The following is a 57,671-nucleotide window of genomic DNA, read 5'->3' as shown; positions in this document are numbered from 1 at the left end:
TTAAAGACATTTCGGCAGTACCGAAGCTGAGCGAGGTGCTGCTGAAGGATCCGCGCCCTGAGCTGCGGGGAACCGCCGCATGGGCTCTGGGCCGCATTGGAGGCGAAGAAGCGTTGAACAACTTAGAGAAAAGCATGAAAACCGAAGGGGATGCCCAAGTACGGGACATGCTGCAGCAAGCCTTAGCGAAACTTAATGCCGATGCAACATCGGAGAATACACGGATTGAGACGGCTCCTCCGGCTCCGGAGGCAGCGGAAGGACCGGGAACTGCAGGAGCGGCGGCCGGGAAAGCGTCAGGCGGGGAATCAGCCGCCGTGCCGGAGCAGCCGCGGCCTGCGATCCAGGGCGTAGAGCCGATGGCTGTTCCCGAGGGAGGGCCGGAGGTACTGTATTATGACGAGCTCCAATCCCCGATCGGCACGCTGACCGTCTGCGCGACCGAGAAGGGGCTGTGCCTTATCGAATTCGGGAGCTTCTATGTGAAGGAAGCGGTCATTCAGCAGTGGTGCCGCACCTGGTCCGGGAACGGCGGCTATGAGCGGGACGAAGCCCGCCTGGCTCCGGTAACCGATCAGCTGAAGCGATATTTTGCAGGAGAGCTGAAGGAATTCACCCTGCCGCTGGATATGCGGGGAACCTCGTTCCAGCTCCAGGTATGGGAGGCGCTGAAATCCATTCCTTACGGAACCGTATGCTCCTATAAAGATATCGCGGAATCGATCGGACGTCCGAAGGCGGTTCGGGCAGTTGGCGGGGCGAACAACAAAAATCCGGTTCCAATCGTCGTGCCGTGCCACCGCGTCGTCGGAGCGGACGGTGCGCTGATCGGCTACGCCGGCGGACCGGAAATCAAACGGACCTTGCTGGCGATCGAGGGCATTGCATTGGGCCGGTAAGCGCGTCATTCTTCCCGGAATGGCTCGGATGGCCGCCTCGCGCGTATCCGGATTTTTCATTTGCTGTCCTTCATGGGACATGCTATGATAAGTTCGTGTATGTGCCATGAAATGGTAAATATTAGCATGATTAAAGGTGGTCAAGCATGAATATCGTCATTCCGATTGTTACGCTGATCGTGGGTCTGGTTGCGGGCTTCTTTATCGGGGCATTCTATCTGCGTAAGCAGCTGGAGAAGATGCAGAACGATCCGGAAATGCTGCAAAAAATGGCAAAGCAAATGGGCTACAACCTGAACAGCAAGCAGATGCAGCGCGCTCAGCAAATGATGAAAAACCAGCCGATGCCCGGCAAAGGGCAAGGCCGCAAACGCAAAGGTTAATGAATAGGAGGGCCGCCTTCGTTGAGATCCATTCGACGGAGGGGGCGCTTCTATTTAGTGAAGACTGCTAACAGCGGTTATATGTGGCTGTTCATTCGATCGCTTTTCGGGAGCTGCCCGGCAGCGTAAGCATACGGATTGAACAAGCATAAAATACGGATACCGTTTACCTGGTTGTAGGCGGAAAGGGGGATGTACTTGTGGCAGGTGTAAAGGATTATGTTAACGATAAAGTAGTAGAAAACCGGGAGCAGATCGAATACCATATCGAGCAAATTTTGAAGCTGATCGGTGAGGATCCGCAGCGTGAAGGGCTGCTGGAGACACCGGCCCGTGTCACCCGGATGTATGAGGAGATTTTCGCGGGATATTCCGTGGATCCGAAGGATGTACTGGGAGTAACCTTTGATGAGCAGCATGAAGAGCTTGTCATCGTGAAGGATATCGTATATTACAGCCAGTGCGAGCATCATATGGCCCCATTCTTCGGCAAGGTTCATATCGGCTATGTGCCGAGCGGGAAGATCGCGGGACTGAGCAAGCTGGCTCGTCTGGTTGAGGCGGTTACGCGCCGTCTTCAGGTTCAGGAACGCATCACTTCGCAAATCGCGAACATTATTGTAGAGGAGCTTCAACCAAGCGGCGTAATGGTCGTTGTGGAAGGTGAGCATCTGTGCATGTGCGCCCGCGGCGTGAAGAAGCCGGGAAGCAAGACGGTGACCTCTGCCGTACGGGGAACGTTCCAAAGCGATGCTGCCCAGCGTTCGGAATTTCTGTCGCTGATTAAGGAATAAACCAAAGCGTATGGAACAACGGCTGGACCCGTAGAGGGTCCAGCCGTTGTTTTATTTCCACCGTTTAAGAAACCGGAAGGACCAAATGAGGGATGCTCCACTCTTCAAGTACGGCAGATCCATGCTCTCCAGGGATGCCTTGCCTAAAGGTTAATCCGATCATGGTCTGCTACCTGGAGCCATCCACCTGCTTCATATGCTGGACATACCGGACCAGCTCCGCTTTCTGCTGCTCCAGCTCATGAATTCGCCTGGACATCTCACTGAAGAAGAGCTCAATCTGATCCCGCAGCACATTAGCCGATTGTCCCCTCCAATCCGAGAGGCGGGCGTACATCGCCCGCGCTTCCTGCTCATCCTGCCGAAAGAGGGCAAGCAGTCTGGACAGCTCGCGTTCAGCCTGAAGCAAATCATCCAGCTCAAGCAATATTTCCTGACTCATCAACTGATCCCCCCAAGAGACTTATGAATAGGCTGTTATCCGCTGCGATCGGTTTGTTCGAACAGATCCGCCTTGAATTTAATGTACTGGACCATGTCGGTCGTATGCTGTATATGCCACTGGCTCAACGACATAATTGAAACATCCAGCTGCTGTACAATCGGCTGAAGCCGCCTGCTGTGGCTGGAATACATCGTTCTGGCAAGCCGCTGACGAATCCCCTCCAGCTCGCTTTGACTCTCCTGGGCATGAGCCCTCCACGTTTCCGCAACGCTGCGCAGCTCCGCCGGGGTTACCTCGATGGTCCCCGCTCCCGCCGATTGGCCCGCTATTGCGGCTGTCCCCAGAAGGGAGGACATGGAGCCATGCATGCCGGCCATCATTCCGTTCATCATCCCATGAAGCGATTGAAAGAACCCGCTGTCCGAAGGAACTCGGGGGGAATCGACAGGCTTTCCGGTTTCTCCGTCATAGAGCGGATTGGATATGTAGCCGTTCTCGAATTTATAGCGGTCGAGCTGGTGATAATTGGGTCCGCCGAAGGTGTTGCCGATCTTGTCCCACAGGCTGACCCCGTCGTTCGCATCCTTATAGTTGGAGTCGATGTAATAGGTTGATCCGACATGACCCTCATACCCGCCGAAGGTGCCGCTGGCAACGATGTCCCCCGGGTGGGCAAAGTTAATGATCTGGGAATCAAATTCGCCGTTCTCGGCCATTCTCCGGGCTTCCGGCGAAAGGCTCCCGATAACGGACGGGGCACTGAAGGTGACGGCCGGCATGCCGGTGTAGGCAGCCGCATACTGGGCGTTGGCGCCTCCAAGCGAGTGGCCGGTCAACGTGAAATTTAAGTCCGGGTGCCGCTCCTGCATATCCCTGGCATAATCTTCAGCCTGGAACATTTGGTTCGTGCCGAGCACATCGGCTTTTTTCAGAAGGCTTCTGGATTGTTCGCCGATCCAATCGTTCATGCCGGTGATTCCGACAGCGTCCTCGAACTTGGTGATCTGCTCATCGAACGGCCTTTCGATTTCCGCCTTTCGTCCAAGCTCGCCCAGACCGATTCCGATATCGTTCAGGAGGTCAGGACCGGAGGCGGATAGCTCGGCTTCTCCCTCGGTTCCACGGTAAGCAATGACAGCCTCACCGGTCTGACGATTCACGAACGTAACGGCATCAAATCCCGATACGGGATGACTCTTCGTATCCTCCAGCACTTCCCAATTGGGCAGATCCTCGATCTGAGCGCCTTCCTTTAAGTCCTTATAAGCTAACCGTGATAACGTATTATACGTTTCATCATCGACCATGACGCGTCCTCCATAATTGAAGATTACTTTTTCTTGTTGGCTTCAATGACTGCTTTCAGCTCCGGGCTCATCACAAAATTCTTGGTCTCGAACGTCTTGTAATTCACCGAAATATTAAATGTCTGATCCTTATGCCCTTTGACGTAGCCCTCGACATCGATCTCATCAGCAACATAGGAAGGCATCTTCTTCTGGCCGGTGACCTCGATCTCCAGACCGTATTGATCCTTGAAAAATTGAATGGCGGTCTCCTTCGTCTGGGACATGAGCTGATCCTCGCTCGCCGCAACCTCCGGATCGCCGGATTTACCGGATTTCATGCTTTGGCATCCTCCTATCATGAACGTGGCTAAAATAAAACAAATGAACAGGATCTTCCATCCGGAACGCATATTCATCCTCGTTTCATCCCTTCAGTAGACTCTTTGTTCCTCATGCCAAGGTTAAGGCCCAGTAAAATGCTTACTGTATTATCATAGACTGGGAGCCTGCAGCAAACAACCGATTAAATAACCAGAAACATGGTAAGAAAGTCCTGTCGGGCCGGCGCGGCGATACCTATTTTTGACGATCCCGATTAAAAAGAAGGTAGATAAAAGCCCTCCTTAAGCCTCGGTAACGAAGCCAGGAGGGCGGACTCTGAGATCAGTCTTCATTATGGCATGATGGTGGACTGCCATGAAGCGGTTAGGACCGGCTCATCGTTAAAACGGCTGCCATTTCAGCTTGCTTGCATGCTTGAAACGCTCGGCCACTTCGGGCCAATATACGACGTTCCACCAATCCCGGATGTAGTCTTTACGCTTGCTTTGATGCTTCAGGTAATAGGCATGCTCCCACACATCGAGAGCCAGGAGAGGGACCACATCCCACTGGGAGAGGTTCTGATGCTTCTCGGCCTGCAATATTTCCAGGCGATGGCTGCGCGGGCTCCAGACCAGAATGGCCCATCCGCCGCCCTCCACCTTCTCAGCCGCCTCACTAAACTGCCGCTTGAATCGTTCAAAGCTTCCAAAGTCCTTCTTGATCTGCTGCGCAAGCTCTCCATCCGGCATGCCGCCGCCCTTCGGGTTCATGATGCTCCAGAACAGGGTGTGCAGGTAATGCCCAGCCCCGTGGAAGGCGAGCTCGCGCTCCCAATGCTTCACCAGCTCGAAGTCACCGCTCTTGCGTGCGTCCTCAAGCTTTTTCTCGGCTTTGTTCAACCCGTCCACATAGCTTTGATGGTGAACATCGTGATGGACTCGCATCGTCGCCTCATCGATATACGGCTCAAGGGCATTGTACGGGTACGGGAGCGGAGGGAGGCGGTGGCCGCCGATCGGAACCGGCTTGCTGCCCGGAGCCGCCAGGCCTTGGACCGGGGCCTCGGAGGCCGAGGAAGCCGGTGAAGCCGGAGCTTCCCGTCCTTCTTGTTCTTCTCGTTCTTCTCGAGCCTCCCTATTCTCCGGGGGTGAAGGAGGCGTTGCCGCTTCCTCCATGAACCGTTCCAGCGCTCCAGGGGAATTCAAGGTATCCAGAACGCCGAGGAAGTACTCCGATTCCCGGATGATATGAAGCAATACCGTCTCCGCAAGCGGCACGTTTCGGACCGCACGACTGTTATCCTTCATCCCTTCCAGCTGGCGGATGAATTCCCTGGACTGCTCGAAGGAGACGCGCAGCAGATGCTCGACCTGTGCGATGAGCTCGGGCGACGGCGGGCCCGGATGACGGAGAACATATTGCAGCAGCGTGTCGGCAGCTTTTTGCGTATGATCGAATACGACGGCCCATTGGTCCAAAACGTTTACATAGGGCTCCTCAAGCCCCGGAACGATCGCTTTAATAACATCGGTATGCTCCATCTCCTGAAGCTTCCAGAAGGCGATCTCCTCCAGAATACGGGCCGGCAGCTTAGCGCCGTAAATATATAACATCCATTTCCCTCCCCAAATAGCATTCACCATAGTCACTATATTCCGGGCCGAGCTTGTATTATGTAAGGCAATGCAAAAACCCCGCCGCCAGTTTTGGCAGCAGGGCAGAAGGTCATTCACTATATAGCGCAGCGCTTATTGGGCTTGCAGTCCTTCCCGGCCCTCCAGTTTGCCAAGGAAGGTGGAGACCCTGCGAAGGTATTCCTTCGGATGCTCACGGAAAATGAGCTCGTGGTGCGCATCCTTCACAATCCATGAATCGGAATCTTCATGGGTCTGGTTCGCGGCGATTTTTTCGGCGATCGGGTAAGGCGCCTTATCGTCCTTCGTTCCGTGGATGAACAGGATCGGGAACGGATAATCTTGCTTTTTAACCTCATTATAAGGGATTTGATCGAGGCTCGTTCCGTTCAGCACCGGGAAGAGCAGCTCCAGAATCTCCAAGGAAGGATGCCTTGGAAGATCAATCTGGTTGTGAATATTGTGATAAAGCGTATCCGGCTCCAGCAAAAAGGTGCTGTCCAAAATCATCGCGTCAACATCCTTCGTCTCGAGCCCGGCCTGCAATGCGGTGCCCGCGCCCATCGAGAACCCCCAGACGACAATCTGCTTCGCCCCGCGGTGCTTCACATGCTCAATCGCGCCAAGCAGCTGACGCTTCTCCTCCTTACCCCCGGTGGCGACCTCCCGGCTGGTCTGGGATGCAAAGCCGTAGTCGAACATCAGCACATTATAATTCATGCTGTGCGCGTAATGAGCGATATCATACATCGGAACCCAGGTCTCCTCACGATTGGCTCCATATCCATGGCTGAGCACAATCGTCTTCTCGGAATCTTCCGCAGGAATATACCAGCCGTTCATATTTCGTTTGCCGTCAATAGAGTAGAAGGTGACGCTCTCGTAATCCATTTCCTTGGCAAGCTTCGGATTGGAGTAGAGGGGAGCCACCGTCGGATTCGACAGCACCCAGGCAATATAGGCGTGCAGCGCGATAAAGCAGAAGATAAGAAAGAAGACGACGGATAATATTAAAGCTAGCAAAATATGCTTGAACCGTACCAAGCCTGTAGAAAGCTCAGCGTTGGCGTCATTGACTTGGGAGAGTGGGGCATTACGACCAGTTACCATGCTCATGGATGGCCCCTCCTTACCATAGTTTCATTGCGTGAACGTGAAAAAAGCTGATTTTAATAATAATCGTATGTCGGGATGCCTATTATGTCAATGTAAAGCTGGCAAATGGTTTACTTCTGCCGTAATTTTTCATATAATTCTTGTAACCAGGTTTCATGTGATGAAACATGAGAGGAGCAGGTCGGGATGGAAGACCGCAAATTAACCGTACGTGCCGTTGAAAGGGCTCTTGATATATTAATATGCTTTACGAAGAACAGTGAGCTCGCTCTGACCGAGATTTCTTCGCTGATCGGGCTGCATAAGAGCACGGTTCACCGCCTGCTGGCAACGCTGGAAGACAAGGGATTTGTGGTGCGGAATCCGGAGACGGAGAAATACAGGCTGGGTCTGAAAATATGGGAGCTGTCCATGCACTTGTCGCAAAGCGATGACCCGGCCATTCGGCTGCTGCCGGCAATGGAAGCGCTGCGGGATCGCCTCGGCGAAACGGTAAGCCTGTATTTGAGGGACGGAGCGGAGCGTCTGCGCATTCAGGCCGTGCAGAGCAACCAGGCCATCCGGCGGGTCGCCCAGGTAGGCGTGAGACTGCCGCTGTCCGTCGGCGCTTCCAGCAAAGTCCTGGTGGCGTTTGCGCCGCCGGAGGATCAGGAGGAGCTGCTGAACGCACCGGATTGGCCTGAGTCGGTAGACCGGGAAACGTACCGGAAGCAGCTGGCCGAAATATTGCAGAAGGGCTATGCGATCAGTATCGAGGAGCGCGAGCCGGGAGCGGCGGCGGTATCGGTGCCGATCTTCGACCGTTACGGCAAGGCGGCAGCGGCGCTGTCGATGTCGGGTCCGGTCACCCGCTTGTCAGCCGAGAAGCTGCGCGAGTATGCGCCGGTGCTGAAGGAAGCGGCGCGGGAAATGGGTATGATGATGTGATGGCTGTGCCGGTAAGCCTAGGCCTACGCTTATCGTTTAAGGTTTATGGCACGAAGCTTTTGTCCCGAGTGTGATATAGGACAGGGGAAAAGTACGGCTTGTACGCCAAATAAGGAGATGAACCGGACAATACATCCGGAGCATCTCCTTTTTTTAGTTTCAAGCGATGGATATTCAAAGAGTGATATCTGGCCTGAGATCAACGTTTCGCTTGGCGCCCTTTTGACGCTTCATTCATTTTCTGATTCAGGATCTCCTGAAAGGAAGCCGTCTTGTCATTCGTTCCAGCTTTGGGCGCGACTATCGGCTGCGGGCGTTGATATTGATATTGGAACGGGGTCATCGAATGGATTTTGATCATCGGTACAAACCTCCTGGATCCCGCGCGGATCCGCATTGTTTGTACCCATTAACCTTTCCGGCAGTAATTGAAACGAAGTTTCCAATAAACAGGAATATGGTACTGCAAATATGAAAATCCCCATCTTCCGAGTCCGGAAGATGGGGATTTATTCCTGAGACTTAAGTGCCTATAGAGAGCGTGTGTTACTGGTTCGATGCGATCATTTGACGAAGCACCGTTTGGAGGATACCGCCGTTATGGTAGTAGTCCACGTCAACCATGCTGTCAAGACGGGCGACTACCGGGAACTCGAACTTGGTGCCGTCTTCGCGAGTAGCGACAACGGTCAATTCCTGACCCGGCTTCACATCATTGCTAAGGCCGATAATATCGAACGTCTCACGCCCGTTCAGACCAAGGCTCTTCCAGCCGTGTCCCTCTTGGAACTGGAGCGGAAGCACGCCCATGCCCACAAGGTTAGAGCGGTGAATCCGTTCGAAGCTTTCAGCCAGAACGGCTTTGACGCCGAGGAGGTAGGTACCTTTAGCCGCCCAGTCGCGGGAGCTTCCCGTACCGTATTCCTTGCCTGCGATAACGATCAGGTTCTGACCGCCGGCTTGATAGTTCATCGAAGCGTCATAGATGGACATGACTTCGTCCGTAGGCAGGTACGTGGTCACGCCGCCCTCGGTACCCGGAGCTACCTGGTTGCGGATGCGGATGTTGGCGAACGTTCCGCGCATCATGACTTCATGGTTACCGCGGCGGGAGCCGTAGGAGTTGAAGTCTTTGCGCTCAACGCCACGCTCGCTCAGGTATTTGCCTGCCGGGCTGTTCGTTGCAATGTTGCCCGCCGGCGAAATATGGTCCGTCGTAACGGAGTCGCCCAGGAGAGCAAGCACGCGCGCTTCCTTGATGTCCTGAATGTCGCTCAGGCCGTTGCCCAGACCTTCGAAGAACGGCGGATTTTGAATGTACGTCGATTGATCGTCCCACTCATACAGCTCGCCTTCCGGAACAGGGATCTTGTTCCAGCGCTCGTTGGCTGTAAATACGTTCTCGTATTTCTTGCGGAAAGCATCCGCGCTGACGGACAGGCCGATCGCTTCGCGAATTTCGGCGCTCGTTGGCCAGATGTCCTTCAAATACACCGGCTCGTTGTTTGGATCGTAGCCGATCGGATCGTTCTGAAGGTCGATATTAACCGTTCCTGCAAGCGCGTAAGCCACGACGAGCGGCGGAGAAGCCAGGTAGTTGGCTTTGACCTGAGCGTGCACGCGGCCTTCGAAGTTCCGGTTACCGGACAGTACGGCCGCAACCGTCATGTCATTGTCGGCGATCGCTTCGCTGACTTCGTCAGGCAACGGACCGGAGTTACCGATACAAGTTGCGCAGCCGTAGCCCGCTACATAGAAGCCAAGGGACTCCAAGTAGTGCAGGAGGCCGGCCTTCTCCAGATAGTCGGTTACGACCAGGGAGCCCGGAGTCAAGCTGCTCTTCACATAGCCCGGCTTCTTGAGGCCGCGTTCCACGGCTTTCTTCGCCAGCAGGCCTGCGCCGAGCATAACGCTTGGGTTGGAGGTGTTCGTGCAGCTTGTGATAGCCGCGATAACAACCGCCCCGGTTCCCATTTCGCTAGTGGAGCCGTCTTTATGCTTGACGGTTACGGTCTGCTCGATCTTCTCGTCGCTGAGGCCGTATCCGCCCTTGTCGATCGGCGTGCGGATAATATCGTTGAAGTTCTGCTTCATCGCAGTCAGCTCGATGCGGTCTTGCGGACGCTTCGGACCGGCAAGGCTCGGCACGACGGAAGCGAGGTCGAGCTCGATCACGTCGGAGAACTCAGGATCCGGCGTATCGGCCGTACGGAACATGTTCTGCGCTTTGTAGTAGCTCTCAACGAGTGCAACCTGCTCATCGGTCCGACCGGTGTTGCGGAGGTACGCAAGCGTCTCGTCGTCAACAGGGAAGAAGCCGATGGTTGCGCCGTATTCCGGAGCCATGTTAGCTACGGTTGCACGGTCAGCCAAGCTGATGTTGGCAAGGCCAGGGCCGTAGAATTCCACGAATTTGCCGACAACGCCTTTTTTACGGAGGAGCTCGGTTACGGTAAGGGCAAGGTCGGTTGCCGTTGCGCCTTCAGCCAGGCTGCCCGTCAATTTGAAGCCGATAACCTCAGGCGTTACGAAATAGAGCGGCTGGCCGAGCATGCCGGCTTCCGCCTCGATGCCGCCGACGCCCCAGCCTACGACGCCAAGACCGTTGATCATGGTCGTATGGGAGTCGGTGCCGACGAGGGAATCCGGGAATACGAGCGTTTCGCCGTCTACCGTCTTCGTGGCTGCCACGGAAGCAAGGTATTCCAGGTTAACCTGGTGAACGATACCGGTTCCAGGAGGAACCGCACGGAAGTTATTGAACGCGGTTTGAGCCCAGCGAAGGAAGCGATAGCGCTCTTCGTTGCGCTCGAACTCGACTTTCATGTTATATTCAAGGGCTTGATCCGTACCGAAAGCATCAACCATTACGGAGTGGTCGATAACGAGGTCGACCGGTACGAGCGGGTTGATCTGCTTCGGATCTCCGCCGGATTTCTTTACGGTGTCGCGCATGGCTGCAAGATCCACGACAACCGGTACGCCGGTGAAATCCTGCAATACGATGCGTGCAGGGATGAACGGAATTTCCTTGTTGTTGTCACGTCCTTCGTTCCACTTGGACAACAGCTTTACATGATCTTCTGTAATGGCGCGTCCGTCGAATTGGCGAACGGCGGCCTCAAGCAGCACACGAATCGAGAACGGAAGCTTGGACACGCTGCCGTATCCCTGCTCTTCGAGCGCCTGCAGGCTGAAATAACGATAGCTTTTACCGCCCACCTCGAGGTTGCGCGAGATGGAGAATTGATCCTTTACTGGCATACCTGAACCTCCTTGAGTCATTTCTGAGTTCAACCGTCAGTTGTTTCATTAGATGAAACCCAATTTCATAAATCACACACTCTAAGTATAACGATTTCAAGCCGCTACGTAAAGCATTTTTTATAGAAGAAAAGGATTTCAAAACGGTGAGATTCCGCCTGTTTTCAGCATGCCGGCAAGCATCTGCCGAAGCGGTTAGGCCGGGCTGTTCTTGGAGCGGGTTCATAGCCCGCCGCCTTGCCTCATATAGTTGTGATAGGGAACCGTGCGTTAGGCCAGGTTAGAGGAGGAGAGAGGTATGAGCAGTTTGCAGCAAGCGGAGAAGCCTTGGAAGCAAGCCTTATATATTTATGTCAATCAATACAACCAAAACCGGGTTGACTATTCTTCAGGCCTCAAAGAGCAAATTGTAGCGGATTTGAATTACTTGGTAGAGAGAGGCGAGAGGCAGTTCAGGCTCCAGGCGTGGTACGAAGAACGTGAGGTTGTGCCGCTTAAGAGCGAGACCCGGGCCCGGCTTCAGCGCATCCTAAGGGAGACTGAGGATGACGTCGTTGCCGATGTGAGGCTCAGCAGCGTCTTTTATTATGAAAAAAGAGGGATGACGCATCGGGAGGATATCGTTACGCGCGAGCGCCTTACCTTGATCCGCGACGGCGACGCCTGGCTGATCGTCGGGATCGAGCGGCTGGAGGACGAACGCCATCCACAGCAGGCCGGGATTCTGGATGCCGATTCGTCCGCGGCCGGCCGCGAGCCATCGCTTCCGTTCATGAACGGCCGTGTATATGCGGCGGGAATGAGCCCGAGATCGGGCAGGTATGACCGGGAGGCAGCCGCAGCTTATGCGGACCGCTGGTGGGATTCCGGAAATCCGGAGTTCGCCGAATTCGATGTGGATTGCACGAATTATATATCCCAGTGCCTCTTTGCAGGCAAAGCCCCAATCCACTATACTGGTAAAAGAGAATCGGGATGGTGGTACAAGGGATATGTGGGCGGCCGAGAATGGTGGAGCTACAGCTGGGCGGTTTCGAACAGCTTCGCGAATTACTTGTACGCCAGCACGACGGGTCTGCGGGGCGAATTGGTCGAACGGCCGGAGCAGCTGATGCTCGGCGATGTGATCGTGTACGACTGGGACGGCGACGGCGCCTTCCAGCACAGCACAATCGTCACGGCGTTTGATGCAGGCGGCATGCCGCTGGTGAATGCCCATACGGTGTCCAGTCGTCACCGGTACTGGGACTATCGCGATTCGTATGCGTGGAATGAGAAGACCAAGTACCGGTTCTATCATATCCCCGATTATTTTTAAGGCGTGCGCGCATCATGCTGCAAAACGTACAAGAGAGAGGTTATTCATGGGACAGGATAAATTAACGGTCGGCTTGGTATACGGAGGGAAATCGGGAGAGCATGAGGTGTCGCTGTCGACAGCCTTCGCCGTCATGAACGCTTTTGATTTCGACAAGTATGATATCATGCCATTTTATATTTCGAAGCAGGGAGCATGGCGGATCGGCACGAAGCTGACGGCGCCGTTCTCCGATCAGGAGGAGCTCAAGCTCGCCGAGGGAGAAGGCACCCGTACCGCTCTGAATGCGGTGTTCAGCAGACTGTACGGCAGTGAAGAGCCGGTAGTCGACATCATGTTTCCGCTGCTGCACGGAACGTTCGGTGAGGACGGAACGATTCAGGGCCTGTTCGAAATGGCGGATATTCCTTATGTCGGAACCGGGGTGCTTGCCTCTGCTGCAGGCATGGATAAAGTCGTCATGAAAAAGCTGTTCGCCCAGGCGGGACTGCCGCAGTGCGAATACTGCAGCTTCACCAGATCCCAGTGGGAGCGACATGAGCATGAGCTGCTTCAAGGGATCGAGGACAAACTGGGCTTCCCGAGCTTCGTCAAGCCGGCCAATCTGGGCTCCAGCGTCGGCATATCCAAAGCGAAGGACCGGGAGCAGCTGAAAGCCGCGATTGAAACCGCGCTTCGCTTCGACAACAAGATCATTGTTGAAGAATTCGTGGATGCCCGTGAGGTGGAGGTCAGCGTGCTCGGCAACGATGAGCCGATGGCGTCGGTCCCGGGTGAAATCGTCTCTTCGAGTGAATACTATGACTATGCGGCAAAATATATCAGCGGACAGTCCAAGATGCAGATCCCTGCCGATATCGATCCGGATACGGCCGACCGCCTGCGCGAGCTGGCCATATCGGCATTCAAGGCGATCGAGGGCAGCGGCATTACCCGTGCGGACTTCTTCCTGCGCCGGTCGGACGGCGCGATTCTGATCAATGAGGTCAATACGATGCCGGGCTTTACGCCGTTCAGCATGTATCCGCTCTTGTGGCGGGAGACGGGCATGTCGTACCGCGAGCTGCTTGACCGGATGATCGAGCTCGGTCTGGAGCGTTACAACCGCAAGCAGGCGCTGATTTACGAGAATCAGGCCTAAGGCCTACAATCGGATAGGAATAGCCAGGGGGAGTCCGCGAACAACAGATCACGGCTCCCCTTGAGTCTAATATTTAAGCAGGAAAGGAAGAGATCTTATGGGATTTCAAACCGAGTTTAACTCCGTCTGCAAATTTAAGAGCGAGCAGGAGCTATACGAGCTGCTGGAATACGGACGAGGCAAGATGCTGAAGGACGGGCTTCGGGTGTTTCCGACCGGACAGAAGGTAATTGCCTACACGCCGGATAACCGGGCGGTGGCCATCGTGCTGATTACGGCATGCGTATCCGAGATCAATTTCCAAGGACGCGAGGTCACTTCCGTCGAGCTGCAGCTGATCCGCAAGCTGACGGATGAGGAATCCCGCGTCCAGACGGCGCTGGCTCACGAAATGTTCTTTGGGGAGCATGCATGATCGTAAGATTCGGTTATGTAGCCATGTCCACGGTCGTTCAGAATGCTTCTCCCTCCAAGACCATGACGATGAAGAGTTTTCTGAAGCTGAATGACCGCGAGGCTGCCTTACATAAGCTGGAGCGGATCGCGAATGAAAATCTTCATAATACGCTTCGCCTGCTGAAGCACAATGCAGCGCATGATATTATGGTGTACCGCTTTTCCTCCAAGCTGATCCCGCTGGCAACCCATAACGATATGCAGGACTGGGATCCCTTCCCTGCCTTGCAGGAGGGCTTTCGGGCGATCGGAGACTATGTGAAAAAGCACGGCATGAGGGTGTCCTTTCACCCGGACCATTTTACGGTGCTCAGTACGCCCCGGCCGGAGGTGCTGGCTAATTCCATACGGGATCTAAACGCCCATGTCGGTATGCTTGAAGCGATGGGGCTGCCGGCGGCGATGAAAAACAACATCCATATCGGAGGCGCTTATGGGGACAAGCCATCGGCCGCCTCCCGGTTCATCGAGCACTTCCATGATCTTGACCAGCGTATCAAGGAGCGTCTGACGCTGGAGAACGACGATAAGACCTTTACGGCACAGGAGACGCTGTCGGTATCCAAAGCGACGGGGGTTCCGATGGTCCTCGACATTCATCACCAATGGGTGAATAATGACGGCGAAGCGCCATGGGAGCTGTGGCCCGACATTCTTCGCACCTGGGAGACCCCGCTCGCCCAGGCCGGTTCGGATCCTGCGCAGCCGCTGCCTCCGAAGATCCATGTGTCCAGTCCGAAAAGCCCGGCGGACATCCGCAGCCATGCCGATGGGGTGGATGTGGTGCCGCTGCTGGCCTTTCTACGGAACATTGCGGAACAGACGCCGCGAGTGGACGTCATGATCGAGGCAAAGATGAAGGACGGCGCTCTGTTCGGGCTTATGAAGGAGCTGGCGGATTACAAGAATGAGGGCGTCACCATCTTGAACGGGGCCTCTGTAGAGATCCGTCCATAGAACGCGCGGAGGGTCCTCTTGCATCCGGAGGGATTTTAAGGTACGGTGAAAGCGGAAGACAAGGATGATTCCCACGACATACACGCAGAAAGTTCGTTCTCGCCAGGCATTCACTGCTCCGCAAGGAACGGACTTTTGTTGAAATAGGCGAAATTTTGAGAAACGCTGCCCGCTCCTGTTTCGTAATACCGGAATAGGATAAAGGGATGTGAACAATCAATAGATTGATATAGAAAGTAGAGTGAGCGCTTTGAACGAGAATGACAAGACTCCTTATGTAGTCAGCAGTAAGAGTTACACTGCCGTTGCGATTAATTGTGCCGCGAAGGCGGGGGAGTGGATTAAGAGCAAACTCGGGTCCGTGAAACAGCTGAGCACCAAAACATCGCCTCAGGATATTGTCACGGAGGTGGACAAAGGTGCCGAGCAGATGATCCGGAAGCTGATCCTCACTCACTTCCCGGACCATGCCATTCTGGGAGAGGAAGGGGTTGAGCCTGGGGCCGAGGCTGCCGCACGGGCGCTGCAGGCGGCCCAGGAGGAAGAGTATCTCTGGATTATCGACCCGGTTGACGGGACGACGAATTATGTCCATGGTTTTCCGTTCTATTCCGTCTCCATCGCGCTAGCCCACCGCGGCGAAGTGATCGTCGGGGTCATTTACGATCCTTCGCGGGACGAGTTATTTGTGGCCGAGAAGGGCAAAGGGGCTTATGTTCACGGCAATCCGACGTATGTATCCAAGGAGAGCCAGCTGTCGGAGAGCTTGCTTGCGACCGGATTCCCGATTGACAGCAAGGTTAATTTGCCGCTGAACATGGCCGAGCTCCACGCCCTCTTGCCGAAGGTGCGCAATATAAGGGCCGGGGGCTCCGCCGCTCTTCATCTGGCGTATGTTGCCGCCGGACGCTTAAGCGGATACTGGGAGCACGGGCTGAGCGCCTGGGATATCGCCGCAGGGGCCCTGCTGGTTCAGGAATCCGGCGGAGCGGTGACGGACACCGACGGCCGTCCGTTCGATCTGTCCGTACGGAATATAGCGGCGACCAACGGCTTGATCCACCAAGGCTTGCTGGATACGCTCAAGGAAGCGGGCGAGGGCTCCGTTCGTTAAGACTGACTTGGCTTAGGCAATATGCAGAAGATCAGGTGGAAATGACGAAGAGCCGGATAAGATACCGGCAGTTGAGGGTAATGTAAGATAGAAGTATCAAGATGGCAGCGTCTACAACAGCTTGTTAAAGGAGTTATGCGTGAGATGAATGAGAAATCAGATCAGGATTTGGAACGCCGGCTTAGCGAGATGTTGATTGAAGGCGAGATGGAGAGGAAGGACCGGGAGCAGGAAGAGCGCCGTCAGGTGTCTCCGAAATACGAGATCCGGATTCAGACGCAGCTCGATCCCATCGTCGAAGAAACACTGAAATACCGGAGCATCGCGAAGGAAATCGATAGCCGTTACGACAAATACATGGAGCAGGCAGGCAAAAGCAACGAGCCGAAGGCCGAGCTGGAGAAGGGCCGCAAGGAGCAAGGGGATGCGTCCTCTTAATGAATGGAGTGAGGCTCTGCCCGGTTAGCGGCCGCCTGCACGGCAAGCAACTGCATAAGCATTACAGGAATGGACAGCGCGTTTAAGGAGGCTGTCCATTTTCTTTTTTTTATAAATTAGCCCGTTGTGATTATGCGAAACTTCGGAGGGCGTTAAAGCATATACATGTTCTCCAGGAGCGAAATGCAGATAAAGGCTCAAGGGTATGAATGATGAATAGGAGGCTTGATGATGCGAGGGCTGCGGATGTTTCATATCGCGGGTGCCGTATCGGGCATCGGCTCCATGTTGTTGTGGTGCATCCTTATATTCTTCAATCCGTATACGGATACGGTGAATGCCGATGCGGCGCGGAACACCTTTATTATGCTCTTCCTTCCCGGGACGGTCGCACTCATTTCGCTGTTCGGACCGCGGAAAACGTTCATGCTGATCGCCTTCTTGTGGTCGCTGCTGCCTAGTCTGTATTTGGCTGGGACGCCAGGCATATTTGCATTGTTCGGCGTGACGTCCGCTGGTTATTTGGTGGCCTATTTGCTCATGAGGGGAACAGGTAAGGATCGTTCTGCTAGGGAGGGCTTTATACCCAATCGAGGACGCAGGTGGTAAAATAAGGAGGTCGTCGAATAAATATAGGGAGAGTGAAGGCATGTTCAAACAATGGAAGAAGAGGCTGGCAGCGGTAACCGGATTTCTGATGCTGGCCGTAACGCTGCTAGGCCCGGGTGCAGCTACGGTGGTTGCCGATGAGGGCAGCGTTAAGGAGGATCATACATACCGCATTGTAACGCTGGGAGACTCCCTAACGGTCGGTTATGAGCCGGGGGTGGACTTGAATAAGCTGTATGGCTTCGTCGACCGCTTATATGAACAGGGACTTTTCTACGGAAGAACCGAAGTGACGAACCTGGGGATAGCCGGCTTGAAGACGGATGGACTTGATCATTACATCCAGGCTATCGCGGATGGACGTTCTCTCACAGCCGAGGAGCTGCAGGCCGGTCTGGCGGACCCGCGCGCGAAGCAAATCGGAGCGGATGCACCCAAAGCGAAAGCCGCAATCGCCGAAGCGGACCTGATTACCATCACCATCGGCGGCAATGATATGATGAGTCTGGTCGGCACGATTGATAAGCTGAGCGAGGAGCAGCTCGCAGCCAAGCTGCAGGAGCTCTTTGCGCAGTACACCGAGAACGTCACCGCCGTCATCGGCAATCTGCGGCTTATGAATCCGGATGCGACCATCGTTATCGCGGACCAATATAATCCGATTCCTAAACTGGCGGGCGAGGCTGCTTACGCGAAGCTGCTGGAAGCGGCCGGCCATTTCACCAAGCTCGTGGAGGACATCGCTGCCGGCTTCGCGGACCAAGGCGCGGATATCAAGGTAGCGCAAGTAGCCGAAGCCTTCGTGGGATCCGAGATTACGATGACGCATATCCTCAAGGATGATATCCATCCGAACCAATACGGGTACGAGACGATGGCAACCGTATTCGCGAAGACGATCTGGGGCAGCTATAAACAGCCGCCGGTGCAGGAGCAGGGTCAGCCGATGCGTATCGTCGTCAAAGGACAGGAGCTCAATACACCTTATAAGCCGATTCTGCGCGACAATCTGAACTACGTGGCGATTCAGGATATCGTCAATGCGGTGGGGGCGACGAGCAAGTGGGAGAACAAAACCTCCAGCGCCACCATCACATACGGCGATAAAACGGTTGTAGTTACGATCGGCAAGAAGTTCGTAAAAGTGAACGGCACGAACGTTCCGATCGACACGCCTGCTTTTCTGCATAAGGTAGGCAAGGAAGACAAGACCTACGTCCCGCTTGCCGTTATTGCATCGGGTCTTGGCTTTGATGTTCAGTACAGCGCCAAACAGCGTGCCGCATTCATTAACCTATAACTACATCTGATTTATGATTGGTTGGAATCATAACTGCGAAGCCAAAGAGAGACGCCGAACCGGCGTCTCACTTTGGCCTTTTTCATATTCTTGATGATCGCGGTTGTCTCCGCCTGGGCCGGCTTCGAGCACGGCGCCTGCTTCATGTCCCGATGCCCGGGCCGCCGCGTTTTTTTCTCTATATCTATATAGGTGTAGTTCGTACGGTGCTTCCTGAAGGGAGGAGCTGGATTAGTATAACGATTCGCTTAAGCAGCGCCTATGATTTTAAGGTGACGAGTAACATATATACGCTGTCTGCTTACTTGGAAGCCGCCTTCGGAATGATCGTTTCGGCGATGCGGATCAGTTCTTCGGCCGGGACATCTCCCTCCATGGAGCTGAGCGTATACATGTAGCGGTGTCCGGTACTTGGATCCTCATAAGCCCAGTCCAGCTGCGCCGTGCTTCCGTCGTTCCATGTTTTTTGCAGCACGTCCTGTCCGTTGATCTTGATCTTCCGGTTGATCATATCCGTACTTTCGTCCCAATAGGAGGTCACGCTGCCGTGGTCCCCGTTATTCAGAATGGTCAGGGACACCTCCTTGTTACCGCTGGTGTAATAGACGGTTGATAACCAGAAGTTGTCCGTAAACTGTATCGGCATCAGGGCGTAATCCTTGCCCGAGGCTTTGGCCTTCGCCAGCAGCTTCTTCGCGATGTCGGCTTTTTCCTGCTCGGTCAGCGGCTTTGCGTCAGTCTCGCGCTCCATGTGCACGCTGGCGTTTTTGAACGAATATTTGTCTGAACCGGAGAGCTCCCTGGCCAGCGGCACGCCCGGCACGTTCACCATGCTTGTCAGCTTGTCAAAATCCTTGACGGCGTGCGGGGTGGATTTGATATCGATGACGTGGTTCGGATTATTCGGGACAATATAAATGGCGGCGGCTTCGCCCGGCTTGATCTGCTCATCCCAGACGATGTTCATCAGATGGATGCGATCCAGTTCCTCTTTGGAATAGTCCTTAAGCGGAGGAGCCTCTGCGTTTGATTTCTCCTCATAGACGACTTCTCCCTTGCCGTTGGTTAAAGCGTGGTACTTGACTGCCGCGAAGCCGGTCGACGCGGTGAGCAGCATGCCGGTGATGAAGAGAATGCTTACTTTGTTTTTCATGAAAAATCGCTCCTTTTGAATGGATTCTTCCCGAATTTGGTGCATAACGCGTTTCTGGAGGGCTGTCCCGGGCGGCTCAACCCTTTGAAAGAGTGGTTTCAGGTCTTTGTCGCTGTCCATGCTCATTCGTCTCCTCCCCCTCTGCCATAGCGTAAAATTTGCGGAACTTGGCGGCGGCCCGCTCGAACTTTTTCCTGAGATAGATCGTGCCTTGCTGCAAAATAAGACTGATCTCATGATAGCTCTTATCCTCGACGCAGCGCAGGATGAGCAGGCTCCGTTCCTCGGCGGTCAGCCTGGCCAGCGCCCGGAGCACGGACGGATTGTAATATTTGTGCTCGATGACCTGATCGACATGCCGGTTATCCTGGTCCTTCTGGTAGAGAAAAGGGAGGTACCGGTACAGCTTTCGCTTCCGCAGCAGATCGATGCATTGGTTGGAGGCGATGCGGTACAGCCAGGCCTCGAAGGGCTTGTCCGCTTCATATTTGGACAAATGGCGGTACGCCTTCAAGAAAACCTCCTGCGTGCAATCCTCGGCTTCGGCATAATCGCCAAGCATGTGGTAGCAGTAATTGAAGATGGCATTGTTGCAGCGGTTCATGATCAGCTCATACTGGTCGATCTCTCCCTTCAAAACATCAGCAACAATCTGATGGAATGCTGGTTCATCCAAGTGGTTTCACCCCTTTACAATCTGTATTACGTACGGGCAGGGCGCGAATGTGACAAAACGGACTCTCCCAAACTTTTATTTGGCAGAAGAACGGATTGATCCATATCGGGCCGAGGCAGGCTGAGCATAGGTCTCAAGAGCCATCAAGTAAACAGCAGTATGCAAAATAAAAGAGAGACGCCGTGACTGGCGTCTCTCTTTACTGCTTCGCATTCGACTTATGGAGCGGGGAAACGGTCTTCCCGGTCTTCCCTGGCGTGGAGGACTGCTGCCTGATCCGATGAACGGAATGAAGAGCAGAGCAGCTCCTACGCTGATTTTAATAGATTTCCTTAGCGTCCCGCGGCAGCTGGCGGACATGGTGCAGGAAGCCGGTAACGCGCTCGTCCTGTCCCATGTCATACGTGTAGCCGAGCTGTTCGCCGACGTGCAGCGCCGTCTTGCGGAAAAGTGCGCCGGCGGCGAAGAGGGCGTCCCAGACCTGGTCATAGGTTCCCCCCGGGTAGGTGTCCATCAGCTGGCTCCAGCTGTCCTCCGGCAAGTATCGCTTCAAATACTTGGCATTCTTGCCGACGCTAAGCGAGAAGCCGGTCTGGATTCCCGCCTGCCATTCCAGCATTTTGATCAGCATCGGCCGAACGAAATTGTTCAGGTGATCCTGGGCATACAGAATTTCCTCTCTCCACAATCCCTTGGCAACATAAGTGGTCACCCACCAGAATTCGTTGCTGCAGTCCGCAAAGAATTCGGCAGACGGACGTTTGACGCGGTAATCCTCATCCGTCGGCTCCGGAATTGCGGGAAACGTCCCGTCTTTGTCCAATAGGACCTTGATCAGCTTGTCGTGCTGGCTGTAGGATTCCTTTTCCTCGATGGGAATCAGGGTCATATCGATCCGGTTCCCGTCCGTAAACAGCATTAGATAGGAGAACCAGTTCCCCAGATCGGGAGGGAACATCGCCATAGCTTCGGGCATTTGCAATATGATCCGTTCCCCGAAGACGTCTATCCAGCCCGGATCTTGAATGAAGCTGTCCATGTCGGTGACATGGAAGCTGATATCGTAGTCCTGAAATACATCCTTTGGCACATTAGGGTTCGTTCTTGAGCCTTCCAGGGTCACGGCGCGAACACGCTCATCACGCTTAGCCACGCCCAGAATTAAATCCATCATTTCTTGCTCGCTTCTCACGTCTTTCCCGCCTTTCGTTTTCATTGGATTGGGTCAAAATAATATGAACCGTTCAGGCAGGAGGTCCGCGGATGCGAACCGTTGAAGCAGGATACGACGCAGCATGTTATAACTTGTTCAGCAGCTTCTTCATATTCCGGTTCTCCTTTCCAGAATTTAAGTCAAACGAAATATCAACGTCATTAACCTTTCATGGCTTGAAATGATGCTTCTGCGGCTTCCAGCGTTGCATCGATGTCCGCTTCCGTATGGGCAGTCGTCATAAACCATGCTTCGTATTTTGAAGGGGCCAGATTAATGCCGCGGTCCAGCATATGACGGAAGAAGGAAGCGAAGGCCTCGCCGTCCGTATCCTGGGCTTCATCATAGTTAGTCACCGGATGATCGCAGAAATGGGTGGAGAAGGAGCCGCGAATCCGGTTGATCGTGAGAGGAATTCCGTGGCGGTCCGCCGAGCACTTCAGCCCTTCGGTCAGCTTGATCGTCAGACGTTCCATTTCCTCGTACACGCCTTCGCCTTGCAGCACTTCCAAGCAGGCGATCCCTGCAGCGATGGACGCCGGGTTGCCGGCCATCGTTCCTGCTTGATATGCAGGTCCGAGCGGGGCAACCTGCTCCATAACGTGCTTCCGGCCACCGTAAGCGCCGATCGGAAGACCGCCGCCGATGATTTTGCCGAGAGCGGTCAGATCCGGCTGAATGGCTTCGTGATTCGCCAGACCCGCGTATGTCTGGGAAGAGCCATAGTGGAAGCGGAAGGCGCTGATGACCTCGTCATAGATGACGAGCGAGCCGTTATCATGAGCCATCTTGCACAATCCTTCCAGGAAGCCGGGCTTTGGCATCACCATGCCGAAATTGCCGACAATCGGCTCGACCATCACCGCAGCCACGTCATCGCCCCAGCGCTCCAAGGCTTCACGCAGGCTGTCAAGGTCGTTAAACGGAACCGTTATGACCTCGTGGGCAATGCTTGTTGGAATTCCGGCGCTGTCCGGAATGCCGAGGGTGGACGGTCCGGAACCTGCGGCGACAAGCACGAGGTCGGAGTGACCGTGGTAGCAGCCGGCGAATTTGATGATTTTATTGCGCTTCGTATATGCGCGAGCAACGCGGATCGTCGTCATGACGGCTTCGGTGCCGGAATTGACGAAGCGCACCTTGTCCAAGGAAGGGATGGCATCCTTCAGCATTTTGGCAAGCTTGATTTCAAGCTCGGTCGGCGTTCCGTACAGCGTGCCGTTCTGGGCTGCCGCCGTAATGGCTGCCGTAATATGCGGATGGGCATGGCCGGTAATAATCGGTCCGTAGGCCGCCAGGTAATCGATGTAACGATTGCCGTCCTCATCCCAGAAATAGGCGCCGCTGGCGCGTTTCATGAAGACGGGGGCGCCGCCGCCGACCGCTTTGAACGAGCGGGAGGGGCTGTTGACACCGCCGACAATATGCTGAAGTGCTTCCTGGTATAAGGCTTCGGAACGGGTTCTGGATGTGTTCATCGTGTACAAACTTCCTTTCTTCATGAAGCAGGACAGGCCGCCAAGATCCCAAGCTGCCTGTCCTGCATGCTGTATAGTGTGCTAAGTTAGTTGCGGTCTGTCTCTGTGGCTGCAGACGTGGACGTCGATGCAGAAGGATTGCTTTCTTTGCCGGCAGGATCGCTCTCCTTGCCTTCGCTTTGGCCTTCTTCGGTCTCCGGATCAGGGTCCGGCGGGTTCATGATATCCTGAATGTACTGCTTTAAGGTGTCCGGATTGCCGACCGTCAAGACAGCTGCGCCGCCGATCGATTCTTCCTTCAGCAGCTTCATCGGAGGGATCTGCTCGCTGCCGCTCATGCTGCTCTTATATGCCACGGTGGCCAGCTTCCACATGTCCTCAACCTCGAGATTCGTGTCGATGTAAGGGCTGACGGCTCTCAAAATATCCGGCAGCTTCATAATCGACGTGGTCGTCTGCATTTTCTTGGCGACCGCTTTAATCAGCTCGCGCTGCCGCTCGGTACGGGTAAAGTCCCCCATAGCGTCGTAACGGAAACGGACGTACTGGAGCGCGGCGTTGCCGTCAAGATGCTGCATGCCTTCCTTCAGATTGATGTCATATTCATTCTTGTCCGCTTTGCTGGAATAATTCATATCCTTCTCGACGTAAAAATCAACGCCGCCGACGGAATCCACCAGCTTAATAAATCCTTGGAAGTCGGTGTAGACATAGTATTGGATCGGAATGCCGAGCAGATCGCCGACCGCCTTCATCGCGGTATTGGGGCCATGGGTGATCGCCGTGTTGATCCGGTTCCGGTCATGCCCGGGTATGTCCGTGTACGTATCGCGCAGAATAGAGAACAGGTACATTTTTTTCTTTACCGGGTCGATGGAGGCTACCATCATGCTGTCCGAGCGGGGAATTTCCCCTTCCTCGAAGCCGCGGGCATCGACGCCCATCAGCAGGATGTTGACCGGCTCGGTGCCTTCCCATTCGGGAGGCGCAGGGGCTTTGGCATCCACTTTCTCGATTTCACGGAAAGGGGAGGACTCACCGCTTTTGTTCAAGCTTTGCAGGCCGTCATAGAATGATACTGCATAATAAGTGCCGTAGGCGACGACTGCCGCAAGAACGACGCATATGCTCCATATAATCGTCTTCTTTGTTTTTTTGGTCATTGTGTTCTTCCTTTCGGATTACGCTGGTGAATAAAATCGATAGAACATTTGAACATTCGACATTCACTCTATTATAATTTTTTTCGAAAAGACAATCAATTTTACGGGTCTAAGGTCCCGTTCAGCAGGAGGAGCTTAATCGTGAAACCATCACATGTTGAAGTTGGGAGCCCGGTCCCGGATTTTACCCTCGCGGCTTCAAGCGGAGAGAATGTATCCTTGAGCGACTTTCGCGGACGCAAGGTCGTGCTTTTTTTCTATCCCAAAAATATGACGCCCACATGCACCGAGGAGGCCTGCAGCTTCCGCGATCACTACGGCGCATTAAAGGAAGCGGGAGCGGTCGTCATCGGCATCAGCCCTGATCCATTGAAATCCCATGCCAAATTTATCGATAAGCATAGCCTGCCCTATTTGCTTCTGGCTGATGAAGAGCATAAGGTGAGCGAGCTGTTCGGGGTATGGCAGATGAAGAAGATGTTTGGCCGCGAGTATATGGGGATCGTGCGCTCCACCTTCCTGATCGATGAGAAGGGGAAGCTCGCCCGCGAATGGCGCAAGGTCAAGGTGAAGGGCCATGTGGAAGCGGTCCTCGAAGCTGTGCTGTCATAAGCTATATGAAGATCAGTCCCTCCGCATGCCTGGACAGGCTTGCTGCGAGGGGCTGTTTTTGTTCGCCGGCTCATTCTCTCGCAACTCTCGCTAAAATATATATCGGCTGCTAGTCTTTTTTCGAAAATACCTCCATATAATCTACCAGAAAGCCGAACTCATAGAAATGATGGAGGTAGAAAACATGAAAATTGTAGCGAGAGTTGCATCCATTGCCTTGTTTTTTGGTGTGCTGGCGTTAATGATAACGGCCTGGGCCGGATTTCCCGGGGGGAAACCGAAGCCGGCCGATGTGAAGGTATATATGGAGCAGGCGCTGTTGGCTCCGGCATCCGCCGCCGGGGTTCAGACGAAGGAGCAGCTAGGCCAAAGCGGTGAAACGCCGATCAAGCAGGCGGTTTATGCCGCGGGAGCAGGCAAGCAAGCGACATCCGCCGCCGCAGCGCAAGCCCAGGCCCCGAAAGCTGAGAAGAAGGTATATCTTACCTTCGACGACGGCCCTTCCGATTTGACGCTGGAAGTGCTGGACATATTGCGGAAGGAAGGCATTAAGGGCACGTTCTTCGTGCTGGGGGAGCAGGCAGAAGCACGCCCGGAAATTATCAACCGCATATATGAAGAAGGACACGTGATCGGCAATCATACATATGATCATCGCTATGACAAGCTTTACGGGCATTTTCAAGATTTCTGGACCCAGATCAAGAAGACGGAAGAGGTGATCCGTTTGATTACAGGCGAACGTCCGCAGCTCGTCAGGGCGCCGGGCGGGACAGCCGGACATTTTGACCAGGCATATTTCGATTTGATGGAGCAGGGGGGATATCGCGTATTCGATTGGAACGTCGACAGCGGGGATTCGAAGCGCCGGGGGGTTCCGGCCAAGGAGATCGTGAAAGGCGCAACAGCGAAGGTCAGCGGAAGCGAGGCGGTTGTGCTGCTGCATGACAGCAACGGCCACGAGGAGAGCGTAAAGGCGCTGCCGGAGATCATCGCTTATTATAAAAAGCAGGGCTATGCGTTCGATGTGCTTACGCCGGATATGCAGCCGGTCCAGTTCAAGGCGCAGCAAAGCGCGGTTAAGGCCTCGCAGCCTTCCCGCCAATGGATCGAGGATCATGTTGCGGCCAATGCCAAACTATTCGAGACGGGCCGAACGCTTGCGCTCGAGTTCGGGGCCATGGAGACCGCCTTCGAGCCGGGCGAGTACAAAATGGAGGGCGGGCGTTTGCTGGTTCCTCTGCGCTCCTTGACCGAGCGGCTCGGAGGGGAGGTCTCCTGGAAGGGTCACAGCAAGACCGTCAGCGTGTCCCTTGGAGGGAAACGCTGGGAAGCGGACCCGCTGAGACGCACGATAAGCCCGGCTGAATCCTGGGGAAGGCCGCTTCCGTCCGATGTGCACCTGATCGGCGGCACGGCCTGGATTCCGCTCCGTGACGCCCTTGCTGCATCCGGGCACCCTGTTACAAGAGTGACATATGAAGATGCGGAAATTCGGATCATAACTTTGTAGAGGATGTTCAAAATTCGCCTTTTGATCACGAAGTGAATCAAGAAGTAACTCGGCGTCGAATCTTGAATTCAGCCGGGCCTTCCTGTGCTCACGTACCTAGAACAGCAGATGCTTTCGAAGGCGTTTTCTGCGAAAACGTGTAGCTCCGCTCCTCACTCCCTAACTTCATCCAACCTTCTCGGTGCTGAAAAACCGAATTTTTGAACTCACATTTGTAGTCGAAATTTGTATTTTATGTTTGTAATTATGCGGCACAAGTTATAGACTAGTACTTAGAGATAATAATCACAATCCCTGAGAACGTTATTCGTAAAGGAGGGGGGAGCCATCCCCCTGCCTTTATTTTGGCGCGAGTGAGTCACCTTGAAGTTCACACTTTATGTCAGTGATGCATAATAGATACCGGTTATCCCGAAATTAAAGCTAACCGGTTCGATCGTCGCCAAGTTCATCTTGGGAGTTCACTTAAAGAAAAGGAGGCAATTCTCAATGACAGAAACATCTAACCCGCAACCGTCCGAAACACCGGATAACGTTGCAGGAAACCAGGCCAGCCGTCCTGATGTGCTGCTCGAACAATTGCTAAAGCCTGAGGTACAGGAATCGCTGACTACGCTCGTGGATAACCTGCCTAAGCTTACAGAAATGCTCACATTCTTCACGAAGGCTTATGATTTCGGCAAGTCCGTAGCTACTGATCCGGTGCTGGCGGAAGACACCATGGCTTCTCTCGCAGGATTCACGAAGCCTGTTACAGACAAGGCAAAAGCGATTGCGTCTGCCGCGATCGAAGCGGGCGACCGTATCCATGCACAGGGCGATCAAGCGCAAATCGGCGTATTCGGTCTGATGAAAATGCTGAAGGATCCTCAAGTTCAAAAGGGTCTTCGCTATGCTCAGGCTTTTCTTGACGTTCTGAACGAGCGCGACCAACAGAACAAGCGTTAATTCCATATATCTTAAGAAGAACGGAGGATGGTCATGTCTAAACATATTTTAATTTTGGGCGGGGGCTACGGCGGCTTGCTGAGCGCACTTTCTGCACGCGAGCATTTTGGCGTCAACGACGCGAAAATTACGCTGGTCAACCGTTTCCCAACACACCAGATCATTACAGAACTGCATCGACTGGCAGCAGGCAACATCTCAGAGAAAGCAGTGGCCCTGCCGCTGGATAAATTGCTTCGCAACGCCAACGTGGATCTGCGCATTGGCAACGTCAAGGAGATCAAGCCTGACGAACGCACCGTATCCTTGGATGACGGCGGAAACTTTACTTATGATGTTCTCGTTATCGCGCTTGGCAGCGAAACTGCATTCTTCGGCATTCCGGGACTTCAAGAGAACAGCTTCATTCTGAAGTCGGTAAACGACGCGAATCGTCTGCGTGCCCATGTGGAAGCCCGCATCGCGGAATATGCAAAAACGAAGAACAAGGCCGATGCAACGATCGTTGTCGGCGGCGGCGGCTTGACCGGCGTCGAGCTTGTCGGCGAGTATGCGGATATGCGCAGCGAGCTTGCACGCAAGCACGGGATCGATCCACAGGAAATTACGCTCTACTGCGTAGAAGCGGCTCCTTCCATTCTGCCAGGCTTCCCGGCAGAGCTGGTTGACCGTGCGACGACAAGCTTGCAGAAGCGCGGCGTGAACTTCCTCACCGGCTTGCCGATCACGAAGATGGACGGAACGACCGTGGAGCTGAAAGACGGCAGCACCATCGAAACCAGCACGCTGGTATGGACCGGCGGCGTACAGGGTAACTCGGTTGTAGCGAACTGCGGTATCGAAGTGAACCGCGGTCGTGCGGTCGTTAACGAGTACCTGCAATCCGCTTCCCATCCTGACGTGTATGTCGCTGGCGACAGCGCGGTTGTTATGGGACCGGAAGGCCGTCCATACCCGCCGACAGCACAGCTGGCATGGCAGATGGGCGAGCTGATCGGCTACAACATCTTCGCGAATCTGAACGGCGGCGCACAAGCTTCCTTCGAGCCGGTATTCTCCGGTACGCTGGGCAGCTTGGGACGCAAGGATGCCATCGGAACCATCGGCGCGAACAAAACGCAATTGAAAGGTTTGCCTGCAACGCTGATGAAGGAAGCGAGCAACATGCGCTACCTCTCTCACATCAACGGATTGTTTACGCTGGCATACTAAGCCGAAGGCTTGCATGAACATGAATATAAATCAAGAGATGGGCCCTGATATTGGGGTCCATCTCTTTTTTGCGTTTCCCGGAGAGGGAGGCACAAAACATAAGAAGATGGACATAGGGACAATCTCTGCCAAACATATTACGATGAATACACTCCGGACGGCCCTCCCCTAGAGGCTAATGCTTTGCGGGGGGCGTGAAGGAGACCGGAGCGGGAAGAGGATGGCCGGAGAGGAAAGGGGAGCAGAGCAGGAGCAGGAGTAAGAGCAGGAGCAGGAGCAGGTAGGAGTGGGAGTGGGAGTAGGAGTAGGAGTAGGAGCAGGTAGGAGTGGGAGTGGGAGTAGGAGTAGGAGTAGGAGTAGGAGCAGCCGGAAGCCGGAAGCGATCGCGCGGAAGGAAAGGCAAGACAAAAAAACAGGACAGAAAGGGAGGCGAGGAAGGTAAAGAAAGGAGGGACTGAAGGGAACCAATAGCACAAGGTGCAGATACGTCGAGGAGCTTGTCGACAGATGTACAAGGATACAAAAGCAACTTTGGTTGTAAGCGCTGTCAAATAAACATTGCCAATTCATGTTCTGATCTGGTAGAGGAGGGAGTTTGCATATGCGGGGATACCGCCGTCTTCATTCGATCGTAACGCAGCTGTTTTTGTTCTTTTTCATCGGTACGACATTGCCGGTTCTGATGATGGGCTTCCTCTCCTTCCACAAGTCGGCATCCATCGTGGAGGAGCAGGTGGGCAAGGTGGCGTCGCTGACGATTACGCAGGTCAGTGACAAGCTGAACATGTTCTTCAAGAAGCTGGACGATTCCTCGATGATGGTGCTGAACAGCAAGGTCGTCCACGGGATTTTGGAGGACCCGGACCTCAGCCAATATGACTTGAACCTTAAGGTTAAAGAAGGCAAGGATCTGCTGACCTCCATTATGATCAACTCGCCGGAAATTATCGACGTGTACGTCTTTGATATCAAGCGGAACAATTCCGTCCTCAGCGCGGACTCGCTGATGTCCATTCCGAGTCAATGGGAATCGGCGTGGTTTCAGTCGATCCTGGAGGCCCGCGGGCAGACGGTGTGGTTCGGTCTGTCCGACACCTCTTATCTGAAGCAGACAAGCATGGGGTTTCCGGTCTTTGGGCTCGGAAGGGCGATCCGCAGCTGGGATACGGGGGAAATCGTCGGCGTCATGTTCTTCGAGATCATGGGAGATGTGCTTATCGACGAGCTGAACCACGTTCAGTTCGGGGATACGGGTTACATGTATGTCGCCAACGACGAGAACCGCTTCTTCTACCATCCCGATCCGGCCATGTACGGGAAGCGCTCCCCTGTTGAGCTGCCGACAGGGCCGACGGAATACGAGTGGAACAACAAGAAGACGCTTATGATCCCTTCCAGGCTGAACAACGGCTGGCATGTCGTGGGAATGGTTCCGCTCAAGGAGCTGACGGCCGATTCGGCCAGCATCCGCAGCTTTACGGTATGGATCGTGCTCGGCTCGATGCTGGCGGCCATCGGGATCGGCTATTACATGACACGGAAGATCGGCAATCCTCTTGTTCATTTAAGCCGATTGATGCGCCGAAGCGAAGCCGGGGACTTGAGCGTGCGCTGCCGGAATGTCGGTCCAAGCGAAATCGGCCAGCTCGGCAGAAGCTTTAACAAAATGATCGAGCAGATTGATCTGTTGATCCAGCGGATCGCCGCAGAGGAATCGGAGAAGAAGAAGGCAGAAATTCGGGCCCTTCGTTATCAGATCAATCCGCATTTTTTATATAACACGCTGAACTCGATCCGATGGATGGCCAAGCTGAACCGCACCAATGATGTCGATAAGGCCGTAGCGGCGTTTGTGCATCTCCTTGAAGGCAGCCTTGGGCGCAGCGGGGTCTTTATACGGCTTGGCGATGAGCTGGAGCTCCTCCGCCAATACATGATCATCCAGAAATACCGCTATGACCATCCGATCGAGCTGGTCGTCGACTGTCCGGCGGGCATGGAAGACGTGCAAATTCCACGCATGCTGCTGCAGCCGATCGTGGAAAATGCGATTTTCCATGGGATTGCGCCCCTGGACGACAAGGGAGTGATCCGGGTTGTCATCCGGCGGCAGCAGGAGGATGCCATGATCCACATCGAGGACAACGGCATCGGAATCGAGCCGGAGAAGCTGGCCGGCCTGCTCGATTATGAGCGCAACCGCTCCAAGCAGGGAATGACCCACATCGGACTGTCGCATGTCCATCAAACCGTGAGGCTGTATTACGGCAGCCGTTACGGCTTGAACGTCGAGCGGAAGGAAGAGGGAGGCACGCGGGTGACCATCTTGATTCCGGCGAACGGAGGGGATATTCATGTACAAAGTGCTGCTCGTTGATGACGAAGCGATTGCCCGCACAGGGCTCCGAACGACTTTTGACTGGGAGGGATACGGCTATCGCTTGGTCGGGGAGGCATCGAACGGTCAAAAGGCTTTGAAGTGGATCGAGGCGGGAGAGGTCGACATTCTGATTACGGACATCGCGATGCCGGTCATGGACGGGCTTGAGCTTACCCGCCGGACAAGGCAGCTATGCCCATGGGTGAAAGTGCTGCTGCTCAGCTGCCACAGCGATTTTGAATACGTCCGGGAAGGCATTCGGCTCGGCGCGGCCGATTACATTCTGAAGCCGACGCTCGATTCAGCGTCGCTGAAGGATGTGCTGGAACGGATGCGGCAGAAGCTGGAGGAAGAGAAGCGCCTTGAGCGTATCGTAACCGAGCATGAACGGCAGCAGCGGGAGCGGCGGAAACGGGCCGATGAGAAGACGCTGTATATGGCATTGCACGGCGAAGCTGCCGCCATGGAGAACTTGGCCGGGTTCCAGAGTGACGGCCAATTCGTCGTCGCAGTCTGCCGACTGGACGGAGGGCCGAGACCGGACGGCTTCGGAGCAGCCCCGTTGGACGGAGAAGAAGAAATGGAACGACTCAAGAGCTGTTTGTATGAGCAGCTGCCGGATGCGCTTGCGGTCCGGATAGGACCGGACCTCCTGGCGGCCTGGGTGCCCGTTGACGGGATGGAGCGTGCAGAGGATCCCCGCTGCGATCATCTCCTCCGTCCGCTTGCCGCCTCCGCTACCATTGGGCTCAGCCGCCGGTATGCCGGGCCGAAGCGGCTCGCCGAGGCCTACGTAGAGGCGGGCGCAAGCCTGGAAGCCTCCTTCTTTGACCAGGAGGCGCGCATCTTTCATGCGGAGGATATCGTTGCCCCGGAGGGCCGTGAAGGACCGGAGCAGGCCAAGCCGGAGCTGCAGGCCTTGAGGGCTGCGCTGGCCGTCGGAAACCTGCCGAGGTGCGAAGTGCTATTGCAGTCGGTAATGGAGCGATGGATCCCATCCCGAATGGGGAAGCAGGATGTGCTCGCGGAAGCGGAGGAGCTGCTTGGCATGCTGTCGACGTACAGCCTGTCGGTCCTGCCGATTTTGTCTCCGGCGTATGAGCTAACCCGGCTTCGGTCGGCCGAAGAGGTGCGAAGCGTCATGCTTGACGCGTTTCAGGCGGTCCGGGACGAGCCGAATCGCGGTCCGCTTCCGGAAGCCACGCTGCACGAGCGGATCGTCCTTCAGGCCATTTCCTATATCAACGCCCATTACACGGAGCCGATCTCCCTTCAGGAGGTCGCCGATGAAGTCGCCGTAAGCCGCAATTACTTCAGCGAGCTGTTCAAGCGGGTGACGGGGAGCAATTTTATCGACTATGTGATCGATCTGCGGGTAAAGCGCGCCAAAGAGCTGCTGGCTGCAACCTCGCTCAGGGTGTATGAGGTGGCGGAGCTTTCAGGATTTAACGATGTGAAGTATTTCAGCAAGCTGTTCAAGAAGCTGGTCGGGATGACGCCGGCCGAGTATCAGGGATTGAACCGCAAATGACAAGGGGGAGGCAGGGTTCTTGCAGGATCGGAAAAGAAGCCACTTATTCGGAACATAATCCGTTCAAAAGCTTTTTGCCAAAATTTTATAATTAAAGCGTTTACAAAAGTCTTTTCAGGTTAGTCCAAATCGGTCGGAAACGGAGGAAATGAAAATGACAAGAACGCGTAAAAGAGGGGCATTGCTTGCTGTCATTCTTCTGCTGTCCATGCTGCTTCAAGCATGCGGGGGCGGTGAATCGGACGGGGGCGGCCAGGCAAGCGGCGAGAAGGTCAAGATCAAATGGGCAACTTGGGGCAACCCCGGGGAGCTCACCCGATTTCAGGAGATGACGAAGGACTTTAACAAGCGGCATCCGGAGATCGAAGTGGAGTTTATTCCGATTCCCGGCGAGTATGACCAGAAGATTTTGACACAGCTGACGGGCGGAACGGCACCGGATATTTTCTATGCCGGCGACGGCCTGATCGTCAAGCTGATCGAAAACCAGAGCATCGAGAACCTGACCCCGTACATGGAGGCTCCGGACAGCCTCATCAAGAAAGAGGACTATTTCGAAGGACTATGGGGAGCTGCGGTCCGGGACGGACAGACGTACGGGGTTCCGGTGGATTGCAACCCGATGGTGCTTTGGTACAACAAGAAGGTGCTGAAAGACGCGGGCATTACCGAGATGCCGGCGGAGCTGCAGGCTAGCGGGCAATGGACCTGGGACAAGTTCAAGGAGATGACCGACAAGATCCGGGCGAGCAACAAGTACGGCTACGTGCTGGATAACTCCTGGAACAGCTATCACAGCTGGGTTACCTCCAACGGCGGCCGGGTGTATGACGAGAACGGAAACTTCGTCGCGGCCGACGATCCGAAGGCGAAGGAAGCGTTCCAGTTCCTGTATGACAACGTGAAGTCGAAGAATATCACGTTCTCCGGCACGCTGCCGAAAGGACAGGGCGGGGATGCGATGTTCATGTCCAATCAGGTAGGCTTTGTCGGTGCCGGGCGCTGGTATCTTCCATTGTTCAAGAAAAATGAGAGCCTTGAATACGACGTCGTTACCTGGCCGACCAATACGGGCAACAAAATCGAGCCGGCCGGCATTCCTACGGCATATCTGGTGATGAATAAAGCCTCGAAGAATAAAGAGGCCGCGTATACGTTCTTCTCCGAATATTTGAATAAAGACGGGCAGCGTTTCCGTCTCCAGGGCGGCGGCAATGCGGTTCCGTCCGTAGCAGGCACCGATGAAGTCGTGCTCGAGGGCAACCTGCCGGAGCATGCCCAGCTGTTCCTCGACGCGCGCGAGGTTGGCTATGCGCTGACGCCGTTCGAGGCCGGCATCCCGGGGCTGAGCCAGGACATTACCTCGAAATTCGAAGCGTTATGGCTGAAGAATCAGGAGCTTGATAGCTCGCTTAAAGATATACAGACTATGGCCAACCAGAAGATCCAGGATTACAAGAACAGCAAAAAATAATCCAGCTCCGAGAGGAAGGGTGAGTAGACATGAACGTGCAGCCTGCAGGAAGCCCGGGAGCCGCCCCTTCTCCGGAGCGGCTCCCGGAGAGAAGGGGCTCTTCCCTGAGCAGCAAAACATCCGAAGGATTGTGGGGCTATTTGTTCATCTTCCCGCAACTGCTAGGACTGGTCGCTTTTTCATTAATTCCGCTCGTCTCGGCCTTCGTGATCAGCATGATGAATTGGGACGGGATGGGGACGAAGCAGTTCGTCGGCTTTCAGAACTTCATCGGCCAGCTGCGGGACGAGGAGTTTCGCATTGCGCTCGTCAATACGGTATACTATACCGTTCTGTCCGTGCCGACAGGGATCGTGCTGGCGATGCTCGTAGCCGTGGGCTTGAATCGGGTTCGCGGAAAAATCCTTTACCGGCTGATCTATTTCATGCCGAACATCACGATGTCGGTAGCGGTCGCCGTCGTATTCATGTGGCTGTTCAACGCCGACTTCGGGCTGATCAACATGTATCTGAAGCAGTGGTTCGGCATTACGGGACCGTCATGGCTGACCGATTCGAGATACGTCATGCCTTCGATCGCCATGCTAAGCGTGTGGATGGGGCTTGGGGGCAATATGGTGCTGTTCCTGGCCGGCCTTCAGGGAATCTCGAGAAGCTATTACGAAGCGGCTGAGATCGACGGCGCCGGCAAATGGCAGCAGCTCATCCACATTACGATTCCGCTGCTGTCGCCGACCACCTTTTTCGTGACCATTATGTCGATTATCGGCTCCTTCCAGGTGTTCGACCAATCCTTCGTCATGACGTCCGGCGGTCCGGCGAAAGCCAGCTATACCCTTGTCTATCACATTTATGAAACGGCCTTTGCGGACTTCACCTTCGGCAAGAGCACGGCGGCGGCAGTCATCCTGTTCTTGATGATTCTGTCCCTGACCCTGTTCCAGATGAAGATGTCCAGGCGCTGGGTTCATTACGAGGATTAATGGACGCAAGAGGAAGGAGGAGAAGCTACATGCCGTACCGAGGATTGCGGGCGTCGACCGTCCTGCTGCACACCGTCCTGATCATCGGCGCCTGCATCATGGCCTTGCCGTTCGTATGGATGGTGCTCAGCTCGCTCAAGGATTTATCCCAGGTGTTCGTCGTTCCGCCCAAATGGATTCCGGACCCGTTCGTCTGGTCCAACTACAAGGACTCCCTGACGGCGCTGCCCTTCGGGAGAGCTTATCTGAACAGCTTTTATATCAACGTTATCGTGGTGGTATCGCAGCTCGTAACTTGTTCGATGGCCGCCTATGCTTTTGCCAAAATATCGTTTCCCTTCCGGGAGCCGCTGTTTATCCTGTTCCTGGCCACGATGATGGTCCCGGGGCAGGTCACGATCATACCGCTGTATCTCATCATGAAAAATATCGGATGGCTGGACACGCATCTGGCGATCATCGTTCCCTCCGCCCTGCTCAACGCCTTCGGCGTGTTTCTGCTCAGGCAGTTCTTCAGAGGGATACCGAAGGAGATGGAGGAGGCGGCCATCGTGGATGGTGCGAACCGATGGACCATCTATGCGCGAATCATGCTGCCGCTCATTAAGCCGGCCTTGTCGGCGCTGGGGATCTTCACGTTTCTCGGGATGTGGAACAACTTCTTCAACCCGCTCATATTTCTCAGCAGCACGGACAAATTTACGGTGCCGATGATGCTGAACCTGTACCGTGGCATGTATTCCACGGACTGGACGCTGATGATGGCGGGTGCTTCCATCGCGCTGATCCCGGTGTTGATCGTATATATCATCGGACAGAAATACATCATTGAAGGCGTAACGCTGTCCGGAATTAAGGGGTAGATCCCGCAAAAGGTTCACGAAAGAAAAAACGAATGCACGAGCCGCAGCAGGCCCGTAAGAGGAAGCCATAGCCGCTTTCTTCTTGCGGGCTTTCTTACGTCCGCTAACCGCCAATAAGTACCGGGTTATGCTCCTGGGGCACGATCGTTCTCATAGCAGCAAGCCTTATTCGGGCTCCCTGAATATCCTGCCTCTACCGCTTTTCGCCCATAACCGATGTCTATCTTGGAGTCATCTTGGAAAACCTATTCATAGATTCATAACTAAGGCTATCAACTATGTTTTGTTCTATGAATATGGAAGGTTGGAGGGTGATGTTCTTGCTGCGTTCATCCATGATGGAAGAGGAGCGAATGGATCCCGAGTGGGCTCCGGACCTGCTCGGTAAAGTTAGAAGCCGGATCGGCAGCGTCATTGTCGGGCACGAAGAACAGATTTCGCTTACTATGATCGCACTGCTGGCTGGTGGGCATGTGCTGCTGGAGGATGTGCCGGGCGTCGGGAAGACGATGCTGGTCAAAACGGTGGCTGCGTTGATCGGCTGTGAGTTCAACCGGATTCAGTTTACGTACGATTTGATGCCGGGGGATATTACCGGAGCCTCCGTCTATTATCCCCATTCGGGGGAATTTGTCTTTCGCCCCGGCCCCCTCATGGCGAACATTGTGCTCGCCGATGAAATTAACCGCGCATCCCCCAGGGCGCAGTCCGCGCTGCTGGAAGCGATGGAGGAAGGCAGGGTCACCGTCGACGGCCGGACTTACCCGCTGCCCGCCCCATTCTTCCTGCTCGCAACCCAAAATCCTTATGAATATGAGGGGACGAGCCGTTTGCCGGAAGCCCAGCTCGACCGCTTCCTCATGAGAATGTCGCTGGGTTATCCCGATATGGAAGGCGAGATGGCGCTCCTGGAGCGCAGGGGCGGCAGCGCCACGCCGGATAGCTTGAAGCCGTTGCTGGCAGGCTCCGAGCTGATTGCGATGCAGCAGGCGGCGGCGCGCGTGTTCGTTGATGACAGCATCAAACGCTATATGGTCAGCGTAGCGGATGCATCCCGCAGGCAGCGGGGAGTGGCGCTCGGCATCAGCCCGAGGGGAACCTTGGCCTGGTACCGGGCGTCCCAAGCATCAGCCTATATGGACGGGAGAATGTACGTTATTCCGGATGACTGCCTTCGCGTAGCTGTTCCGGTGCTTGCCCACCGGATTCATATGAACCATGAAGGACGGGCAGCGGGATTGACTCAGCAGGAGATGGTGGACGCCATCCTTGCCCAATTCGAGCTTCCGCGCCAGCGCAGCCGGAAAGGCGGCTCGCGGTGAAGCGGGAGCAGGCGGATTGGATGAGAGCCCTCGCCATATGGCTCGCAGCGCTGGGTCTTTATGTGTGGCTGGGGGGCGAAGCTCTCCGGCTGTTGTGGCTCGCGTGCACGCTCGTGCTGATCGGAGGGGCCGCGCTCAGGCTGCTCGGACCGTCCCGGATTACCGTCAGCCGGACATGCGCTCCGGCATGGATCTACAGGGGGGACTCCGCTCAAGTTACGGTTCGGATTGCTTATCAAACCGTGCTGCCGGTGCCTTGGATGATGGTTCATGATACGATCGGGGGCTGCTCGCATCGGAAATTGTTGTTTCCCGGTTTTCGCAAAAATCTCACTTACAGCTATCAGCTTGATCATCTTCCCCGCGGCATCTGGTCGGAGGCCACCAGCGAGATGGCTTGGGGCGACCTGTTCGGATGGTTCCGGTTCAGCCGTCAGCTGACCGGTGAAATGACCGGAATCTCCGTTCTTCCCCGGCCGGCGGCGGGCCCTGAGCTTCAAGTCGTCCCCCGCGGCGGGTCAGCCGATCGGGAGGATGAACGGACCTTCGCGAAGAGGCGGACGGACATTCGGGGCAGCGGCCTGCGGGATTATATTCCCGGGGATCCGATGAACCGGATTCACTGGAAAAATTCCGCCAAGCTGGGGCGTCTGCAATCGTTCCTGCCCCAGGAAGGGAGCGGTATCCGCCAGTGCATTGCGCTGGATACGATGCGCCAAGGGCTCTTTGGAAGAGACGGAGGCAGCAAGCACGATGAGATCTTCGAGCAGACGGTTGCTGCCGCAGCCGGGTTCCTCTGTCAGCTTCATGACCGCCGAGTGCCTTACAAGCTGTGGACAAGCGCGTACCAATCCCTGACGCCTGTGTCTGAATATAGAGGCGATAACGCTGCGCAGAGGCGGGATATTCTCCTTCCGCTGGCATCTGTCCGGATATCGGGCGGGGTTGAAGCGGCTGATCCTCATGAGGAATACGCGCGGATGTCGACGGATGTATTGGAGAGGGATACGGCTTGGACGATTATAACCGGGACCATGAATGAGCAAGCGGCCTTGCTTGGAATCAAACTGCTGAATAGCGGTATTCGGGACGTTACGATATGCTGCTTGCGCAGCGGGCAGCAGCGGACAGCCATGCGCATTTCCGGGGATGGCGGGCATCCGTTTCGTTCGACGGGACAGGAGCGGGCCGAGGAATTTTACCGCCTGGGAGGAAGGCTGGTTATCGCAGGCGGAATACCTGAAGCTCCGGCAGATGGTTCGTTGAAGGGAGGGAATGGAAATGGATCCGGTCAGCTTGCATGGTAAAGCGGAAGAACGCGTTGGGCCCGGGAGCCATCCCGCCGGGCCTATCCGTTCTTCCCTCGTTTCCAGAACGTTTCCCGGGACCGTCCTTCAGCGCGCGCTCATTACCCTGCCGGTAGCAGGACTGCTGTCGGAGTGGCTGCTCCCGCTGCAGGCCGTTAACGGGGCGGGCGGGGACCTGATTCTGCAAGCACTGGCTCTTCTTGCGGCGATTCTTCTCCTTCAAGGCCTGACCGCCTGGCGTGAATGGGTGTGGCTGCCGCCGAACGCTTTGCTGGTCATTTGGCTGTGTGCCCAATTGTTTAACTATGCCAATCCGCTGGAATGGCTGCACGAATATGCTTCGGTCATCCTTCCAGGGGATGCGGCGGCCGTCATAAACACGCGGGCGTTTACCGCGCTCAGCGAGGAGAGCAGAACGATGGTTCTCTTGATCGGCTGGGGCATCATGGTATCGGCCGTTCATATGCTGTCCCTTTACCGCCTGTCCGTCTGGCTGTTCGGAGGCTCGACGCTGGTTTATTTGGCCGTGCTTGCCTCCGTGTCGGAGCGAAGCCTGTATTCCGATATGGGGCTGGCTTTGCTCTATCTTCTGATGGCTCAAGGGCTGATGCATATTGTGAGGCTGGGCCGGGAAGCCTCAGATGATGAAGCAAGACAGGGACCGTTCGCGGACCAAGGCCGATCTTCGGCACTGCTGACGCTTCGCTGGAGTACGGCCGTGATCGTGACGGCGGTACTTGCCATCGGGGCAGCCCGTCTTGGCGGATCCTTCAACGAGCCTTATGAAGGCGCCGGCTTGACGTTAACGGATCTAGCTGAGCGGATCTCGGGAATAGGGGAGCACGTCCGGGATGCGGCGGAGGATGCGCTGCCTGCCGCCCGAATGACCGGATACTCGCCTGTGATGGGCGAGCTTGGCGGTCCGTTATCGATGAGCGATGAGGTGTTTTTCACGGCAAAATCACCGATTCCGACCTATTGGCGCGGCGAAGCCTACAGCTTGTACGACGGCCGGAAATGGGGCCAGGATCACGCCATCCGAACGACAGCCAAGCTGACGGAGAGCCTAAGGGATAAGCTCCCCTTCTGGGAGCGGTCCCAAGGACAAACATTGGTGCAGACCCTCGAGTTTGAAGAGCCATCCCAAGTAAAGCCGCTGCTGGCCGGGGGAATTATTTCCCGGGTGTCCGATGTACAAACGGCCGGAGGGAAGCGAGAGCCGGCACTTTCGGTGGAACGGATGTCCGAGACCGTATCCATGCAAGGGGATGCGGCGCTGTCCCGCTATACCGTGGAATCCCTATATATCCGGCATGATATGCAAAGTCTTCGTGCATCAGCCGGCGATCCGACGTATATGAAAGAGCTGTATCTGCAGCTTCCCGATTCCCTCCCCGGCAGGGTCCGTGATTTGGCAAAGACGGTTACGTCGGGTGCCTCGAACAGGTATGAAATGGTCAAGGCAATCGAATCCTATTTGGAGCGGAACTACACGTATACGCTGCAGACAGCCATCCCCCCGGAGGGCAGCGACTTTGCCGATCAGTTTCTGTTTGAGTCGAGAGAAGGGTACTGCGCGCATTTTGCAACGGCGATGACCGTCATGCTGCGAAGCGAAGGAATCCCCGCCCGTTACGTGACCGGATTTGCACCGGGTGAACCGGTGGAGGGGAAGAAGCATACGTACCGCATTGCCGAAAAGAACGCCCATGCCTGGGTGGAGGTATTTTTCCCGGGAACCGGCTGGGTGATGTTCGACCCTACCCCTGGATTCGGCACCGAGCCTTCCACGCCTCCGGCGACAGCGGACGAGATTACGGCTTCGCATCTGCCGTGGTCCGGCTTATGGGATCGTGTGCTGGATGCCGCCGCCAACGTGCTGATGCTGATCTCTACCCTTGGGCCTGTTTCTTTTGCAGCAGGACTTTTGATTCTCGCTCCTGCGGCAGCGGCAGCGATCTACTGCCTTCCGTCCATTCGGGAGAGGCTTTTCTTCCTGATGCTGTCAAGCCGGATCGCGGTCTCTCCAAGGGAAGGGCTTGTCTCGGCCTCGGCTCCCGTATGGGAGAAAATCCAGCGCAGGTTCGGAGCGTTCGAGAGGGGCCAGACTGTACGTCAATATATTACGTCGTTATCGGTTACGGATGAGGCTTTGAGGCTTGAATTAATGCAGTTTGCATGGCGCTGGGAAAGGGCGGCTTTTCAAAATGAACCGTGGACCCGGACGGAAAAGGTACACTTTTTACGCCAGTGTCTTCGAATTGTCAAAAAACTGGCATGAAAACGAAGGGGCCTCTTTCTTGACGGTATGAATTCGGGTTGCGTATAATTAATTTCATTAATCAAGGGAGGCCCGGTAATGAATAAGCCTAATGAAATCATCGTTGTTTTGGACTTCGGTGGACAGTATAACCAACTTATAGCACGACGGATCCGCGATCTTGGCGTATATAGCGAGCTTTTGCCTTACAATACGTCCGTGGAGAAGATTAAGGAATTGGCACCGCGCGGGATTGTTTTTTCGGGAGGCCCTATGAGCGTTTATTCCGAAAATGCCCCGCATGTCGATCCTGCCATTTATGACCTGGGTGTTCCGATTTTCGGCATTTGCTACGGCATGCAGTTGATGGCCCACCAGCTGGACGGTAAAGTAGAGCGTGCTTCCAAGCGCGAGTACGGAAAGGCTGAGCTGGAATTTAATCCAAACACCACGCTCGTTAAGGGTCTGGAGCAGAAGCAGACCGTATGGATGAGCCACGGCGATCATGTGGTATCACTGCCAACCGGCTTCAAGCTGGATGCAGGTACGGAATCCGCTCCGATTGCTGCGATGAGCAACGAAGAGAAGAAGCTGTACGCCGTGCAGTTCCATCCTGAAGTACGCCACTCCGTGTACGGGAATGAAATGATCAAAAACTTCCTTTACGAAGTATGTCAGTGCGAAGGCAACTGGAGCATGGAGACCTTTATCGACGACCAGGTTCGCGAAATCCGCGAAGTTGTCGGAGACCAGAAGGTGCTGTGCGCCCTGAGCGGCGGCGTTGACTCTTCCGTTGTGGCCATGCTGATTCATAAAGCGATCGGCGATCAGCTGACCTGCATGTTCATTGACCACGGCTTGCTGCGCAAGGGCGAGGCTGAGAGCGTGATGGATACCTTCGTCGGCAAGTTCGATATGAAGGTCGTCAAGATCGATGCGCGCGACCGTTTTATGTCCAAGCTTAAGGGCGTGGATGATCCGGAGAAGAAGCGTAAAATTATCGGCAACGAGTTTATTTACGTATTTGACGAGGAATCCAGCAAATTCGACGATTTTGCATTCCTCGCTCAAGGCACGCTGTATACCGATATCGTTGAGAGCGGAACGGATACGGCGCATACCATCAAGTCCCACCATAACGTAGGCGGACTTCCTGAAGACATGAAGTTCAAACTCATCGAGCCGCTGAAGGCCCTGTTTAAGGACGAGGTCCGCAAAGTCGGCGAGGAGCTTGGCCTGCCGGACGAGATCGTACACCGTCAGCCGTTCCCGGGACCAGGACTCGCGATCCGCGTTCTTGGCGAAGTGACCGAGGAGAAGCTGAAGATTGTGCGGGATTCCGATTACATCCTGCGTGAAGAGATCGCGAAAGCCGGACTGGACCGCGAAATCTGGCAATATTTCACCGCGCTTCCGAACATGAAGAGCGTTGGCGTTATGGGCGACGCCCGTACGTATTCCTATACGGTCGGCATTCGTGCCGTAACCTCCATCGACGGCATGACGGCTGACTGGGCCCGCATTCCTTGGGATGTGCTCGAGAAGATTTCGGTGCGCATCGTCAACGAAGTGGAGAACGTCAACCGGATCGTGTATGACGTTACGTCCAAGCCGCCTGCAACGATCGAGTGGGAGTAGGAGTAGTCCGGGAGATCGAACGATATAAACCGATTCGTTGAAGTCGAGAGACGAAAAGGATGAACGTGAACACCTCTGCTACCGGGGATATCAGGTTATGATATGCCTTGATGGCAGGGGTGTTTTTTACAAATAGTTCTGTCGACCTACAATGGGCAGGGGTTTGCTCTTAAATCCCGAACATTACTTTAAATTAACAAGTGTAATATTCGTTTTTGTTGTTGACAAGCTTGGGCATCTCGTCCTAGAATATGAGTAGAAATCGACACGACAATAACAAATAACGAGCTTTTTCGTATAATCCCGGGAATGGGCCCGGGAGTCTCTACAGGTCACCGTAATGATCTTGCTACGAAAAGAGGAGCGGCAATATAATGCGGACGCCTACTGCGTTTCTGCAGCCGGCTGGCACTGTCAGGGAAGAAGCTTCCCGCAGTCCTGCCCCGGTTTTCACGAAACGTCATTAGCCTGTGTTCCGACGGCTATTGTTTTGCGGCTCTTTTTTCCAAGCAGCGGCCCTGGGGATTTATCCTTAGGGTCTATTTGTTGTTGCCTGTCATTAATTTTAAGGGGGATATCTCTATAATGGAGCGTTTCTTTAAGCTAAAGGAACACGGAACAACAGTAAGAACCGAGATTATCGCTGGCCTTACGACGTTTATGACGATGGCTTACATCCTGCTTGTTAACAACCTGTTTCTCGGTCCTAACGGGGCAGGCATTCCGCAGGAGGGCGTCTTCTTCGCGACTGCGGTCGGTGCGGGACTTGTAACGATGGCGATGGGCTTCTTCGTTAATATTCCGGTTGCGCTGGCGCCGGGTATGGGTTTGAATGCGTATTTCATGACCGTCGTGCTGAGCTCGAACGGAGCCATTACATGGCAGGCTGCACTCGGAGCCGTATTTATTTCCGGTATCGTCTTCATCATTCTGACGGTAACGAAGGTTCGCCAAATGCTGCTGACGGCCGTTCCGAATAACCTTAAAATTGCCATTACGGTCGGGATTGGCTTGTTTATCACCATTGTCGGCTTGAAGCTCGGCAATCTGGTTACCGTGTCGATCAATCCGGGGACGGATGTTAGCCAGCCGGTACCGGGAGGCGCGTTTAATATGGGCCTTGGGAACTTCGTTGAGCACAAGGATACGCTGCTGGCTCTGATCGGGCTGTTCCTGATTGCGATTCTGATGGTGATGAAGCTGAAGGGCGCTTTGCTGATCGGTATCGTGCTGACGACATTGATCGGTATTCCGATGGGCGTCACCGACCTGTCCAGTCTTAGCACCGCAAGCTGGATTCCATCCTTCGATAATTTGGCCGTCGGCCAAATGGATCTGAAAGGCGCGCTCGGAATCGGGCTCATCGAGGTCATCTTTATCTTCACGTTCGTTGAGCTGTTTGATACCTTCGGTACATTAGTCGGTACTGCGGGTCGTGCCGGATTGCTCAAGAATAAAGAAGAAGGCGAGAAAAAGCTGGGTAAAGCGATGCTCGTCGATGCGGGCGGCGTGAGTGCCGGCGCATTTCTCGGTACAAGTACGATTACGGCATTCGTAGAGAGCACCTCCGGTGTTGCCGAAGGCGGACGTACCGGTCTGACGGCCGTAACGACAGGCGTGTTGTTCATTCTTGCACTGTTCCTGGCTCCGCTTGCTCTGGTCGTTCCTTCTGCTGCTACGGCTCCGGCGCTTGTCGTTGTCGGCGTGCTGATGATGAGCCAGGTTCGTGATATTGAATGGGATGATTTCATGCAAGCCTTCCCTGCATTCCTCACGATCATCCTGATGCCGTTCACAGGCGGAATCGCCAACGGGATTTCGGCGGGGATCATTGCTTACGTGGTGCTTGCCGTATTCGGTAAGCTGACAGGGCGCACCGACACGAAGGTGCACTGGCTGATGTGGATCCTGTTCGTGATCATCTTGGTCCGTTACGCGTTCCTCGGGGCCGAATAATCATTCGTCAATTACGCATAATAAAACCGTCTCTTATTTATATAGAGGCGGTTTTTGTTTGTATGCTTTTCAATAAATGTCATCAGGACCGGTTGCTTCTGCACACGTTTATTAATTAGCAGCGGTTCGAATTCTAAACGTTTGTTTTGCCGAGACATCACCATACGTTGGCTCTGTCCCCGATCCCGTTCATCATTTAAATAGAAGCTTAGCTGGTGGATGTGCGAACAAATCTTACTATAATGTACGAACGAATCTTAATGTAGGGATCAAGCTATATTATATGCCTTATAATGAAGCGAAACATACTGTATGATGAAGCGGGGACGATCATTGATGATCGTCCGTAGCTCAGTTGACGGATTACTTTGTATCGGTATCGGTGTATTGGAGCATTAGTATAATTATTTTAAAAAATGCTTGCATTCTATCTTGAAGATGTGTTATATTCTAATTCCGGCCGAGAAAAAGGCAGGGACAACATTTGAATCACAAGCTGAAATGAATGAACGAAAAAATAAATTCAAAAAAAGCTTGCAAAACTCAAATGGATGTGATATATTATAAGAGTTGCTGATGCGAACGAGCTTCGCCGGTAACGAAAAGGTTGATCTTTGAAAACTGAACAACGAGTGAGTAAAAACGAACCGCTTCGGCGGGGAGTTACAATAGAGAATTGAACAAATTCTCGTCAGTTTTTCTAATGAGCTACAAACTCAACGGTTGGATATTTTCTTGGAGTGATCCAGGAAGTATCCACTCGAAAAATCCTTATTGGAGAGTTTGATCCTGGCTCAGGACGAACGCTGGCGGCGTGCCTAATACATGCAAGTCGAGCGGAGCAACGGTTTCCTTCGGGAAACCGTTAGCTTAGCGGCGGACGGGTGAGTAACACGTAGGCAACCTGCCCTCAAGACTGGGATAACTACCGGAAACGGTAGCTAATACCGGATAATTAAACCTGCTGCATGGCAGGGTTATGAAAGGCGGAGCAATCTGTCACTTGAGGATGGGCCTGCGGCGCATTAGCTAGTTGGTGGGGTAACGGCTCACCAAGGCGACGATGCGTAGCCGACCTGAGAGGGTGAACGGCCACACTGGGACTGAGACACGGCCCAGACTCCTACGGGAGGCAGCAGTAGGGAATCTTCCGCAATGGGCGAAAGCCTGACGGAGCAACGCCGCGTGAGTGATGAAGGTTTTCGGATCGTAAAGCTCTGTTGCCAGGGAAGAACGTCTCATAGAGTAACTGCTATGAGAGTGACGGTACCTGAGAAGAAAGCCCCGGCTAACTACGTGCCAGCAGCCGCGGTAATACGTAGGGGGCAAGCGTTGTCCGGAATTATTGGGCGTAAAGCGCGCGCAGGCGGTTCTTTAAGTCTGGTGTTTAAACCCGAGGCTCAACTTCGGGACGCACTGGAAACTGGGGAACTTGAGTGCAGAAGAGGAGAGTGGAATTCCACGTGTAGCGGTGAAATGCGTAGATATGTGGAGGAACACCAGTGGCGAAGGCGACTCTCTGGGCTGTAACTGACGCTGAGGCGCGAAAGCGTGGGGAGCGAACAGGATTAGATACCCTGGTAGTCCACGCCGTAAACGATGAATGCTAGGTGTTAGGGGTTTCGATACCCTTGGTGCCGAAGTTAACACATTAAGCATTCCGCCTGGGGAGTACGGTCGCAAGACTGAAACTCAAAGGAATTGACGGGGACCCGCACAAGCAGTGGAGTATGTGGTTTAATTCGAAGCAACGCGAAGAACCTTACCAAGTCTTGACATCCCTCTGAATCCTCTAGAGATAGGGGCGGCCTTCGGGACAGAGGAGACAGGTGGTGCATGGTTGTCGTCAGCTCGTGTCGTGAGATGTTGGGTTAAGTCCCGCAACGAGCGCAACCCTTGATCTTAGTTGCCAGCACTTTGGGTGGGCACTCTAAGGTGACTGCCGGTGACAAACCGGAGGAAGGTGGGGATGACGTCAAATCATCATGCCCCTTATGACTTGGGCTACACACGTACTACAATGGCTGGTACAACGGGAAGCGAAGGAGCGATCTGGAGCCAATCCTAAAAAGCCAGTCTCAGTTCGGATTGCAGGCTGCAACTCGCCTGCATGAAGTCGGAATTGCTAGTAATCGCGGATCAGCATGCCGCGGTGAATACGTTCCCGGGTCTTGTACACACCGCCCGTCACACCACGAGAGTTTACAACACCCGAAGTCGGTGGGGTAACCCTTACGGGAGCCAGCCGCCGAAGGTGGGGTAGATGATTGGGGTGAAGTCGTAACAAGGTAGCCGTATCGGAAGGTGCGGCTGGATCACCTCCTTTCTATGGAGTACCTCGCTTCCGTAGCGAAGCGGTACAAATACGGTCAGCGCAAGCTGCCGGATAAATAGGCTTTACGAAGTAAAGTCGACCTACTCACTCGTTGGTCAGTTTTGAGAGTTCAACCTCTCAAACTTGTTGATTCCAGATCTTTCTTGTAGACAAGAACGCTGAGAATTGATAAGATATTCTTCCGGTCGCTAAATGACCGAAGGAATTTGATCCTTGAAAACTAGATAACGAAACGAATTTGCGTTTTAGAAATATCCTTTTAGCTGAACTTGTGTCAAAACAAGTTTCAATAAAAGTAGCACGCGAAGGTTTTGGGATCATCGATCCTTTGGAAGCTTGTTTCACCATTGAGTGGTTTTATCCATTCAGGAAACAAGCGAACAACAGAGCACATGGCACGAAGCTGGAGCGACATGGTTAAGCTACTAAGAGCACACGGAGGATGCCTAGGCGCTAGGAGCCGATGAAGGACGTGGCGAACAACGATACTGCCTCGGGGAGCTGTAAGCAAGCTTCGATCCGGGGATGTCCGAATGGGGAAACCCAGCTGGTGTAATAGCCAGTTACCCGTATCTGAATACATAGGATGCGAGGAGGCATACCCAGGGAACTGAAACATCTAAGTACCTGGAGGAAGAGAAAACAAGAGTGATTCCGTCAGTAGCGGCGAGCGAACGCGGAACAGCCTAAACCAGAGAGCTTGCTCTCTGGGGTTGTGGGACGTCTCACATGGAGTTACAAAGGTTTAGATTAGACGAACAGGTCTGGAAAGGCCGGCCATAGAAGGTAAAAGCCCTGTAATCGAAAATGTGAACCCTCCGAGACGGATCCCGAGTAGTGCGGGGCACGTGAAACCCCGTATGAATCCAGCAGGACCATCTGCTAAGGCTAAATACTCCCTAGCGACCGATAGTGAAGCAGTACCGTGAGGGAAAGGTGAAAAGCACCCCGGAAGGGGAGTGAAATAGAACCTGAAACCGTGTGCTTACAAGAAGTCAGAGCCCGATCTATGGGTGATGGCGTGCCTTTTGTAGAATGAACCGGCGAGTTACGTTCCCATGCAAGGTTAAGGCGAGAAGCCGTAGCCGCAGCGAAAGCGAGTCTGAATAGGGCGATTTTAGTATGTGGACGTAGACCCGAAACCGTGTGATCTACCCCTGTCCAGGGTGAAGGTGCGGTAACACGCACTGGAGGCCCGAACCCACGTACGTTGAAAAGTGCGGGGATGAGGTGGGGGTAGCGGAGAAATTCCAATCGAACTCGGAGATAGCTGGTTCTCCCCGAAATAGCTTTAGGGCTAGCCTCGGAATGAAGAGTCGTGGAGGTAGAGCACTGATTGGGTGCGGGGCCCGCAAGGGTTACCAAGCTCAGTCAAACTCCGAATGCCATAGACTTATGTCCGGGAGTCAGACAGTGAGTGCTAAGATCCATTGTCAAAAGGGAAACAGCCCAGACCATCAGCTAAGGTCCCCAAGTGTGTGTTAAGTGGGAAAGGATGTGGAGTTGCACAGACAACCAGGATGTTGGCTTAGAAGCAGCCACCATTTAAAGAGTGCGTAATAGCTCACTGGTCGAGTGACTCTGCGCCGAAAATGTAACGGGGCTAAACACACCACCGAAGCTATGGCTTGAATCGACTTCACTGCTTCTTTGAGGTAGTGAGCCTGAGATGAACATTTATGTCAGACTTGAGATGAAATCAAGGATGACCAAATGCTCTCAGGGGTTAAACACACTTCGAAGGCGGAGTGAAGTCGATTCAGGGGTAGGGGAGCGTTGTATGCAGGTTGAAGGTGTACCGTAAGGAGCGCTGGACAGCATACAAGTGAGAATGCCGGTATGAGTAACGAAAAGATCAGTGAGAATCTGATCCGCCGAAAGCCCAAGGTTTCCTGAGGAAGGCTCGTCCGCTCAGGGTAAGTCGGGACCTAAGGCGAGGCCGAAAGGCGTAGTCGAAGGACAACAGGTTGAAATTCCTGTACCACCGTAAACCGTTATGAACGATGGGGTGACGCAGGAGGGTAGTGACGCGGACTGATGGATGTCCGTCCAAGCAGTGAGGCTGATGTGTAGGCAAATCCGCACATCGTAAGGCTGGGCTGTGATGGGGAGTGAAAATTACAGTAGCGAAGGTCATGATCTCACACTGCCAAGAAAAGCCTCTAGTCAGGTGAAGGTGCCCGTACCGCAAACCGACACAGGTAGGCGAGAAGAGAATTCTAAGGCGCGCGGAAGAACTCTCGTTAAGGAACTCGGCAAAATGACCCCGTAACTTCGGGAGAAGGGGTGCCTCGGTAGGGTGAATAGCCCGAGGGGGCCGCAGTGAAAAGGCCCAAGCGACTGTTTAGCAAAAACACAGGTCTGTGCGAAGCCGCAAGGCGAAGTATACGGGCTGACGCCTGCCCGGTGCTGGAAGGTTAAGGGGAGCGGTTAGGAGGCAACTCCGAAGCTGTGAACCGAAGCCCCAGTAAACGGCGGCCGTAACTATAACGGTCCTAAGGTAGCGAAATTCCTTGTCAGGTAAATTCTGACCCGCACGAATGGCGTAACGACTTGGGCGCTGTCTCAACGAGAGATCCGGTGAAATTTTAATACCTGTGAAGATGCAGGTTACCCGCGACAAGACGGAAAGACCCCATGGAGCTTTACTGCAGCTTGATATTGGATTTGGGTACGATCTGTACAGGATAGGTGGGAGCCTAAGAAGCATGAGCGCCAGCTTGTGTGGAGGCGACGTTGGGATACCACCCTGATCGTATCTAGGTTCTAACCTGGTACCGTGATCCGGTACGGGGACAGTGTCAGGCGGGCAGTTTGACTGGGGCGGTCGCCTCCTAAAGAGTAACGGAGGCGCCCCAAGGTTCCCTCAGAATGGTTGGAAATCATTCGAAGAGTGCAAAGGCATAAGGGAGCTTGACTGCGAGACCTACAAGTCGAGCAGGGACGAAAGTCGGGCTTAGTGATCCGGTGGTACCGCATGGAAGGGCCATCGCTCAACGGATAAAAGCTACCCTGGGGATAACAGGCTTATCTCCCCCAAGAGTCCACATCGACGGGGAGGTTTGGCACCTCGATGTCGGCTCATCGCATCCTGGGGCTGAAGTAGGTCCCAAGGGTTGGGCTGTTCGCCCATTAAAGCGGTACGCGAGCTGGGTTCAGAACGTCGTGAGACAGTTCGGTCCCTATCTGTCGTGGGCGTAGGAAATTTGAGAGGAGCTGTCCTTAGTACGAGAGGACCGGGATGGACGTACCGCTGGTGCACCAGTTGTTCCGCCAGGAGCATGGCTGGGTAGCTACGTACGGACGGGATAAGCGCTGAAAGCATCTAAGCGTGAAGCCCCCCTCAAGATGAGATTTCCCAGTATGTAAGACCCCTTGAAGACGACGAGGTAGATAGGTTGGAGGTGGAAGTGCAGCAATGCATGGAGCTGACCAATACTAATCGGTCGAGGGCTTATCCTACAAGCTTTCTGAAAGAAAGCTCGCTACGGAAGCATAGACAAAAACCCACCAAAGTGAAGAAGAGCTTCGCAGCTGATTCCGATTACTTTGGCGGGGCCCGGAAAGATCTGAGGATCTGAAGGGACAATGCTACGGATTCTAATCAACGCAAAGACGTTTCGTATCTAGTTTTCAAGGTTCAACAAATCTTGAAACGATTTTAAAGCTGCATGCCTTTTCTAAGGCTTGATATTTTGCTGATGAGCCATCATTGAAGCAAACGCAGCGCAAAAATCATGTTTGGTGGCGATGGCGGAAGGGTTCCACGCGTTCCCATACCGAACACGACCGTTAAGCCTTCCAGCGCCGATGGTACTTGGACCGAAGGGTCCCGGGAGAGTAGGACGCCGCCAAGCACAACCAACAAGCCCGTTATCGACATATCGATAAACGGGCTTGTTTTTTTATATGGTTACACGCATAATCGGAGGTTTGCGATTCCTGCCACGGCCAAAAAACTGTCTGAATGTGCAAAACATTCATGGCACGTTCAGTTGAGCAGTGGCGTCTACCCGCCCACAATTGGAGCTGCGAGCCGTCATGGAGCCTTCAGGCCACCATATCGGAGCTGCAGGGGATGACGTATCGAAGACAGGACCGGATTAGGGCTTAGCTTTGTCCCGGTCCTGTTTTTTATTTTTTCGGTGAATCTCAGCGTATTTCATCATTCCAAACGATCAAGAGCATTGCGGGAAACGTGAAATGGCTTAGAATGAAAGGGTAAACAAAATCAAAATCTGAACCTTTGAAAGGGGAGGGATATAAATGGCATCAGCGGACGAAAATAAAGGGTGGCACACGGCGGAGGACCGGGAGCCGAGGATCCAGGAAGATGCATGGCCTGAAGCGTACGATGAAAAGAAGATGAAGCTGCTGCACTACCAGAAGCTCAATCGATTGGCCCGGAAAGGCCAGGTGGTAATGGTGGGCTCATCGCTGATGGAATTTTTCCCGATCAATGAGCTGCAGCAGACGCTGGCACTCCCGTATTGTATCTACAATCGCGGGATTGCGGGCTATGTCACTGAGGAATTATTAGCGTCGATGGAAACTTGTGTTTTTGACCTTGAGCCCTCCAACATCTTCATCAACATCGGGACCAATGATATCAGCGCGCCTGATTATAAGCTGGAGCGCCTGCTTGCAAACTACGACGAGATTTTGACCCGCACCGCTACAAGGCTGCCCGATTGCCGGGTATTTGTCATGGCCTACTATCCCGTAAATGCCAAAGACGACTTTCCGTTTGTGTCCAGAGCTTCGATGGAGGAGATTTTTCAGAGAAGAACGAATGAGGCGATTCGGGAAGCAAACGATGCGATCAAGCAGTTGGCGGCCAAGCACGGGTATACCTTTATTGACGTAAATGACGGATTGATGGATGCCGAGGGTCATTTGAACAAGGAGTTTGCCATTGACGGTATACACATGTTTCCTGACGGATACGCGGTCGTGTTACATAATTTGAAGAAATATCTTGAACGTCTCGACGTCTCAAAGGACAACTGACGCACTCACGGATAACCTTGGTTTTCAGGAAGGGAGAGTTGGGCTGTCCAAATGGCGCCTATCCTAATAAATTAGTACCAAGTCCTAATACTTGGTGTTATAATAGACGTAAATAAAAATGGAGGTGTCATCATGAATCAATCCAAGTCAAAAATAACGGCCATCGGGACGTATGTTCCCGACCGCGTCCTGAGCAATGCGGATTTAGAAAAGATGGTGGATACGAGCGACGAATGGATCATTCAGCGGACGGGGATGAGAGAGCGCCGCATCGCTGCGGAGGATCAATTTGTATCCGATCTGGCAATCAAGGCCGTGGAAGATATGGTCAATCGATACGGTGTTACCGTGAAGGATGCGGATATGATTCTTGTGGCAACCAGCACGCCGGAGTATTCCTTCCCGAGCACGGCTTCGAGGGTTCAGTCCAAGCTTGGCATCGTCAGCACGGGCGCCCTTGATGTGAATGCGGCATGCGCCGGCTTCGTCTATGCGCTGCAAATGGCTGACGGGCTTATATCCGGCGGAGCCTACTCGAAAATTTTGGTCATTGGCGCCGAGACGCTCTCCAAAATTACGGATTACACCGACCGAACGACATGTGTCCTGTTCGGTGACGGGGCCGGCGCGGTGCTGCTGGAAGCGGATGAGAATCGGCCGGGCATTCTGGCGTCCACGTCCGGCACCTTCGGTGAAGGGGGTATTCATCTATATAAAACCGCCCTGTCCGAGAAGATGGACGGTGAGGAGCTAAAGAGCGGCTGCCTCGTGCAGAACGGCCGCGAAATTTATAAATGGGCCGTCCGCAATATTCCGGACGGCGTCCGCGAGCTTCTGGATAAAGGAGGCATGTCGCCGGAAGACATCGACTGGTTCGTCCCGCATAGCGCCAATCTCCGAATGATCGAAGCGATATGCGAACGCGGGCCGATTCCGCTCGACCGGACGCTGACGAGCGTCGAATACCGCGGGAATACATCGGCTGCATCCATTCCGTTGGCGCTGCAGCTGGCCATTGATGAAGGCCGGCTGAAGAGCGGGGACAACGCGCTGCTCTACGGCTTTGGCGGCGGCATGACTTTTGCGGGATCCATCATTCGATGGATGATCTAAGGCGATGGCTGGCAAGTGGGTTATTTATTCGAGAAACGTAGAGTTAAAAAGCTAGAGCTTTCCATAAATCTGTTAAGAAAATCAAGTCAGGACGATTCGGTCCTGGCTTGTTTTTTTATTTGTCCGACCCCATGTTTACCTTGGCTTTACATAATTATTACACGGCATTGACCCTTGCGACCCAGCAACAAGCTAGACTGATTTCATATAGGGAAGTTGGGGAACAAGTGTATTCGCAGCTGTGAATACAGCACGTATTATCCGGTTTGGATGCATGGCAGACCATCGACCGGTGGTCCCCGAGAGGAGATGGTTTGATGAAGAAGATTTGGCTGCTCATGATCTCGCTGGTTGTGCTGGTGGCAGCAGCAGGCTGCGGAACGAATGGCGGAGCGTTACACGTAGCCGGGGCAGGGGCTGGCCCAAAATCAGAGGGCACGATAACCATCGCCTGGCTTCAAGGCGAATCCGGGGCCGTGGTGAAGGAAGCCCGAGATGAGCTGGGCAAAGTGATCGAGAAAGCGACGGGTAAACAAGTCGAGCATACCATCTTGACGGAGGATATGGATGCCATCGATGCGATTGCGAACGGACAAGCCGATCTGGCATTCATCGGAACAGAGGGCTATGTCAGAGCGAACGCCGCAAATCCGAAGGTGCAGCCGCTGGTCGTCGCAAGCGGAGAAACCGGAACGCTCGAAGACGCTTTCTATTTCAGCTGGGTGAGCGTGCGTCAAGGCGAGGAGGGGGCGTATGAACGCGGACCCGGTTATGCTTTGGAGCCTATCGCCGGTAAAAAAATATCATTTGTGTCCGATTCCTCCATGTCCGGGTTTAAGGTGCCTGCCCATGAATTGATCGGAGCTTTGGGCAGGTTGGACAAGCATCCGGATTTGACGACAGATGACTTGCTTCAAGGCGGGAAGGATCGGATTTTTCACGACGTGCTGTACGGGGGAACGCATCCGGGCTCGCTTGCAAATTTGTTGACAGGTAAAGCTGATGTGGCGGCCTTCTGCGATCTATGTCTATCCGACGATATCGAGCTGTCATCCGGAACGGCGAAAATGCCCGGCGCCGTCTATAAGGTCAAGGCAGATGCCGCAGAGCCGCTTCATGCACTGGCCGGCAAAGCCTTTACGATTATATCGGTCACACCGGTGCTGAACCCGCCCTTTGCGATCAATACGGATACCGTTAGCGGTGAGGATCAGCAAAAATTGCTGGATGCCTTTACTTCCGATGAAGTCAGCGGGAATCCGCACATTTTCCTGCCGGAGGACGCGGAGGGATCGGGCCTGTTCAAGCAAACATCCGGAATGGAGCGATTTCTTCCCGTCGATGATGCATGGTTCCACCCGATTCGGGAGCTAATCGATTAAGGGAGGGTATAGCCGCCCCGATTAGAGCGGGCGGTATTAGCAGTTGAAACAAGAAACCCAATTAAGACGTTATGCCCCTAAAGTGCATAAGGTCTTTTTGTCGTGGATGAATTTCTTCCGGTTGCCGATGCCCCGAATCGTAATAAATTCAACCTGAATTCGGAAGTTTGCCTCCTCAAAATGTTGCCCGTCTCCCATTAGACTAAAAAAGAAAATAAGTTACATGAGAGGGGTAAAAGCATGAGCAGATTCAAAACATGGAGCGCCTTGCTCCTGAGCATTATCATGGTCTTCTCACTGGCTGCCTGCGGCGGCGGTGGCGGCAACTCCGCTGATTCGCCGGGAGGCGGTGCTAAGCAGGAGGGAGGAGGCAGCACGAACGAAGGCGGCTCGAACGAAGGAAACTCGAATGAGGGCGGCTCTACAGAGAAAATCGAGCTCTCCTTCTGGTCGCTGGGTACGACCAACTATGAGGATTTGGCCAAGGAGTATACGAAGGAGCATCCGAACATCACCGTGAAGTTCCAGAACACGTCCGATCAGACGGCCCATCATAACAACCTGACGACAGCATTGTCCGCCGGCTCGGGCGCGCCTGACATTTTCATGCTTGAAATCGCCTTCATGGAGCGCTTCATTAACAACCAGGACAAGTTCCACAACCTCTATGATCTCGGCGCGAAAGACATTGAAGGCAACTATCTCGACTGGAAATGGAAGCAGGCAACATCCGTGGACGGCTCCTTCCAGCTCGGCCTTCCAACGGATATCGGCCCTACGGTCGTGTATTACCGTACGGATCTGGCTGAGCAAGCGGGGCTGCCGACGGATCCGGAAGCCTTCAGTGCCGCAATCGATACGTGGGATAAGTTTGCAACCGTGGCGAAGCAGTTCAAGGACAAAACGGGCAAGCCGTTTGCCGACCTGACGGATCTGGTATATAACGGCGTTCGCGACCAGTCGCCGGATCAAATCTATTTCAATAAAGAAGACGGCAGCTTTATCGGCGAGACCAACCCGCAAGTGAAGAAGGCTTATGATTTCACCGTCAAGGGGATCCAGGAAGGCTGGATCGGCAACTGGATTCTGTGGTCTCCGGAATGGCAGAAAGCGATTAATGACGGCGATTTCGGGGTCATGCTCGGCCCGGCTTGGATCGCAGGCACCATTCGCAATGCTGAGGACAGCGCAGGCAAGTGGAAAATCGCCCAATTGCCTGAAGGCGCAGGCAACTGGGGCGGCTCGTTCCTGACGCTGCCGAAGGAAGGGAAGCATCCGAAGGAAGCCTACGAATTCATCTCTTGGCTCGTCAGCAAAGAGAACCAGCTGAAATCGTTTAAAGACAGCGGATTGTTCCCATCGATTCCGGCCGTTTACGACGAACCGACGTTCAAGGAAGATCAGGACGAATTTTTCGGCGGCCAGGTGATTGCGGAAGCCTATGCCCAATCCGCGGAGCGCGTCAAGCCGGTATACTACGGACCGCTGCATGACCAGACCGACACGATTATTAAAAATGCGCTTAAAAACGTGCTCGAGAAGAAGGCCGACCCGCAAAAAGAATGGGAGAGCGCGATGCAGCAAATCAAAACATTGGTTGAGCGCAGTTAGGGCAGCGGGAGGGCCAGCCACTCCCGACCATGACAACCATATGAAACTTAAAACGTCCGAATTCGAGAGGGGATCTTCTGAAGCATCCTCTCCCGGATTCGGATTTATCACTTACTTCCTGGAGGTGCATCCATGGCGGATACCGCTACAGCCGAACGGCCGCAGCCGCTGCCGCAAAAAAGGCGGTTTTTGACCGAGACCCGGCGCAGCCGTTTTACGGCGTATACATTCATTTCACCGTTCTTTATTTTGTTCTCCATCTTTGGATTGTATCCCATCGTGTTTACCATCTATTTGTCGTTCTATAAGTGGGACGCGCTGGGTCCGATGAAATACGTCGGCCTCAAAAACTACGAGTTCGTCACCGGGGATCCGACGTTCTGGATCGCATTCGGCAACACGCTCATTATGGCGCTTATGGGTACCGTCCCGCAGCTCATCGTGGCCTTGTTCGTAGCGGTCATGCTGAATTCTGCGCTGAACAAGTTCAAGAATACGTTCCGCGTCCTATATTTCATGCCGAATATTACGTCCATTGTAGCCGTTACGCTTGTCTTCAGCACGATGTTCGGCAACAACGGGATGGTCAACTGGATGCTGAACACGTTCGGCATGGAAAGCGTTCCGTTCAATTCCGGCTGGTGGGGCGTCAAAATCGCCATTTCGACCATGGTCATGTGGCGCTGGATGGGGTATAACGCCATTATTTTCTTGTCCGGACTGCAAAGCATCCCGACCGACATTTATGAAGCCGCGAAGATCGACGGGGCCAGCCGCCGCCAGCAGTTTATATACATTACCATGCCGCTGCTTCGTCCGTTTATTCTGTTCGTCACCCTGGTGTCCACGATCGGCGCGCTGCAGCTGTTCACGGAGCCGTATGTGTTCCTGGGGCAATCAGGTACAGGCTCCACGAGGCAGGAAGGGGTCACGATGGTCACCTATTTATACAATGAGGCGTTCAAGAACGGCTTCTTCGGAACCGCAGCCGCTACGGCCGTCCTCTTGTTTATCGCAACGATTGTGTTCTCCGTCCTGAATATGATGCTGTCGAGCCGGATGGGCGGAGATACGGGGAGGAAAAAAGCATGAGCACACTTTCAGTCACCCGCAAAAAGCCGGATGAACCCGGTATCGTCGCCAAGACGTTATTTTACGTATTCCTGATCCTCGGCGCCCTGGTTTCGATATTTCCGTTCTACTGGATGTTCGTCGTCGCAACCAACGGCAAAGATGCGGCCTTTCAAATTCCGCCGCTGCTTACGCCGGGAACTGCCTTTTTCGATAACTTCGCACGCGTGCTGGAGCGGACCGAGTTCTTCCGGGCGCTGCTCAACTCGGTCGTCGTCTCGACGGCGGTTACCCTTTCGGTCGTATTTCTGTGCACGCTGGCCGGATATGCCTTTGCCAAATATGAGTTTCCGCTGAAAAAAACGCTGTTCGTATTCGTCATCGCGACCATGCTTGTGCCTGCCCAGCTCGGCGTCCTGCCGCAATATGTCATCATGGCCAAGCTGCAGTGGATCGACAGCTATAAAGCGCTGATCGTGCCCGCCATGGTCAACGCCTTCGGAATCTTCTGGATGCGGCAGTATATCGCCTCGGCGGTCCATACCGAGCTGATCGAGGCGGGCCGGATCGATGGCGGCGGCCATTTCCGCATCTTCTGGAACATTGCTATTCCGGTCGTTACGCCGGCGATGGCAACGCTCGGCATTCTGAACTTCATGAACGTGTGGAACGACTTCTTCTGGCCGCTCGTCGTGCTCAAGAACCGGGAAAACTATACGATCCAGATCGCGCTTCAGCAATTGTTCACGAACAAGGACGGCCTTGATTTTGGGATGATCATGTCCGCGACCTTCACGGCAACGCTGCCGCTGCTGATCGTGTTCCTGCTGTTCAGCCGCTGGGTTATCGCCGGCCTGACATCAGGCGCCATAAAAAGTTAATCGACAAGAGCGCATTCGACAAGGAATGCCGCCCGGCGCGAAGAATAATAGAGATAGAGATTGGGGGGAGAACCGGCCATGAAGCTCCGCCGAAAAATATTGCTGGCTATTATTCTGCTTGTCTTCATCCCCGTCATTGCGCTGGGCGGTGTATCCTATTACAGCTTCTCCGCAGCCA

At 54.2% G+C, this 57,671-nt stretch carries 45 protein-coding genes, 3 rRNA genes and 1 riboswitch (2 of these 49 cut by a window edge); of the genes, 36 read left to right on the top strand and 12 right to left on the bottom strand.

All coding sequences use genetic code 11. The features are described from left to right. From queG to folE, 3 genes are all read left to right on the top strand, one after another. On the top strand, positions 1 to 899 hold the final stretch of the coding sequence (queG, locus tag BBD41_RS10685) for a tRNA epoxyqueuosine(34) reductase QueG (protein ID WP_099477573.1). 967 nt of this gene lie to the left of the window's left edge; 899 of the gene's 1,866 nt are visible here — the last part of the coding sequence; the start codon falls outside the window, past its left edge; its stop codon occupies positions 897 to 899. Between the two features lie 146 nt (positions 900 to 1,045). After that, positions 1,046 to 1,282 (top strand): YneF family protein, encoded by a 237-nt coding sequence (locus BBD41_RS10680; protein WP_007133057.1) that lies wholly within the window; start codon positions 1,046 to 1,048, stop codon positions 1,280 to 1,282. 200 nt (positions 1,283 to 1,482) lie between these two features. After that, a complete protein-coding gene (gene folE / locus BBD41_RS10675) occupies positions 1,483 to 2,076 on the top strand; it encodes a GTP cyclohydrolase I FolE (protein WP_007133056.1) in 594 nt (197 codons plus the stop codon). A gap of 169 nt (positions 2,077 to 2,245) precedes the next feature. On the opposite strand, the gene BBD41_RS10670 is transcribed toward folE, so the two are convergent. The 5 genes from BBD41_RS10670 to BBD41_RS10650 form a co-directional block, all read right to left on the bottom strand. Continuing rightward, complete coding sequence (locus tag BBD41_RS10670; RefSeq protein ID WP_077569809.1) at positions 2,246 to 2,518, bottom strand: hypothetical protein; 273 nt, start codon at positions 2,516 to 2,518, stop codon at positions 2,246 to 2,248. A 35-nt stretch (positions 2,519 to 2,553) separates the two neighbouring features. Then, positions 2,554 to 3,828 carry a Tle-like phospholipase domain-containing protein gene (locus BBD41_RS10665; RefSeq protein ID WP_099477572.1) on the bottom strand — a complete coding sequence of 425 codons (1,275 nt, stop codon included), beginning with the start codon at positions 3,826 to 3,828 and terminating at the stop codon, positions 2,554 to 2,556. 23 nt (positions 3,829 to 3,851) lie between these two features. Further along, positions 3,852 to 4,148, bottom strand: a complete 297-nt coding sequence (locus BBD41_RS10660; RefSeq protein ID WP_099477571.1) for a hypothetical protein — start codon at positions 4,146 to 4,148, stop codon at positions 3,852 to 3,854. A 384-nt stretch (positions 4,149 to 4,532) separates the two neighbouring features. After that, entirely contained in the window at positions 4,533 to 5,747 is a 1,215-nt protein-coding gene (locus BBD41_RS10655) for a Fe-Mn family superoxide dismutase (protein ID WP_099477570.1), read from the bottom strand. A gap of 135 nt (positions 5,748 to 5,882) precedes the next feature. After that, complete coding sequence (locus BBD41_RS10650; RefSeq protein WP_099477569.1) at positions 5,883 to 6,884, bottom strand: alpha/beta hydrolase; 1,002 nt, start codon at positions 6,882 to 6,884, stop codon at positions 5,883 to 5,885. Between the two features lie 186 nt (positions 6,885 to 7,070). Between BBD41_RS10650 and BBD41_RS10645 the strand changes: the two genes are divergently transcribed. Further along, positions 7,071 to 7,811 carry an IclR family transcriptional regulator gene (locus tag BBD41_RS10645; protein ID WP_007133050.1) on the top strand — a complete coding sequence of 247 codons (741 nt, stop codon included), beginning with the start codon at positions 7,071 to 7,073 and terminating at the stop codon, positions 7,809 to 7,811. A gap of 199 nt (positions 7,812 to 8,010) precedes the next feature. Here BBD41_RS10645 and BBD41_RS29990 read toward each other — a convergent pair whose 3' ends face one another. Beyond that, positions 8,011 to 8,172 (bottom strand): hypothetical protein, encoded by a 162-nt coding sequence (locus tag BBD41_RS29990; protein WP_167392969.1) that lies wholly within the window; start codon positions 8,170 to 8,172, stop codon positions 8,011 to 8,013. 185 nt (positions 8,173 to 8,357) lie between these two features. Beyond that, a complete protein-coding gene (gene acnA, locus BBD41_RS10640) occupies positions 8,358 to 11,075 on the bottom strand; it encodes an aconitate hydratase AcnA (protein WP_099477568.1) in 2,718 nt (905 codons plus the stop codon). Positions 11,076 to 11,373: 298 nt separating this feature from the next. Here acnA and BBD41_RS10635 point away from each other — a divergent pair, with 298 nt between their 5' ends. From BBD41_RS10635 to BBD41_RS10600, 8 genes are all read left to right on the top strand, one after another. Then, complete coding sequence (locus BBD41_RS10635; protein ID WP_077569802.1) at positions 11,374 to 12,393, top strand: amidase domain-containing protein; 1,020 nt, start codon at positions 11,374 to 11,376, stop codon at positions 12,391 to 12,393. Positions 12,394 to 12,439: 46 nt separating this feature from the next. After that, the gene (locus BBD41_RS10630; RefSeq protein WP_077569801.1) at positions 12,440 to 13,534 is read left to right on the top strand and encodes a D-alanine--D-alanine ligase; all 1,095 of its coding nucleotides are present in this window, start codon (positions 12,440 to 12,442) and stop codon (positions 13,532 to 13,534) included. A gap of 97 nt (positions 13,535 to 13,631) precedes the next feature. After that, positions 13,632 to 13,949 (top strand): hypothetical protein, encoded by a 318-nt coding sequence (locus tag BBD41_RS10625; RefSeq protein WP_077569800.1) that lies wholly within the window; start codon positions 13,632 to 13,634, stop codon positions 13,947 to 13,949. Further along, positions 13,946 to 14,947 carry a UV DNA damage repair endonuclease UvsE gene (gene uvsE, locus BBD41_RS10620; protein WP_099477567.1) on the top strand — a complete coding sequence of 334 codons (1,002 nt, stop codon included), beginning with the start codon at positions 13,946 to 13,948 and terminating at the stop codon, positions 14,945 to 14,947. The genes BBD41_RS10625 and uvsE overlap by 4 nt, the downstream gene beginning before the upstream one ends. Positions 14,948 to 15,197: 250 nt before the next feature. Further along, positions 15,198 to 16,061 carry an inositol monophosphatase family protein gene (locus BBD41_RS10615; RefSeq protein WP_099477566.1) on the top strand — a complete coding sequence of 288 codons (864 nt, stop codon included), beginning with the start codon at positions 15,198 to 15,200 and terminating at the stop codon, positions 16,059 to 16,061. A 144-nt stretch (positions 16,062 to 16,205) separates the two neighbouring features. Next, a complete protein-coding gene (locus BBD41_RS10610; protein WP_099477565.1) occupies positions 16,206 to 16,499 on the top strand; it encodes a hypothetical protein in 294 nt (97 codons plus the stop codon). A 228-nt stretch (positions 16,500 to 16,727) separates the two neighbouring features. Further along, positions 16,728 to 17,108 (top strand): hypothetical protein, encoded by a 381-nt coding sequence (locus BBD41_RS10605; protein WP_237087054.1) that lies wholly within the window; start codon positions 16,728 to 16,730, stop codon positions 17,106 to 17,108. A gap of 40 nt (positions 17,109 to 17,148) precedes the next feature. Then, the gene (locus BBD41_RS10600; protein ID WP_099477564.1) at positions 17,149 to 18,408 is read left to right on the top strand and encodes an SGNH/GDSL hydrolase family protein; all 1,260 of its coding nucleotides are present in this window, start codon (positions 17,149 to 17,151) and stop codon (positions 18,406 to 18,408) included. 301 nt (positions 18,409 to 18,709) lie between these two features. On the opposite strand, the gene BBD41_RS10595 is transcribed toward BBD41_RS10600, so the two are convergent. The 5 genes from BBD41_RS10595 to BBD41_RS10575 all read right to left on the bottom strand — a co-directional run bounded on the left by BBD41_RS10595 (position 18,710) and on the right by BBD41_RS10575 (position 24,091). Beyond that, positions 18,710 to 19,561, bottom strand: a complete 852-nt coding sequence (locus BBD41_RS10595) for a DUF4367 domain-containing protein (RefSeq protein ID WP_237087053.1) — start codon at positions 19,559 to 19,561, stop codon at positions 18,710 to 18,712. A 76-nt stretch (positions 19,562 to 19,637) separates the two neighbouring features. Then, positions 19,638 to 20,237, bottom strand: a complete 600-nt coding sequence (locus BBD41_RS10590; RefSeq protein ID WP_099477562.1) for an RNA polymerase sigma factor — start codon at positions 20,235 to 20,237, stop codon at positions 19,638 to 19,640. A gap of 319 nt (positions 20,238 to 20,556) precedes the next feature. Beyond that, positions 20,557 to 21,429 carry an aminoglycoside 6-adenylyltransferase gene (locus BBD41_RS10585; protein WP_099477561.1) on the bottom strand — a complete coding sequence of 291 codons (873 nt, stop codon included), beginning with the start codon at positions 21,427 to 21,429 and terminating at the stop codon, positions 20,557 to 20,559. A gap of 182 nt (positions 21,430 to 21,611) precedes the next feature. Continuing rightward, positions 21,612 to 22,928, bottom strand: coding sequence for a glutamate-1-semialdehyde 2,1-aminomutase (locus tag BBD41_RS10580; protein WP_099477560.1), 1,317 nt, complete (start codon positions 22,926 to 22,928; stop codon positions 21,612 to 21,614). Positions 22,929 to 23,014: 86 nt separating this feature from the next. Next, a complete protein-coding gene (locus BBD41_RS10575; RefSeq protein WP_077569790.1) occupies positions 23,015 to 24,091 on the bottom strand; it encodes an LCP family protein in 1,077 nt (358 codons plus the stop codon). A 141-nt stretch (positions 24,092 to 24,232) separates the two neighbouring features. Between BBD41_RS10575 and bcp the strand changes: the two genes are divergently transcribed. From bcp to BBD41_RS10455, 24 genes are all read left to right on the top strand, one after another. After that, the gene (bcp, locus tag BBD41_RS10570) at positions 24,233 to 24,703 is read left to right on the top strand and encodes a thioredoxin-dependent thiol peroxidase (protein ID WP_077569789.1); all 471 of its coding nucleotides are present in this window, start codon (positions 24,233 to 24,235) and stop codon (positions 24,701 to 24,703) included. A 184-nt stretch (positions 24,704 to 24,887) separates the two neighbouring features. Further along, positions 24,888 to 26,216: a polysaccharide deacetylase family protein gene (locus tag BBD41_RS10565; protein ID WP_077569788.1), complete on the top strand. Its 1,329-nt coding sequence runs from the start codon at positions 24,888 to 24,890 to the stop codon at positions 26,214 to 26,216. Between the two features lie 489 nt (positions 26,217 to 26,705). Continuing rightward, positions 26,706 to 27,164: a helical membrane plugin domain-containing protein gene (locus BBD41_RS10560; RefSeq protein WP_077569787.1), complete on the top strand. Its 459-nt coding sequence runs from the start codon at positions 26,706 to 26,708 to the stop codon at positions 27,162 to 27,164. Positions 27,165 to 27,197: 33 nt separating this feature from the next. Further along, entirely contained in the window at positions 27,198 to 28,376 is a 1,179-nt protein-coding gene (locus tag BBD41_RS10555) for an NAD(P)/FAD-dependent oxidoreductase (RefSeq protein ID WP_077569786.1), read from the top strand. 601 nt (positions 28,377 to 28,977) lie between these two features. Continuing rightward, the gene (locus BBD41_RS10550; protein WP_099477559.1) at positions 28,978 to 30,753 is read left to right on the top strand and encodes a cache domain-containing sensor histidine kinase; all 1,776 of its coding nucleotides are present in this window, start codon (positions 28,978 to 28,980) and stop codon (positions 30,751 to 30,753) included. Then, on the top strand, positions 30,731 to 32,287 hold the full coding sequence (locus tag BBD41_RS10545) for a response regulator (RefSeq protein WP_099477558.1): 1,557 nt from the start codon (positions 30,731 to 30,733) through the stop codon (positions 32,285 to 32,287). The genes BBD41_RS10550 and BBD41_RS10545 overlap by 23 nt, the downstream gene beginning before the upstream one ends. A 154-nt stretch (positions 32,288 to 32,441) precedes the next feature. After that, positions 32,442 to 33,761: an ABC transporter substrate-binding protein gene (locus BBD41_RS10540; protein ID WP_099477557.1), complete on the top strand. Its 1,320-nt coding sequence runs from the start codon at positions 32,442 to 32,444 to the stop codon at positions 33,759 to 33,761. 29 nt (positions 33,762 to 33,790) lie between these two features. Continuing rightward, a complete protein-coding gene (locus BBD41_RS10535; protein WP_186311090.1) occupies positions 33,791 to 34,744 on the top strand; it encodes a carbohydrate ABC transporter permease in 954 nt (317 codons plus the stop codon). Between the two features lie 29 nt (positions 34,745 to 34,773). After that, the gene (locus BBD41_RS10530; RefSeq protein ID WP_007133025.1) at positions 34,774 to 35,607 is read left to right on the top strand and encodes a carbohydrate ABC transporter permease; all 834 of its coding nucleotides are present in this window, start codon (positions 34,774 to 34,776) and stop codon (positions 35,605 to 35,607) included. A 314-nt stretch (positions 35,608 to 35,921) separates the two neighbouring features. Further along, entirely contained in the window at positions 35,922 to 36,929 is a 1,008-nt protein-coding gene (locus BBD41_RS10525; protein WP_099477556.1) for an AAA family ATPase, read from the top strand. Then, positions 36,926 to 38,236 (top strand): DUF58 domain-containing protein, encoded by a 1,311-nt coding sequence (locus BBD41_RS10520; protein WP_099477555.1) that lies wholly within the window; start codon positions 36,926 to 36,928, stop codon positions 38,234 to 38,236. The genes BBD41_RS10525 and BBD41_RS10520 overlap by 4 nt, the downstream gene beginning before the upstream one ends. Beyond that, positions 38,211 to 40,517: a transglutaminase TgpA family protein gene (locus BBD41_RS10515; RefSeq protein WP_099477554.1), complete on the top strand. Its 2,307-nt coding sequence runs from the start codon at positions 38,211 to 38,213 to the stop codon at positions 40,515 to 40,517. Before BBD41_RS10520 ends, BBD41_RS10515 begins: the two co-directional genes overlap by 26 nt. Before the next feature lie 78 nt (positions 40,518 to 40,595). Further along, positions 40,596 to 42,134 carry a glutamine-hydrolyzing GMP synthase gene (gene guaA, locus BBD41_RS10510; RefSeq protein WP_077569779.1) on the top strand — a complete coding sequence of 513 codons (1,539 nt, stop codon included), beginning with the start codon at positions 40,596 to 40,598 and terminating at the stop codon, positions 42,132 to 42,134. Positions 42,135 to 42,407: 273 nt separating this feature from the next. Beyond that, positions 42,408 to 42,506, top strand: a riboswitch (purine riboswitch). Positions 42,507 to 42,719: 213 nt separating this feature from the next. Then, the gene (locus tag BBD41_RS10505; protein ID WP_007133020.1) at positions 42,720 to 44,090 is read left to right on the top strand and encodes an NCS2 family permease; all 1,371 of its coding nucleotides are present in this window, start codon (positions 42,720 to 42,722) and stop codon (positions 44,088 to 44,090) included. 771 nt (positions 44,091 to 44,861) lie between these two features. Beyond that, a 16S ribosomal RNA gene (locus tag BBD41_RS10500) occupies positions 44,862 to 46,416 on the top strand. Between the two features lie 424 nt (positions 46,417 to 46,840). Further along, positions 46,841 to 49,887 (top strand): 23S ribosomal RNA (locus tag BBD41_RS10495). Positions 49,888 to 50,165: 278 nt separating this feature from the next. Further along, positions 50,166 to 50,282: ribosomal RNA gene (gene rrf, locus BBD41_RS10490) — 5S ribosomal RNA — on the top strand. Together the 16S, 23S and 5S rRNA genes form the textbook arrangement of a ribosomal RNA operon. Before the next feature lie 409 nt (positions 50,283 to 50,691). Next, on the top strand, positions 50,692 to 51,435 hold the full coding sequence (locus BBD41_RS10485) for a GDSL-type esterase/lipase family protein (RefSeq protein ID WP_099477553.1): 744 nt from the start codon (positions 50,692 to 50,694) through the stop codon (positions 51,433 to 51,435). A 132-nt stretch (positions 51,436 to 51,567) separates the two neighbouring features. Then, on the top strand, positions 51,568 to 52,548 hold the full coding sequence (locus tag BBD41_RS10480) for a ketoacyl-ACP synthase III (RefSeq protein ID WP_167392968.1): 981 nt from the start codon (positions 51,568 to 51,570) through the stop codon (positions 52,546 to 52,548). 317 nt (positions 52,549 to 52,865) lie between these two features. Continuing rightward, the gene (locus tag BBD41_RS10475) at positions 52,866 to 53,930 is read left to right on the top strand and encodes a PhnD/SsuA/transferrin family substrate-binding protein (RefSeq protein ID WP_099477551.1); all 1,065 of its coding nucleotides are present in this window, start codon (positions 52,866 to 52,868) and stop codon (positions 53,928 to 53,930) included. A 240-nt stretch (positions 53,931 to 54,170) separates the two neighbouring features. Then, a complete protein-coding gene (locus BBD41_RS10470; RefSeq protein WP_099477550.1) occupies positions 54,171 to 55,541 on the top strand; it encodes an ABC transporter substrate-binding protein in 1,371 nt (456 codons plus the stop codon). A 132-nt stretch (positions 55,542 to 55,673) separates the two neighbouring features. Then, positions 55,674 to 56,633 (top strand): carbohydrate ABC transporter permease, encoded by a 960-nt coding sequence (locus BBD41_RS10465; protein ID WP_099477549.1) that lies wholly within the window; start codon positions 55,674 to 55,676, stop codon positions 56,631 to 56,633. Further along, positions 56,630 to 57,493, top strand: coding sequence for a carbohydrate ABC transporter permease (locus BBD41_RS10460; protein WP_007132753.1), 864 nt, complete (start codon positions 56,630 to 56,632; stop codon positions 57,491 to 57,493). The genes BBD41_RS10465 and BBD41_RS10460 overlap by 4 nt, the downstream gene beginning before the upstream one ends. A gap of 78 nt (positions 57,494 to 57,571) precedes the next feature. Next, on the top strand, positions 57,572 to 57,671 hold the start of the coding sequence (locus tag BBD41_RS10455) for a cache domain-containing sensor histidine kinase (protein ID WP_099477548.1). The gene runs 1,622 nt beyond the window's last position; only the first 100 of its 1,722 coding nucleotides appear in the window; it begins with the start codon at positions 57,572 to 57,574; the stop codon falls past the right edge of the window.

The sequence above is a fragment of the Paenibacillus ihbetae genome (genome assembly GCF_002741055.1).
GTDB classification, from domain to species: domain Bacteria; phylum Bacillota; class Bacilli; order Paenibacillales; family Paenibacillaceae; genus Paenibacillus_AQ; species Paenibacillus_AQ ihbetae.
The sequence above is the reverse complement of the archived record's forward strand: the minus strand, read 5'-3'. Positions and strand labels throughout refer to the sequence as shown.

Coding starts and splice junctions, on each gene's coding strand:
- BBD41_RS10545 (WP_099477558.1), top strand. CDS start 30,731: ATGTACAAAGTGCTGCTCGTTGATGACGAAGCGATTGCCCGCACAGGG.
- BBD41_RS10625 (WP_077569800.1), top strand. CDS start 13,632: ATGGGATTTCAAACCGAGTTTAACTCCGTCTGCAAATTTAAGAGCGAG.
- BBD41_RS10530 (WP_007133025.1), top strand. CDS start 34,774: ATGCCGTACCGAGGATTGCGGGCGTCGACCGTCCTGCTGCACACCGTC.
- BBD41_RS10605 (WP_237087054.1), top strand. CDS start 16,728: ATGATGCGAGGGCTGCGGATGTTTCATATCGCGGGTGCCGTATCGGGC.
- BBD41_RS10660 (WP_099477571.1), bottom strand. CDS start 4,148: ATGAAATCCGGTAAATCCGGCGATCCGGAGGTTGCGGCGAGCGAGGAT.
- BBD41_RS10580 (WP_099477560.1), bottom strand. CDS start 22,928: ATGAACACATCCAGAACCCGTTCCGAAGCCTTATACCAGGAAGCACTT.
- BBD41_RS10635 (WP_077569802.1), top strand. CDS start 11,374: ATGAGCAGTTTGCAGCAAGCGGAGAAGCCTTGGAAGCAAGCCTTATAT.
- BBD41_RS10595 (WP_237087053.1), bottom strand. CDS start 19,561: ATGAAAAACAAAGTAAGCATTCTCTTCATCACCGGCATGCTGCTCACC.
- BBD41_RS10475 (WP_099477551.1), top strand. CDS start 52,866: ATGAAGAAGATTTGGCTGCTCATGATCTCGCTGGTTGTGCTGGTGGCA.
- BBD41_RS10480 (WP_167392968.1), top strand. CDS start 51,568: ATGAATCAATCCAAGTCAAAAATAACGGCCATCGGGACGTATGTTCCC.
- BBD41_RS10515 (WP_099477554.1), top strand. CDS start 38,211: ATGGATCCGGTCAGCTTGCATGGTAAAGCGGAAGAACGCGTTGGGCCC.
- BBD41_RS10665 (WP_099477572.1), bottom strand. CDS start 3,828: ATGGTCGATGATGAAACGTATAATACGTTATCACGGTTAGCTTATAAG.
- BBD41_RS10560 (WP_077569787.1), top strand. CDS start 26,706: ATGACAGAAACATCTAACCCGCAACCGTCCGAAACACCGGATAACGTT.
- BBD41_RS10610 (WP_099477565.1), top strand. CDS start 16,206: ATGAATGAGAAATCAGATCAGGATTTGGAACGCCGGCTTAGCGAGATG.
- BBD41_RS10535 (WP_186311090.1), top strand. CDS start 33,791: ATGAACGTGCAGCCTGCAGGAAGCCCGGGAGCCGCCCCTTCTCCGGAG.
- BBD41_RS10645 (WP_007133050.1), top strand. CDS start 7,071: ATGGAAGACCGCAAATTAACCGTACGTGCCGTTGAAAGGGCTCTTGAT.
- BBD41_RS10655 (WP_099477570.1), bottom strand. CDS start 5,747: ATGTTATATATTTACGGCGCTAAGCTGCCGGCCCGTATTCTGGAGGAG.
- BBD41_RS10485 (WP_099477553.1), top strand. CDS start 50,692: ATGGCATCAGCGGACGAAAATAAAGGGTGGCACACGGCGGAGGACCGG.
- BBD41_RS10460 (WP_007132753.1), top strand. CDS start 56,630: ATGAGCACACTTTCAGTCACCCGCAAAAAGCCGGATGAACCCGGTATC.
- BBD41_RS10555 (WP_077569786.1), top strand. CDS start 27,198: ATGTCTAAACATATTTTAATTTTGGGCGGGGGCTACGGCGGCTTGCTG.
- BBD41_RS10465 (WP_099477549.1), top strand. CDS start 55,674: ATGGCGGATACCGCTACAGCCGAACGGCCGCAGCCGCTGCCGCAAAAA.
- BBD41_RS10680 (WP_007133057.1), top strand. CDS start 1,046: ATGAATATCGTCATTCCGATTGTTACGCTGATCGTGGGTCTGGTTGCG.
- BBD41_RS29990 (WP_167392969.1), bottom strand. CDS start 8,172: ATGATCAAAATCCATTCGATGACCCCGTTCCAATATCAATATCAACGC.
- BBD41_RS10575 (WP_077569790.1), bottom strand. CDS start 24,091: ATGACCAAAAAAACAAAGAAGACGATTATATGGAGCATATGCGTCGTT.
- BBD41_RS10630 (WP_077569801.1), top strand. CDS start 12,440: ATGGGACAGGATAAATTAACGGTCGGCTTGGTATACGGAGGGAAATCG.
- BBD41_RS10525 (WP_099477556.1), top strand. CDS start 35,922: ATGTTCTTGCTGCGTTCATCCATGATGGAAGAGGAGCGAATGGATCCC.
- BBD41_RS10650 (WP_099477569.1), bottom strand. CDS start 6,884: ATGAGCATGGTAACTGGTCGTAATGCCCCACTCTCCCAAGTCAATGAC.
- BBD41_RS10470 (WP_099477550.1), top strand. CDS start 54,171: ATGAGCAGATTCAAAACATGGAGCGCCTTGCTCCTGAGCATTATCATG.
- BBD41_RS10670 (WP_077569809.1), bottom strand. CDS start 2,518: ATGAGTCAGGAAATATTGCTTGAGCTGGATGATTTGCTTCAGGCTGAA.
- BBD41_RS10540 (WP_099477557.1), top strand. CDS start 32,442: ATGACAAGAACGCGTAAAAGAGGGGCATTGCTTGCTGTCATTCTTCTG.
- BBD41_RS10550 (WP_099477559.1), top strand. CDS start 28,978: ATGCGGGGATACCGCCGTCTTCATTCGATCGTAACGCAGCTGTTTTTG.
- BBD41_RS10505 (WP_007133020.1), top strand. CDS start 42,720: ATGGAGCGTTTCTTTAAGCTAAAGGAACACGGAACAACAGTAAGAACC.
- BBD41_RS10600 (WP_099477564.1), top strand. CDS start 17,149: ATGTTCAAACAATGGAAGAAGAGGCTGGCAGCGGTAACCGGATTTCTG.
- acnA (WP_099477568.1), bottom strand. CDS start 11,075: ATGCCAGTAAAGGATCAATTCTCCATCTCGCGCAACCTCGAGGTGGGC.
- uvsE (WP_099477567.1), top strand. CDS start 13,946: ATGATCGTAAGATTCGGTTATGTAGCCATGTCCACGGTCGTTCAGAAT.
- guaA (WP_077569779.1), top strand. CDS start 40,596: ATGAATAAGCCTAATGAAATCATCGTTGTTTTGGACTTCGGTGGACAG.
- BBD41_RS10565 (WP_077569788.1), top strand. CDS start 24,888: ATGAAAATTGTAGCGAGAGTTGCATCCATTGCCTTGTTTTTTGGTGTG.